This is a genomic window from Paenibacillus sp. sgz302191 (assembly GCF_057749925.1).
Genome location: NZ_JBYLHY010000017.1, coordinates 115,344 through 163,558, shown reverse-complemented (window position 1 = coordinate 163,558; position 48,215 = coordinate 115,344). Strand labels below are relative to the sequence as shown.

Below are 48,215 nucleotides of genomic sequence, written 5' to 3'. Positions count from 1 at the left end.
GAGCTTCAGCGCAACATCGTCCCCATAGTGAAGGATCGCTCTTTCAAACGGAACAAACAGACAAAAGCTAACAAATTCACGAAGACCAAGCGGCGGGGGCTATAACCGCTTAACCTGACAACATTGGGCAAGCCCCCCAATCCCGAGTGACGCGAATCCCACGCCTGACTCACAGTTTACAACCGCGAAGATTTACTTTATCATTACTTTAATTAGATAAAATGGTACAGTGATACCGTAATAAAGCAAATTGCGGAGGAGCGGTTATTTTTGATTAAAGCGGTAGTTTTCGATTTTGACGGACTTATGATGGATACGGAAACTTTTGAATACTATTCGTTTCGGGAGCTTTTGAAAGATTACGGAGTAGATTTGCCGCTTGCGCTTTATTGCACTCGAATCGGAGGGGATGCCGACACTTTTGACCCCTACCGCTATTTGCAGGAGCAGACAGGCGTTCAGCATGATCGGGAGCTGCTGAGAAAGCTGAGGCGGGACAAGTTTGATGTCCTGTTCGGGAATGAAGGAACGAGGCCGGGGGTGCGAGAGTATTTGGATTGCGCGCGGGAGATGGGGCTAAGAATCGGGCTTGCGTCAAGTGCGCCGAAGGACTGGATTTTTCCGTTTCTTGAAAAGTGGAACTTGAAAACATATTTCGACTGTATCCGCACACATGAGGATGCGCAAAACGTAAAGCCCGACCCCGAATTGTACATTCAGGTTCTTGCCGAATTTCGGGTTCGGCCGGAAGAAGCCGTCGCTTTTGAGGATTCGCCGAACGGTGCGCTGGCCGCCATACGCGCGGGCATGAAATGCGTCGTCGTCCCGAACGAAGTTACAAGCGGTCTGGAGGCGCCTGCGGGCGTCCATTTGACATTAAACTCCATGCTGGATATGGATCTCCACTGCGTGATTGAGCGGGTTGGCGCCCGGCAGGCGCAATGACGTCAAAACTGTGCGGCAGTTTTGGCCTCCGGGTTATAAACCGGCATTCTTTGTCCATAATGCATAATAGCAGCAATTTTTTTGGGCAGGGGGATGTCGGATCATGTTGGCCGTTCATCAACGTATGGCAGAATTATGGACAATGCGCAGAGCGCGCGAGTTGACCCAGGCGGAGCAGGATGAGCTGATGCTGTGTCTGGAAGCGAACGCGACGTATGTGTGGAACCGGCTGAAGCTGGATAATTTATCGTTGTGCGCATCGCTGACTCATGACTACGAGTGGCTGCATGAAATTTGCGAACGCATCGAGAAACTTGAACCGAAGCACTGACACCTGTTGTCGGTGCTTCTTTTCTCATGCTTTTCTGCGGAGGAAGCGGCGGGTATAATGGATATAGTCATGTTGGGGAAAAGGAGATTGCTGCATGTTCAGCCGATTCAGGCAAATTCAAAGCTTGGCTTCAAAAAGGCACCTTTTGCTAGGATGCATGTTAATCCTGGCGCTGCTTCTGCGGATCGTCATTGCACCGGTATGGACCGGTTACGATACGGACGTACGCACGTTTATGGCTTGGGCGGACCGCGCATATACCGCAGGTCTTTCGGGATTGTACACGGATGCCGCCAATTTTTTTCTTGATTACCCCCCAGGGTATATGTATGTGCTATACCTGATCGGCCTCATTCATCATCTGTTCCATATTCCATGGGAAAGCGGGCTATCGTTGACGATTTTGAAGCTCCCTGCGATGCTCGCCGATATCGGGCTGGCCTACGCCGTGTACCGGATCGCCGTCAAGGTTGGAGGCGGCTGCCGGGCCTGGCTCCCCGCTCTCGGACTCGCCGCATTGTTCGCGTTCAATCCGGCGATGTGGGTCAATTCGGCGGTATGGGGGCAGGTCGACTCCTTTTTTATGATGTTCATTCTCGCCGCCTTGCTGCAGCAGCAGAAGGGGAAGCTGCCGCTGGCTGCGGTATTTCTGGCACTGGCGATTTTGCTCAAGCCGCAGGCGCTGCTGTTCGGGCCGTTCCTGCTGATTGACGTCATCAAAAAGCGCAGCTGGATGACATTCGCATTAAGCTGCTTGAGCGGCGCGGCCACGATAGCCGTGCTGGCGCTGCCTTTTGCCATCGGCAGAGGGTACGGCTGGCTGTTCGAACTGTACATAAGCACACTGTCTTCATATCCATACGCTTCGCTCAATGCGTTTAATCTCATGGCGCTGTTGGGCGGCAATTTTACCGAAATGACCAAAAGCATGCTGCACGTATCGTACCAATCGCTGGGCTGGGTGCTGATGGCCGCATCGCTGCTCTACTGCTGCTACTTGTACATCCGCAGCAAAGACCGGAAGGGGGCGCTGCTGTATGTCGCATTTTTGTTCATTACGGCCGTTTTCATCTGTTCGACCAAAATGCACGAGCGGTATTTGCATTACGGACTGCTTTTGGCGCTGGCGAGTTTCATTTATTTGAAGGACAGGCGGGTACTCGGCTTGTTTATCGGCTTCAGCCTTACGCATTTTATCAACGTGGCCGATGTGCTGCTGCGCAGCTTCCATCAGGATTACCACATCCCCCGTTTCGATCCGCTGATGCTCGTCGTCTCGGCCGTCAACGTTATTTTGTTTGCATACGCGGCTGTATTAGGATGGCGGTACTTCGTACAGCACCAAACGTTCGAAAAGCCCGAAGGCCAGGCACAGCAGACGGATGCCGGGGCGGAGAACGAGGAGGGCGAGCCCGCCGACCGCTGGAAAACGATTTTCCAGCCTGCGGAGGACGAACTGGAGCGAAGCGGCAAAGGGCGCTTTTTTTCCAAAAAAGATGCCTGGTATTTGGGCGGACTGATTTTGGTTTATTCGATCATCGCCTTGTACCGTCTGGGCGGGCACGAGGATCCGGTCACGTTCTGGAAGCCTGCCAAGACGGGAGAGGCGGTCGTCGCCGATCTCGGCAGCACGCGCAGCATTACGAGAATCAACAGCTTCGCCGGGGTTGGCGAGGGCTCGTATTCGTTCTGGTTTTCCACGGACGGCCAAGCGTGGAGCCAGCAAACGACCGTCAAATCCGATCACACGAAAGTGCTCACCTGGAATACGGTGGAGCCGAAAGTACAGGCGAGATACGTGAAAATTACGGCCGATTCGCTGGAAAGTTCGGGGCTGCGCCTGCATGAAGTCGGCATTTTCGCCGACGGCAGCAGCACGATTGTGCCGGTTCAAGCGGTGACCGCACAGGAGGCGAACCCCGCCGATCAAGGCAAGCCGGAAAACGTGTTCGACGAGCCGGCCGTAGTTCCGTACACGCCAACGTTTATGGAAGGCAGCTATTTCGACGAAATTTATCACGCGCGGACGGCCTACGAGCATCTTCACAAGATCGAACCGTATGAGAGCACCCACCCTCCGCTTGGGAAAATACTGATTTCGCTCGGCATTTGGCTGTTCGGGCTGAATCCGTTCGGCTGGAGAATCGTCGGCACGGTATTCGGAATCGGCATGATTCCTGTCATCTACGTGTTTGCCAAAAGGATGTTCGGACGCTCCGAGTTCGGGTTTATCGCCGCGTTTTTGATGACGTTCGATTTCATGCATTTTGCCCAGACGCGGATTGCTACGATCGATGTGTACGGCGTGTTTTTCATCATGCTGATGTTCTACTTCATGTACCGCTACACGACGCTCAGCTTTTATCGGGAACGGCTGTGGAAGACGCTAGTGCCCCTCGGCTTGTCGGGTTTGTTTTTCGGCATCGGCGCCGCGTCCAAATGGATCGTCATCTACGGCGGCGCAGGGCTCGCTCTGCTGCTGTTCCTGACGCTCCTGGAGCGCTTCCGCGAATACCGGCTTGCGCGGAGCGCGCTGGAAGGCGAGACGCTTGCGGACGAAGACCGCGGCAGGCTGCAGCAGGTGAGGCGTCTTTTTCCGAAGTATACGCTCCTTACGCTGGCTTACTGCATCCTGATGTTCGCTATCGTGCCTGCGATTATTTACACGCTGTCCTATATCCCTTTCATGATGGTGCCGGGTCCGGGCCACAGCCTGAAGGATGTCGTTACTTATCAGGTGCACATGTACAAATACCACAAAGATCTCGTCGCGACGCATCCCTTCTCTTCGCCTTGGTGGGAATGGCCGCTGATGCTCAGGCCGATCTGGTATTATCAAGGCAAAATGCTGCCGGAAGGCATGCTGTCCAGCATCATATCGTTCGGCAACCCGCTTGTTTGGTGGCCCGGCTTCGCCGCGGTGATCGTTTCGCTCTATGTCGCAGTGAAGCGGCGCGATAAAAAGCTGGGCATGCTGCTCATCGCCTACGGCTCGCAGTATTTGCCGTGGATGCTCGTGCCGCGGCTGACTTTTATTTATCATTATTTCGCGATGGTGCCGTTCCTCATTTTGATTTTGACTTACTACATCAAGGGATACATGCAGGAATCCGCCACCGCCGGCAGACGGAGATGGGTGTACGGATATTTGGGAGCCGTGTTCGTCATGTTCGCGCTATTTTACCCGATTTTATCGGGCATGGTTATTCCTGCGGCTTACTCGCATTTCCTTAGATGGCTGCCGGGCTGGAACTTTTTCTAGTGCGGCCGGCGTCCGGAGCTGCCTGCAAGCCTCTGGAGCGGCCGGGGGCGTGCAAATAATGGTTGACGGGCCGGAATGCCGGTGGTAAGATAAAACCAAGTTATTTACTATGAATTAATACGAGCAAGTCGACCGGACCTCTGGAGACTCCCCCCTTTGATTGCAAACAAAGCTGCGGAGTCTCTTTTTCATCAACTATCACATGCGGAGAGTGAACTGGCATGGCAAAAGTGGTTATTATTTCCGGAAGTCCGACCCCGACATCCCGTCTGCACGGCGTTATTGAAACGGCCAAAAGCGAGCTGCTCCAAGCAGGCCTGGAAGTGGAATGGATTAAAGTGCGGGACATTCCGGCCGAGGACTTGCTTTATGCAAAATTTGACAGCGAGGCGATTGTCAAAGCTAACGCGCTGGTTGCCGAAGCGGATGCCGTTTTCGTCGCTACCCCGGTGTACAAAGCTTCCTACACGGGCGTATTGAAAGCGTTCCTCGACCTGCTGCCGCAAAAAGGGCTCGACCGCAAAATCGTGCTGCCGCTTGCAGTCGGCGGAACGATCGCGCATTTGCTGGCGATCGACTATGCGCTCAAACCGGTATTGTCTTCGCTGGGCGCGCAAAACATTTTGCAGGGCGTTTACGCGCTCGATAAGCAGGTAACTTGGGGCGAGCAGGGGCAGGCCATTTTGGACGAAGAAATTTCCGCGCGCCTGCATGAATCGGTTGCGGAATTTATTCAGGAAATCAAGTGGCATACAAGCCGCAAGGTATAAAAGAGCGTTGCAGGCAGGCCGCCGCCGGGTCCATCGTGGGTCCGGCGGCGGTTTTTTTTGCTACGCAGCGACCCCCGGGAAGCCGCCCAAAGACGGCGCAGCCGTTCATGCGCTGGCAGCGAGCCGAAATACCCCTTCTCAGATCGGTTTAGATCAATTTTTCCTCTTCGAGCTGAGAGCCACCCGCATACAAATTGATCTGAGGGGAATTCAGTTGGACTTTCTCAACAGCCTGACAGCACATCTGATTGACAACGCGGAGAAAGCCTGCAAAAGTGCAGGTTTTTGCTCGCGGATACACCTTCAGCGAAAAATTCCTGCAAATGTGCAGGCTTCTTAGCTGCTGCGCGAGCTCAGGCCCATTTTTATCGGGAATTCCTGCACAATTGCAGGTTTTTCCTCAAAATGAGCCTCATGCACAGAAAAAGCCTGCACTTTTGCAGGCTTTTAAATTTGCCAAGCCGCAACCCCCTCCGGCTGCCCTGACAGAGTGTCGCGACTTTCTCGACACTCTGACAACCGCAGGCTTTTCGCCAAAAGCCTCCTGCACAATCGCAGGCTTTCCCCTCAGCCTTGCCTGATACCTGCCGTGTACCCGCCACAACCCGCCGTGCACCTACCGCACCCCGCCGCGCCCGCGACATAGCCTTGCCTGATACCTGCGGTGCACCTGCCGCGCTCGCGACGTAGCCTTGTCTGATCCTGCGCCGCAACCCGCCGCACCCACCGCGCCCGCGACGTAGCATCGCGGTAATCACCGCGCCGCCAGCGCAAAATACTGCTTGCGGAAGCGGAGCGGGGGCAGTCCGACGCTCTTTTGGAAGCAGCTTGAAAAGTAGGGCGTATAGGAAAAGCCGACATACTCGGCAATTTGGGCGATGGGCCACTCCGTCGTAATAAGCAGCCGTTTGGCCTGCTCGATGCGGTATTCGTGCAAATATTCCATGGGCGTGCAGCGGTACACTTCTTTCATGCAGCGGACGATGTAGTTGGAATGAAAATGCAGAGCGTTGGAGAGAGCTTCGTTCGTAATGTCCTTCCGGTAATTTTGCTTGAGAAAAGCTTCCGCAGCTTCCGCCAGCTTCATCACGGGCGAGGAATGATGATCCCGGCTCTCCTGCTCCAACAGCCGCAGCAGCTCCATGCACAGCGCCTGCTCCTGCCAGAAAGCCGTGGAGCGGCGGTTGCCGGAAATATCCATAAGCTGCTGCACGATTCGGAAGGCGACGGAAGGCTGCAGCAGGGCGGCAAACTGCGGAAGCCGCAGCGTATAAGGATTCGCGAAGGGCTGGCGGTTCGGCTGCAGCGGGCGTTCCTCTTCCCGAACCTCCTGCCAATCCCCGGCGCAATTTATATGCACCCAATAAAACTCCGTCTCCTCCGCGCATGGCCGGGTCGGATAATGGTGCCCTTCGGGGCGGAGCAGCAGCATCTGCCCTTCGCTCAGCTCCCACAACCGCTCATCCTCGCCCATGTACAGCGTCCCCTTCACGATCAGGAGCAGGTCGAACATGCCCAAATGCCGCCGGTTCGGATGCTGTTCCCCGGGGGCGTATACGCTTTTGCCGCAGCCCAAATAGTAGGGCAGAGGCGGCAGATCAAATGAAAAATGGATATCCGCACTCATCGATCGATCCCTCCGGACACACCATGTGCTTGTGTTGAATTTTATAAAAATGAGTTCATTTTATTCGTATTTTCTCTTTATTTTACAAGATATACTTGCAGGAGTGAAGGGTTAATTCATGATGTTTTTGGGAGGATGACATATGGAACGTATCCGCATTGAGGACGATTTTTGGAATCGCTATACGGAGCTTGTAAGAAATACGGTGATCCCTTACCAATGGGAGGCGCTGAACGATCGTATTAAAGATGCGGAGCCCAGCTGCGCGATCCGCAATTTTCGGATTGCCGCAGGCCTGGAAGAGGGCGAGTTCGGGGGAATGGTGTTCCAGGACAGCGATTTGACCAAGTGGCTGGAAGCGGTGGGGTATTCGCTGGGCCATCATCCGGACCCCGCTTTGGAGCGGACGGCCGACGAGGCGATTGAGCTGATTGCGCAGGCGCAGCGCGATAACGGTTACATGAATACGTACTATGCGATCAAGGAACCCGGAAAAGAATGGACCAATCTGCACGAATGCCACGAGCTGTACTGCGCAGGGCATTTGATCGAAGCCGCCGTAGCCTATTTCCACGGAACCGGGAAAAGAAAGCTGCTGGATATCGCGTGCAAATTCGCGGATCATATCGATTCCGTATTCGGCCCGGAAGAAGGCAAGCTGCAAGGATATTGCGGGCATCAGGAAATAGAGCTGGCGCTGGTCAAATTGTATCAGGCGACCGGAGAATCGCGCTATTTGCGGTTAAGCCAGTATTTTATCGATCAGCGGGGGCAGGAGCCGAATTATTTTCATCTGGAGTGGGAGCGAAGAGGGCGCACCAGCCACTGGGTGCAGGGGATTACCGCCAAGCCAGACCTCGCCTACACTCAAAGCCATCTTCCGGTGCGCGAGCAATCGGTCGCTGTCGGGCATTCCGTGCGCGCCGTCTACATGTATACGGCTATGGCGGATTTGGCCCGCTTGACCGGCGATCGGGAATTGGCGGAAGCGAGCCGGCGGCTGTGGAGCAATATGACCGGGCGGCAAATGTACATTACCGGCGGCATCGGCTCGACCCATCATGGCGAAGCGTTCTCCTTCGACTACGATCTTCCGAACGATACGGTGTACGCGGAAACTTGCGCATCGATCGGGCTTATTTTTTTCGCGCAGCGCATGCTGCAGCTGGAGCCTAAGAGCGAGTATGCAGACATGATGGAACGCGCGCTGTACAACAACGTGCTTGGCAGCATGGCGCTGGACGGCAAGCATTTTTTTTACGTGAATCCGCTTGAAGTATGGCCGGAGGCGAGCGCTAAAAATCCGGGCAGACGCCACGTCAAGGCGGTCCGGCAAAAATGGTTCGGCTGCTCCTGCTGCCCTCCGAATGCGGCAAGGCTGTTAAGCTCCTTGAACGACTATATTTATACCGTCGACAAGCCGGCGAACACCGTTTATACTCATCTGTTTATCGGCAGCTCGGCGTCGCTGCAAACCGATGCCGGAGAAGTGACGCTGAAGCAGCGTGCCGAACTGCCCTGGAGCGGCAAAGTAACGTTCGAGATCGATTCCGCGCCGGAAACCCCGGTAACGCTCGCGCTTCGGATTCCCGAATGGAGCAGGGGCGAAGCCGTCATGATCATTAACGGGACCCCCGAGCCGTATACCGTGAAGGACGGCTATGCGCTGGCAGCGAGAGTGTGGAAGCAAGGGGATCGTGTGGAATGGAAATTGGCGATGGACATTCAATTGCTGGAAGCCAACCCGCAGATCCGGGCCAATGCCGGCAAAGCTGCGATTCAGCGCGGGCCGCTGGTCTACTGCCTGGAAGAAATCGACAACGGAAGCCCCGTTTCGGCGATTTCGATATCGGCGGACTCCAGGCTTGCTGCCGTTCGCGAGGAGCAATTTCCGGGAGGCGCAATCGTCATTGTAGGGGAAGGACACGCCGATGACGCGTCTTCCTGGGCGGATCAGCCGTACCGGCCTCTGGTCCGGCATACGCAGTCTTTTCGCTGGAAAGCCGTGCCGTACTATTTGTGGGGCAACCGGGGGCAGGGCGAAATGAGCGTATGGGTACGATATGGGATAGATTGCCGCAAGTGATCCTGATTCAATCACAGTTAAGCCCACATCTTGATGATAAGGTGTGGGTTATTGCCGATTAAGAGGCTCGTTCAGGCGGAAAAGAGAGTTCTAAATCGCGGGGCAAACCATAAAATTTAGTTAAACGATTAAACCTATAAATGATTTTACACAAAAAATAAAGCGCTATCATATTGTAAAATGAGATGGAATCCCTTATAATTTAGTTAAACGTATAACTAATAGAGGGATAAATAATGAAAAAACCAACCATTAAAGATGTAGCCAAAGCCGCAGGCGTCTCAACGGCAACTGTCTCCTACGCATTAAACGGCAGGGTTGACAAGGTGTCGGCGGAAACGATCGAACGCATCAAGACGATCATTGAAACGATCAACTACATTCCTGATTTCTCTGCAAGAAGCCTGGTCAAAAATCAATCGAAGCTCATCGGCATCGTTATTCCGCAGACGGAATCGCATAAACAGCTCATTCTTGAAAATCCTTTCTACAGCGAAATGATCAGCGGCATTGAGAGCAAGCTGCGCGAGTACGGTTACCATTTGTTATTATCCGGCGTGAATCAGGGCGAGAGCTATTTGGACCTGTCGGTCCAGCGGAACCTGGACGGCGCTATTATGATGGGGATATATCCGGAGCAGTTTTATGACGGATTCAAGAAAATCAACATCCCAATCGTGCTGATCGATAGCTATATTAACGACAGTTATTTTAAACGGATCGGCATCGACGACGAGTACGGAGGTTATTTGGCGACGAAGTATTTGATCGACAAAGGGCATTCGAATATTGGGTTGATTACAGGGGCGATTCGCCGGGACGGTGTCGTGGAAAAACGCTTTCTCGGCTACAAGCGGGCAATACGCGAAGCGAACTTTTTCTACAATCCGGATTATGTGTTTGAAGATTCGATGAGCTATGAGCACGGGATGGCGGCAGGGCAACTAATTGCAAGTAAACATCCGGAAATTACAGCCGTGTTTGCTACGGGCGATATGGTCGCATTCGGAGCGATTCGCAGCCTGATGGATGTGGGCAAAAGAGTGCCTGAAGATATATCGGTCATCGGCTTTGACGATATATCGATGTCCAAAATGTTTCTGCCGCCCCTCACAACAATCCGTCAAAATATTACCGAAAAGGGAGCAATTGCAGCCGAACATCTCATCAATATGATTCAGGGAAGCGGCGGGCAGGAAACGAATGAAATCATGCTGCCGCTTGCGATTATGGAAAGAGGTACGGTCAGACGGAGGGAGTAGTCCTCTCTCGGGAGCCGGGAAAAGGAGAATGACATGGTAGGACAAAAGCGATTTTCCAGAATGGCTGTCATCATCGGATTCTTATTCCCAAGTTTGGCGGGATTGCTTTTCTTCCAGCTTATCCCGATGCTTTCCTCGGCTGTGATTTCCTTCACCGATTGGGATTTGCTTACGCCGGCCAAGTTCGTCGGACTGGATAATTACAGCGAAGCTTTGCATGATGAGAAAACGCTTACATCCCTTTTGAACATTCTTCAATATATCGTAGGTTATATTCCTTCCGTGCTCGTGTTCGGCTTGTTGTTTGCAGTACTGCTGAATCGGAAGCTGAGAGGCGTTAAGCTGTACCGGATTTTCATCTTCGTGCCGGTCATCACCTCGTGGGTTGCCGTTTCCATCGTATGGCGCTGGCTGCTCAATGGTCAGAACGGACTCATTAACTACCTGTTGTCGCTGGTCGGGATTCAAGGTCCTGTGTGGCTTCAAGATTTCGTATGGGCAATGCCCTCGATTATCGCAGTGAGCGTATGGAAAGACATCGGGTATGTGACCGTGATTTTGCTTGCGGGCTTGCAGGATATCTCCGATGACTACTATGAAGCGGCGACGATCGACGGAGCCGGAGGATTTCAGCAATTTTTCCGGGTGACGCTTCCGCTGCTTACGCCGAGCATTTTCTTCGTGCTTGTCATTTCGCTGATCAATGGCTTCCAACTGTTCGATCAGGTGCTGGTGATGACAAACGGAGGTCCGGCCGGGCAAACGAGTACGCTCGTGCAGCAAATTTATGGAAACGCCTTCCAAAGTTATAAAATGGGTTTTGCTTCCGCGCAGTCCTGGATCTTGTTCGTTATTATTTTCGCAGTCACGGTCGTTCAACAGCAGCTTCAGAAAAGGTGGGTTACCTATGACCGATAAATATATGCCATATCGGAACCTGCTGTCGCATATGATTTTGCTCGCAGCGGCTGTCGTTCTCGTGTTCCCGTTTGTTTGGATGTTGTCCGGATCTTTCAAAGACAGCCTGGAGGTCGTTCGGATGCCGCCCAATCTCATTCCCGATACATTCAAGTTCAGCAATTATGTTGAAATTGCCAAGTACTTTCCGATCTATCGTTTCTTAGGCAACAGCATTGGCGTATCGGCCGTGACAACGATTGCTCAGGTGGTTGTGTGCGCGATGGCGGCGTTCGTTTTCGCCAAAATTCCATTTCGGGGCAGGGAGCCGTTATTTGTACTCTACCTGATCACGATGATGATTCCGATGCAGGTGACGATGACCCCGCTCTTTATCGTCTTTCAGAAGCTGCACTTGACGAACACGTATCCGGGTCTCATTTTGCCCGGCATTTTCAGCGCTTACGGCACATTCCTGCTAAGACAGCATATCATGACGATTCCCGATCCGCTGGTCGAGGCGGCAAGGATGGACGGAGCTTCCTATGTACGGGTGTTTGCGAGTATCATACTCCCGCTCAGCAAACCCGCCCTAGCCACGTTGGCGATCTTTGCTTTCATGGCATCGTGGAACAATTTCTTATGGCCTCTTATCATCACGAGCGACAAGGAACTGATGACCCTTCCGATCGGGCTGAGCAAGCTGCAAGGCAGATGGGCGACGGAATGGAACATTTTGATGGCGGGCAATGTCATTAGCTTTATTCCGATTTTCGTCGTGTTCTTGTTCGCATCGCGATATTTCATTAAGGGCATGACCATGAGTGGCGTAAAAGGATAATGAGAGGGGGGATGCGCTTACCGCGGGGAAGGCGTGCATGGTTGGTAATGAAGACTCAGACAAAATTTCATGTGAAGAGAGGGTTCTGCATGGGTGCCCGAAAAACAGGTTGGGTCGTTGCGTTAAGCGTCATTGTTTCACTTGCGGCAGCGGGGTGCGGGTCGGATCGTAAACCGGAAGCGTCGTCTCAGGCGACTCCGAAACAGGACGCAACTGCGCCGGGGGCAACACAGGAGGCGAAGAAAGATCCGGTTACGCTCAAGTTCATGCAGTACACCGCAAGCGGCTCTCAAGAGCAGACGCTCGGCGATATGGTGAAAGCGTTCGAAGCCGCAAATCCCGGCGTGAAGGTCAAAGTGGATATCGTCGATTATAACAACTACTACACGAAACTCAATACACAGCTTGCATCGGGGGATGCGCCTGACGTATTCGAGGTCGGATACGAAAACTTCGTCTCTTATGCCGCCAAAAATACATTAAAAGACTTGACCCCGATCATTGCGCAGGACGCAGCGTTCAAACCGGACATTTACAAAGGTCTCGCCTATGATTCTTTCAAATACAATAGCAAGCAATACGGGGTTGTAGAGTCGTTTTCGGATGTCGTTCTTTTCTACAATAAGGACTTGTTTGACAAAAAGCAGGTTGGTTATCCGAAGGCGGATTGGACGTGGAAAGAGGAGCTGGAAGCGGCTCAGAAGCTGACCGACGCCAAAAGCGGCGTCTGGGGCACTTATTCGCCGATCCAATTCTATGAGTTCTACAAAACGATCTCGCAGAACGGCGGAGGCATCTGGAGCGCAGACGGCAAGCCAACGGTTAACAGCAAGGAGAACATCGAAGCTTTGAACTGGATGTTGGATAAAGCCAGAAAGTATAAAGTATCTCCTCCGCTGAACGACGACACCTTCAACCAGCCGGACGCGGATTTGAACGCCTTCAAAGCGGGCAAAATCGCGATGCTGCGCGGCGGTATTTGGAATTTCGGCCGATTTGCGGATGCGCCGTTCAAATGGGATATTGCGCTGGAGCCGGGCAATACGAAGAAAGCGCATCATTTCTTTGCCGACGGTCTTGTCGTTTCAGATAAAACGAAGAATGCGGAAGCCGCTTGGAAGTTTATTAAATTCATGTCCTCCGACCCTGCGGTTGTGAGTAAGCGGATCGAGAAGGGCTGGAGCGTTCCGGCGGTTTCCGATGAGAAAGCGATGGAGGCTTATTTCAAACAAACGCCACCTGAATCGAAGAAAGTCGTGCTTGAAGCGCTGAATACACTTGTGCTTACGCCAGTCGGTCCGATTCCGGACAAATGGAGCGATTTGACGAAAGCGATCGGCGATGAAATCGATAAAGCAAAGCTGAAGCAGGACTACACGGCGGAAAAGGCGCTGAATGAAGCGCAAGCCAAGATTGAGAAGCTGGCAAGTAAATAACAGGCAGACTTGGAGTCGGCATGGAGGGGCATTGTTGCGGCAACTGCCCCTTTTGGTTTCCCTAATAAGAACGTTAGCAAGGAGGATTTTATTGTGAATAAACCGGATTTGCAGCAGTATGCGAACGTTGAGATCGATGCTTTAACAGGAGAACTGGCGATAGGCGGACAGAAGGCTGGTTTTCGCGAAGCGGCATTTTTAAGCTATGCGTTCGTGCGGCGTGGAGAGCCGGATCGGGCGCTGCCGTTGTTAAGGGTTTTATGCGGAAGCAAGCGTCTGGAACAAGCGGCGCTGACGGATCAAGCGCTGGTGCTGTGGGCTGCCGGCGAGTATCTTAAGGCGAGTGATGACGAATCTTTCGGCGCGGAAATTCAGGAGTTTATTCATGCTGCGGTTCGGCTGATCGATGCAAATTGGAAAAAACCGCAGCCTCATTGGCTGCAAGGGGAAAATCAAGGCATCTATCTTAGTCACCTTGCCATATATTTTGCGGCCATCCAATCGAATATGCAGCACGGTGCAGGCGAAATAGGCTTGCATTTGATGAAGTCGTTACGAGAACTCCTTTTTGCTAAGTTTATTAAAAATGGAAGGGTTGTCAGCCAACTTGGGGATACGGCGATTCACGGAGAAATTACCGCTGCGGCTATTCCCTTCGGAATGCTTGGTATTGAAGACCGAATTCTGATAGAGGCGCTGTATAAACTGGAAGAGACGCTTGTCGGCAAGGGCGTTAGACTGTGGGAGAGCGACACCTATTTCGGCGGCTGTGAGCGGCCTGATGTGACTTGCCTCTTGGCTTGGTACTACGCCAAAAAAGGCGATACAGTGCGGGCGAAGGAACTGCTGGCCCGGGTAGAGGCGCTGCAAGAGGAGCAGGGCGCGCTTTATGAGGTGGATATGACGACGGCGAAGGAGCCGCTGATGCTTGATTATTGGCGTGAGCGGATGCAGGGGCAAGAGCAAGGGCAAGAGCAAGGGCAAGAGCAAGGGCAAGGGCAAGAGCAAGGGCAAGGGCAAGGGCTGCCGCCCATCAGCACATGGTGCGCTGTGCTGATGGAATTGGCGCAGACTGCGCTTGTGTCAGGCGCAGGTGCGCACGCGAGCGCGGACAGCGTCGCGCTCATACATATGCCTACAGGTTACGACGATCCGTACGTAACCTTGGCTTGCGAGCGGTTCCCCCGCCAGCCCGAAGCGGGCGATGCGGTGGTGGTGCATCTGCTGACGCAGCCGTTCCAGCCGAGTCAGGCGGTTTCGGTGCAGGCCGTCGTTGGCGGTATTCCGGCGGCGCAAGCTGTTCCGGCCGTCGTCAAAGTGCTCGCCGGCGGGGAGAAGGTCTGGGAAGCGCAGCTGGGCCCTTACCTCGCGGGTGACGAGGTCAGCTATGCTTTTGCGCTTCAGGCCGGGGGGAAGTCGGCAGTTTCGCCGACTTATGGCTTTAAGGTCCGGTCATGGACGGCGCTGGAGCGCGTCCATGCGATGTACGAGACGACGAATGGCTTCGTCGTCGAGCTGGCCGGCGCAGACATGGCGCAGCCGTCTGTGCTGGCATTCCGCGCCGAGGCCGGCGGCGCGGTGCGGATAACGTTCGCCACAGCGGGCGAACGGGCATACGCCCGGCGCGTGCAGCAGGCAGCGCTGCAGATGGGACGCGCACGGCTGGAAGCCGGCGTGCGCGAGGGGAAGCTTGCGCTGGCCTTGCGCAGCGCGGAGGGTTTGCTTGCCGAAGGCTTCGCCGCCGAAGGGAAGCCGCTGATCGAAGCGTTGACCGACGGCTCGGGAACGGTCCATAAGTTGCGGCTCAACATGAAGACGAGGCCGGAGCACCGCTGGTTCGGCATGGGGGAACGTTTTGCCCATTACGAATACTCCGGACAGGAGGTGGATCAGTATGTGTACAACCAGTACCGGGATCAAGGCTTGAAAACCTACATGCCCGTTCCTTTTGCCATCTCATCGGGAGGGTATGCCATTTTTGTGGATACAGCGCTTTATTCTGCGTTCCGATTTCATACAAGATTATCCGATTTGGTAGAAGTAGAAGCGGACGTTTCGCGGGTGAATCAGCAACTGGTCGTTTATTTATTTGCCGGGAAACCTCTGGATATGATCGGACAATTTACGGATATTACCGGCAAGCCCGCACTGCCGCCCAAGTGGTCGTTCGGTCCGTGGATGTCGAGCAATAACTGGGACTCGCAGAACGAGGTCATGAAGCAAGCGGAGTTAACCGCCAAATACGAGATACCGTCAACAGTGCTTGTCATCGAGCAGTGGAGCGACGAGGCGACGTTCTATATTTTTAACGATGCGCAGTATGAGGTGCAGGACGGCAGTCAGCCGTTCCGCTATGGCGACTTCCAATTCCCGGAGTGGGGGCGCTGGCCGAATCCGCGAGGGATGGTTGAAGAACTTCACAACCAAGGGTTGAAGGTGCTTTTATGGCAGATACCAATTCATAAGTTTATGTATGGTGTCGCCCATGGCCAGCGCGATCGCGATGAAATAACTTTGCTTGAGCATGGCTTTTGCGTGAAAACAGCCCAAGGGGAGCCGTTTACACTCCCTTATAACTGGTTCAAAGATTGCCACATTATCGATTTTACCAATCCTGATGCGGTCAAATGGTGGTTCGATAAACGCCAGTATCTGCTTGATGAAATCGGCGTGGACGGTTTCAAAACCGACGGCGGCGAGTTCGTCTTCGGCCACGATCTCCAGTTCCACGATGGCTCCACCGGTCGCGAAATGCGTAATTTATACCCGAATTTGTATGTGGGCAGTTATTATGATTTTGTTCAACAGCATACCAAAGAAGGCGGCATTACGTTCAGCCGTGCAGGATACACCGGGGCGCAGCGGTATCCGCTGCATTGGGCGGGCGACGAGCGTTCGACCTTCCAGGCGTTTCGCTCCTCGATGATTGCCGGCCTGTCGAGCGGTATGTCGGGCATCCCTTTCTGGGGCTGGGATTTGGGCGGTTTTCATGGCGATATTCCGACAGCGGAACTGTTCGTGAGATCCGCCCAGATGGCGGCATTTTGCCCCGTGATGCAATATCATGCCGAGACGAAAGGCGAGTTCAATCAGGACCGGACCCCGTGGAACATTGCCGAACGGACAGGACAGCAGATCGTTATTGAGCTGTACAAAAAATATGCGGACATTCGAATGAACCTTTTGCCATACATTTATGATCAGGCCATCCGCGCGAGCCGAACGGGTCTGCCGATGATGCGCGCCATGTCGCTGCAATATCCGGCCGATGCGCATTGTACGGAAATGATCAGCGAGTACATGTTCGGCGAACACCTGCTCGTTGCTCCGGTTACGGAAGAGGGACATCGTGTGAAGGAGGTTTATTTCCCGGAGGGGACATGGCTCTCACTGTTTGATCAGGAGGAAGTTGCAGGCCCGCGTCTGCTGAAAGTCGCTGCAGGTATCGAGAAAATTCCTGTCTACCAAAAGGAAGACAGCGTGATCGCGATCAACTTGGCGGAGAATTACAAACTCGGCGGTCATGTCGGTAATCGGGTGGATGGTTATGAACACTTATGTTTCCGCGTATATGTCAAGGCAGAGCTTCAAGAAGAATTCCAGGATGATTTGGGCAACAAAGTGACCATTTCTGCGCAAAGGGAAGGTAAACGGATTCGTCTGGGCTGGTCGAGCAGTGTGCAGCAGCAGTTGACATTTCTTCTGTATTGGCCGGAAAGTGCGCAATCGGTCCTCTTGAATGGTTTCGAGCTGACGCTTGCGGCGCAGGTTGAGCAGCTGCTGCCAGGAAGTTACTGTCTAAGGGACAGAGAGGTGATGTTCTGTACCAGGGATTCAGCGGGAAGTTTGGTGATCGAAGGTTGATCGTCATGGAAATGCAGCCGGAAAATATGCGGTGTTATTCATGGCAGTCTCGAAGAGCTTATGTTCGGACTGCCCAATCCGGAGAGGGGGGATGCCTGGAAGAAGGCGCGCAGGCTTGGAAAAGACGATGCGGCAGCAGTCGGTCAGTTCTCATCCATAGTTTGTCAATCATTCGACATGAAAGGGGAAATAATCATGCTCGCAAGGAAAATACTATCATCAGTGAAGTTCGGTTCTTCTTTGTTGCTCTGTTTTTTCCTGCTTGTTCCAAGTGCTTATGCGATCGATGGCGTATACCACGCTCCCTACGGGATTGACGATCTTTATGACATTCAGACTACCGAGCGGAGTCCGAGAGATCCGGTAGCGGGCGAGACGGTGTATATCAAAATTACGACCTGGCCGATTGAATCCGGACAAACGGCTTGGGTGACCTGGACCAAAAACGGCGTCAATCAGACGCCGGTAGGAGCGGCCTACAAATACAACAGCGGCAACAATACGTATTGGGAGGCGAACCTTGGCAGCTTTGCCAAAGGGGATGTGATCGCCTATACCGTTCATGGCAACAAAGATGGCGCAAACGAAAAGACCGTCGGACCGTTCACCTTCACGGTAACGGACTGGGAGTCTGTCAGCAGCATAAGCTCCGTGACCAATAACACGAACCGCATTGTACTGAACGCGGTGCCGAACACAGGAACGCTAACGCCGAAAATCAACATTTCTTTCACGGCAGACGATGTGTTCCGCGTGCAAGTTTCTCCGACAGGGACAGGGACGCTCAGCAGCGGATTAAGCAACTATTCCGTGTCGGATACGGCGTCCACCGCTTGGATTACGACATCCAAACTGAAGATCAAGGTAGACAAAAATCCATTCCGGCTTAACGTCTACAAACCGGACGGCACGACGCTTATCGCACGCCAATATGACAGCACGACGAATCGGAACCTGGCTTGGCTGACCAACGGCAGCACAATCATTAACAAGGTGGAAGATCATTTCTACACACCTGCATCCGAGGAGTTTTTCGGGTTCGGCGAGCACTACAACAACTTCCGCAAGCGCGGAAATAATGTAGACACATATGTATACAATCAATACAAAAATCAGAATGACCGCACGTATATGGCGATCCCTTTTATGCTGAACAGCAGCGGTTACGGTATATTTGTAAACTCTACGTATTATTCCAAATTCCGTTTGGCGACAGAACGTTCGGATATGTACAGTTTTACGGCGGATACGGGAGGCAGCGCCAATTCGACGCTCGATTACTACTTCATCTATGGCAATGACTTGAAAGGCGTCGTCAGCAATTATGCCACGATTACCGGCAAGCCCGCGGCATTGCCGAAATGGGCCTTTGGTTTATGGATGTCGGCCAATGAGTGGGACCGTCAAACGAAAGTATCGACGGCGATTTCGAACGCGAATACCAACAATATCCCGGCGACGGCCCTCGTTCTTGAGCAGTGGAGCGATGAGAATACATTCTATATTTTCAATGATGCCACGTATACGCCCAAAACAGGCGGCGCTTCGTTTGCCTACACGGATTTCACGTTCCCTTCCGGCGGCAGATGGACGGATCCGAAGGCGATGGCGGACAACGTGCATAGCAATGGGATGAAACTTGTGTTATGGCAAGTGCCTATTCAGAAATGGACCTCAACGCCCTATACCCAGAAGGACAACGACGAGGCTTACATGATTGCCCAGAACTATGCTGTAGGCAATGGCAGCGGCGGGCAATACCGCATACCGGACGGCCAGTGGTTCGGCAACTCGCTGCTGCTTGATTTCACGAATGTGAATGCGAAAAACTGGTGGATGTCCAAACGCGCTTATTTGTTTGACGGCGTTGGCATCGACGGCTTCAAAACCGATGGCGGCGAGATGGTCTGGGGACGCTCGAACACGTTCTCGAACGGCAAAAAAGGCGACGAAATGCGCAATCAGTATCCGAACGAGTACGTGAAGGCGTATAACGAATACGCGCGTTCGAAGAAAAGCGATGCCGTCAGCTTCAGCCGTTCCGGCACGCAAGGCGCGCAGGCGAATCAAGTCTTCTGGTCCGGCGACCAAGAGTCGACGTTCGGCGCATTTCAGCAGGCCGTATCGGCCGGATTGACCGCCGGAATGTCCGGCGTTCCTTATTGGAGTTGGGATTTGGCGGGCTTCACAGGCACGTATCCAACGGCTGAACTGTATAAACGCGCGACCGAGATGGCTGCCTTCGCTCCGGTGATGCAGTTCCATTCCGAAGCCAACGGCAGCTCAGGCACGAACGAAGAGCGTTCTCCTTGGAATGCGCAGGCCCGCACAGGGGACAACACCATTATTAGCCATTTTGCGAAATATACGAATACCCGGATGAATCTGCTCCCTTACATTTACAGCGAAGCGAAGAAATCGAGCGATACCGGCGTGCCGATGATGCGCGCCATGGCCCTTGAATATCCGACCGACAGCAATACGTACGGTTTGACGCAGCAGTATATGTTCGGCGGCAGCCTGCTTGTCGCTCCTGTTATGAATCAAGGCGAGACGAACAAAAGCATCTATCTCCCGCAGGGGGACTGGATCGATTTCTGGTACGGCGCGCAGCGTCCGGGAGGGCGCACGATCAACTATACCGCAGGCGTGGATGATCTTCCTGTGTTTGTGAAGTCAGGCAGCATTATTCCGATGAATCTGAACGCGCAATACCAAATCGGCGCAACCATAGGCAATAACCTTACAAGCTATACCAACCTGGCTTTCAGAATTTATCCGCTCGGTACGACGGCTTACGATTGGAATGACGATATCGGCGGTTCGGTCAAAACCTTCACGTCCACCGAGCAGTATGGTCTGAACAAAGAGACGGTCAGCGTGCCTGCGATCAATGCGGCCAAGACGCTGCAAGTGTTCACGACGAAACCGTCTTCTGTGACTGTAGACGGTTCGCCGATGACAGCGTATAGCTCGCTTAGCTCACTAATAGGAGCTTCAGCAGGCTGGTACTATGATACCGTTCAGAAATTCACCTATGTTAAGCTCGGCGCAAGCGCGTCCGCTCAATCGGTCGTCTTAAACGGCGTCAACAAAGTGGAATACGAAGCCGAGTTTGCCGCGCAAACAGGCGTTTCCACGAATACGAATCATACCGGCTATACAGGAACGGGCTTCGTGGACAATTTCGAAACAACGGGCGATTCCGTGACCTTTGACGTCTCTGTAAAAGCTGCCGGCACCTTCGCGTTGAAAGTGCGCTATGCTTCGGGAGCCGGCAGCGGATCGCGCGCCATTTATGTCAATAACGCCAAGGTGACGGATTTATCGCTGCCGCAAACAGCGAATTGGGACACATGGGGGACGGCTGCGGTCAATGTGACCCTGAATGCCGGCTGGAATACGGTGAAAGTCAGCTACGACGGCACCAGTTCGCTCGGTATTAATCTGGATAACATCGCGATCCAAGAACAGTAAAAGCAGGGAGGGCTTGTCCCTCCCGCATTCCAAAAGCGAAAGGCGGTATAAATCATGAGTCTACGGAACAATCAAGTTCCGCGCGTCCTCTCTATGTTGGCAGTATGCACGCTGATTGGCTCTACCTTTACCTTTCTTCCCGCGCCCCCTGCTCGCGCTTATGTAAGCTCGCTCGGCAATTTGCTTTCGTCGAGCGTTTCCGGGGATACTTTGACGCTAACCGTTGATAACGGCGCGGAGCCAAGCGATGACATTCTGGTCATTCAAGCTGTACAGAACGGCATCCTGAAGGTGGACTATCGTCCGAATGGCGTGACGCCAAGCCCGGATACGCCGATGCTGGACCCGAACAAAACATGGGCGGCCGTCGGAGCGACGATAAATACGGTTTCCAATCCAATGACGGTCACGACTCCGAATATGAAGATCGAGATCACCAAAAATCCCGTGCGCATGACGGTGAAAAAGCCGGACGGTACGGCACTGTTCTGGGAACCTTCCAGCGGCGGGGTGTTTTCGGATGGCGTTCGCTTCGTTCATGCCGGCGGGGACAACATGTACGGCATCCGCAGCTTCAACGCTTTCGATGGCGGCGGCGACCTGCTGCGGAACAATTCCAGTCACGCCGCCCATGCCGGCGAGCAGGGAGATTCCGGGGGGCCGCTCATTTGGAGTACGGCAGGTTATGGTCTGCTTGTCGACAGCGACGGCGGCTATCCGTATACGGATGACGCTACCGGTAAAATGGAGTTTTACTACGGCGGCACGCCTGCGGAAGGACGGCGCTATACGAAGCAGGACGTCGAATACTACATCATGCTCGGCACGCCGAAGGATATTATGTCCGGCGTCGCCGAGATTACCGGCAAACCGCCGATGCTGCCGAAGTGGTCCTTGGGATTCATGAATTTCGAGTGGGATACGAATCAAACGGAATTTACGAATAATGTCGATACGTACCGCGCCAAAAACATTCCCATCGACGCCTATGCCTTCGATTACGATTGGAAGAAGTACGGGGAGAACAACTACGGCGAATTCGCATGGAACACCACGAATTTCCCTTCCGCCGCCTCGACGGCGCTCAAATCGGCAATGGATGCCAAAGGCATCAAAATGATCGGCATTACGAAACCGCGGATCGTGACCAAGGATGCTTCGAACACGGCGACGATTCAAGGGACGGATGCGGCGAACGGCGGCTATTTTTACCCGGGACATAGCGAATATCAGGACTATTTCATCCCCGTGAAGGTACGCAGCATCGATCCTTACAATGCCGGCGAGCGGACATGGTTCTGGAATCACTCCAAGGATGCGTTGGATAAAGGCATTGCGGGATGGTGGAACGATGAGACGGATAAAGTATCATCGGGCGGAGTGACTTATTGGTTCGGCAATTTCACGACGGGCCATATGTCGCAAACGATGTACGAGGGTCAGCGCGCTTATACGGGCAATGCGCAGCGTGTTTGGCAAACAGCGCGCACCTTCTATCCGGGCGCACAGCGCTACGCGACGACGATCTGGTCTGGCGACATCGGCATTCAGTACAACAAGGGGGAACGCATCGATTGGGCGGCAGGCATGCAGGAGCAGCGAGCCGTTATGCTGTCATCCGTAAATAACGGCCAAGTGAAATGGGGCATGGATACCGGGGGGTTCAACCAGCAGGACGGCACGACGAACAATCCGAATCCGGACCTGTATGCAAGGTGGATGCAGTTTAGCTCGCTTACGCCTGTTTTCCGCGTTCACGGCAACAATCACCAGCAGCGCCAGCCCTGGTATTTTGGATCGACCGCAGAGGAAGCGGCCAAAGAAGCGATTCAGCTGCGCTACTCCCTGATTCCTTACATGTATGCTTATGAAAGAAGCGCCTACGAGAACGGAAATGGGCTCGTAAGGCCGCTCATGCAGGATTATCCGACCGATCCGAATGTCAAAAACGATACGGACGCCTGGATGTTCGGCGATTGGCTGCTGGCCGCTCCGGTAGTGGATAAACAGCAGACCGCCAAAGATATTTATTTGCCGTCCGGCACATGGATCGATTATGCGCGCGGCAATGTGCTGACCGGCGGTCAGACGATTCACTACGCCGTGAATCCGGATACGCTAACGGACATTCCTCTTTTCATCAAAAAAGGAGCGATCATTCCTACGCAAAAGGTGCAGGATTATATAGGACAATCTTCCGTGACCTCCGTCGATGTGGATGTATTCCCGGATACATCGCAAAGCAGCTTCACCTATTATGACGATGACGGAGCCAGTTATAACTATGAGAACGGCACTTATTTCAAGCAAAATATGACTGCGCAAGACAACGGCTCAGGTACGCTTAGCTTCACGTTAGGGGCCAAAAGCGGCAGCTACATCCCTGCCCTGCAATCTTATATCATCAAGCTCCACGGAGCTGCTGGAACCGCGGTGACGAATAACAGTACGGCCATGGCATCCTATGCCGGCTTGGAAGCATTGAAAGCCGCTTCAGGCGAAGGCTGGGCGAAAGGCAAGGACGTATACGGCGACGTCACTTTCGTAAAATTGTCGGCGGGAGCAGCTTCCGCCAAGGCCATCGCCGTGACCGGAAGCAGCTCCGTGAGCGCGGCCGTTATGCAATACGAAGCTGAAGATGCATCGCTTTCGGGCATCACAGCGTCAACTAAAGCGACGGTGAACACGAACCATGCCGGATACACGGGAACAGGCTTCGTGGATGGGCTCGGCAATGCGGGAGCGGGTGCGACGTTTTATCCGAAAGTGCAAACAGGCGGCGATTATAACGTTACGCTGCGTTATGCTAACGCTTCAGGTTCGGCCAAGACGATGAGCATCTTCGTCAATGGCAAGCGAGTAAAGTCAACGTCGCTTGCGAATTTAGCGAATTGGGACACGTGGTCGACCCAAGCCGAGACGCTGCCCCTGACGGCGGGCATGAACGTTGTCACGTACAAATATTACAGTGAAGCGGGCGATAGCGGTAACGTTAGCATCGACAACATCACGGTGCCGTTCGCGCCTGCGGTAAGCAAATACGAGGCAGAGAGCGCCGAGCTTTCCGGAGGCAGCAGTATGGACACGAATCATTGGTACTACAGCGGCGCCGCATTTGTCGACGGCATGAGCGCACCCGGCGCGCAGGTGAAATACAATGTCAATGTGCCGAGCGCAGGCAGTTATCAAGTCGCGCTGCGCTATGCCAACGGCACGAACGCTGCGAAGACGCTAAGCACCTACGTGAACGGAACGAAGTTGGGTCAAACGAGCTTCGCGAGTCCGGGAAGCAACTGGAACGTTTGGCAGGACAACGTTCAAACCGTGTCGCTGAACGCAGGAGCTAACACCATCGCGTTCAAATATGATGCTGCCGATAGCGGCGGCATTAATCTGGATCGGATGCTGCTCTCGACAGCGGCGGCGGGAACGCCGGTTTCCGAGCAGAACCTGCTCGACAATGGCGGCTTTGAACGCGATACGAGCCAGAGCAGCAACTGGACCGAATGGCATCCCGGTACACAAGCGGTCGCTTACGGCATTGATAGCGGCTCGACAACGAATCCCCCGGAATCGCCATGGACGGGCGATAAGCGCGCTTACTTTTATGCGCCGGGCGCTTACAAGCAAAGCATTCATCAGACGATCAGCGTTCCAGTGAACAACGTGAAATACAAATTCGAAGCATGGGTCCGCATGAAAAATACGACGCCGACAACAGCGCGAGCGGAGATTCAAAATTACGGCGGTTCTGCCATATATGCCAATATCAGCAATGACGGTGTATGGAAGTATGTCAGCGTTAGCGACATTATGGTTACGAACGGTCAGATCGATATTGGCTTCTACGTCGATTCTCCGGGAGGCACAACGCTCCATATTGATGATGTTCGTGTAACCAAGCAATAAGCGGAAGCTCGGACTCCCTCATGAGGCTAAATCGATAAAGTGTTTGGGCTGAGAAAGACCACCGGGCAATCCGCGATCCCGATGGTCTTTTGTCGTTTGGCGACTGGAAGAAGGCGAAATGAGCGTATGGGTGCGATATGGGATAGATTGCCACAAGTAATATTTATAAAATCTATGTTCATCGGCGTAAAGGTCTGGTATGTTTAATAATGGTACATAATTTATTGTCGGAGTGGAAATATGGAAAACAAGAACCGCACTTTAATTGTAGATGGCATGGCCTTATTATTCAGAGGCTTTTACGCGCAATCGTACGGAGGGTATGTCCGCAAAACGAGCAGCGGCATCCCCACGAACGCCATTTTCGGTTTTATTCATTATTTGTTCGATGCCATCAAGGAGTTTCAACCTACGCATCTGCTCTGCTGCTGGGACTTGGGCAGCTCTACGTTTCGGACCGAGATGTACGACGGCTACAAAGCGAACCGGGCCGAGGCGCCGGAAGAGCTGGTCCCCCAGTTCAGCCTGGTCAAAGAGGTTGTGGATGCGCTGGGGATACCGAATTTCGGCGCGCCCGGTTTTGAAGCCGACGACTGTATAGGCACGATTGCCGGCCAAATCAGCGCCGAGACGGAAGTGCTCATATTGACCGGCGACCATGATATGCTTCAACTCATTACGGACCGCATTTCGGTCGTGATCATGAAAAAGGGCAAATCCAATTATCAAGTGTACACGCCGGCTGCTTTGTGGGAAGAGAAAGAGCTGCACCCCTCTCAAATTATCGATGTAAAAGCGTTTATGGGCGATACTTCCGATAATTACCCGGGTGTGCGCGGCATTGGCGAGAAAACGGCCCAAAAGCTTATTAAAACATACGGTTCCGTCCAAGGCGTATTGGACAATATGGAACAGTTATCGGCTAATGTTAAAACAAAAATCGAAAATGACACGGACATGCTGCACTTGTCCAAAGATTTGGCAACTATTAAAGTGGATGTTCCTATTCAATGCGTTTTTGAAGAATGCGTTTGGAAAATCAACAAGAGCGCCGCACTTCAAAAATTCGAAGAGCTTGAGTTTAACAGTTTGGTAAAATTAATCGGATAAGGAAAATAATGGAGACAAGCCGTTTGGTAATAACAGGCTGTGTCTCTATTTTTTTGCGCCAACGCAAAAGGGATTTGGAAAAAAGTGTAGAAATGATAAAAAAGACCTATAAACAGCTAAAAAACGCTGCTTTTTCATCAGGTGAATTGTCAGTATTGAACGAAGAGCGGGGCGAAAAAAGGGATTTACCGGCGAAAAGTGACTGAAATCCCACCCTGGGTTTTCAAAATTTAAGGAGGCGACTATGAAAGGGCTTTACAAAAGAACGGGCAATGCGGTTTTATCGGCGGTATTTGCGCTGCTTGTATGCGGCTTGCTGCCCGCGTATAACAGTTACGCGTCGACGACGGCGTCATTGTCCACGACTGCGGACTATTACGTAGATAATTCCGGGCACTATCCCTCAGGCGATACGACCGTCGATTTCAAGAACTTTAACTGGATCGGCAATTTTTACGACGTCGCTTACGGGAGCGCTCAGACGGTACTGAAATTCGACCTGACTTCGATTCCGAACGGTGCAACCGTTTCAAGCGCACAGCTTAAGCTGCGTGTAACGGCTTTGGGTGAGAATACGGTTGCCCCTTTCTTGAATGTATCCGGGTCTAATAACGACAGTTGGACGGAAAACGCGACAACGATTCCTTCCAAGGATGTGAACATAGCGTCCAATATTACGTCCGGCATTACAGTAGGACAGGATCTGGTCATTGATGTCAAAAGCTTTATAAACAGCCAGTTGTCCGGCGATAAAATCGCGACTTTGGTGCTGAGCGGCAGCACTTCGGGGGGGACGAGCCAATTCGCCATCGCCTCCAAGGAAACAGGAAGCAACGTGCCGACGTTAAGCGTCACCTATGACATTGCGGCGAGCAATCCGGTTGTTTCGTCAGTATCCGTTCCGGCTAACGGCGTGTACAGTACCGGGCAAAATTTGGACTTTACAGTGAATTTTGACCAAAATATTACCGTGGACACGTCGGGAGGCACGCCGTATTTGCCGCTGATAATCGGCTCCTCTCCCGTCAATGCGTCTTATGTATCCGGCTCGGGAACGCAAGCATTGATCTTTCGGTACACGCTGCAGAGTGGTCAGTTGGATAATAATGGTGTGACAGTCGGCGCTGCGCTGGCTCTAAACGGCGGCACACTTAAAGGTGCGGCCGGCAACGATGCGGGGACGGCGCTGAACAGCGTTGGCAGCACGAACGCGGTGCTGGTGGACGCGGTGGCGCCGACGGTGAGCAGCGTGAATGTGCCCGCAAGCGGGACGTACAAAGCGGGAGCGAATCTGGATTTCACCGTCAACTACAGTGAAAATGTAACGGTGAATATGACAGGCGGTACGCCGTACCTGCCTGTGACGATCGGTTCGACGACGGTGCATGCGTCGTATGTATCGGGCTCGGGAACAAGCGCGCTGTTGTTCCGGTACACGGTGCAGGCCGGAGACAACGACGCAGACGGCATTCAGCCCGGGGCTGGCGTGACACTGAACGGCGGCACGGTCAAAGACGCTGCAGGTAACGCTGCGGTCGCTGCGCTGAACGGTGTCGGCAGCACGAGCGCAGTGCTGGTGGACGCCGTGGCGCCGACGGTAAGCAGCGTGAATGTGCCAGCGAACGGGACGTACAAAGCCGGAGCGAATCTGGATTTCACCGTAAACTACAGTGAAAATGTAACGGTGAATACGGCAGGCGGCACGCCGTATCTGCCCGTGACAATCGGTTCCACGACGGTGCATGCGTCGTATGTATCGGGCTCAGGAACAAGCGCGCTGTTGTTCCGGTACACGGTGCAGGCCGGAGACAACGACGCAGACGGCATTCAGCCCGGGTCTGGCGTGACACTGAACGGCGGCACGGTCAAAGACGCTGCAGGTAACGCTGCGGTCGCTGCGCTGAACGGTGTCGGCAGCACGAACGCGGTGCTGGTGGATACAATTGCGCCGACGGTAAGCAGCGTGAATGTGCCAGCGAACGGGACGTACAAAGCGGGAGCAAATCTGGATTTCACCGTCAACTATAGTGAAAATGTAACGGTGAATACGGCAGGCGGCACGCCGTACCTGCCTGTGACGGTCGGTTCGACGACGGTGCAAGCGTCGTACGTGTCAGGTTCTGGAACGAACGCGCTGTTGTTCCGGTACGCGGTACTCAGCGGCGATGCGGATGCCGACGGCATAGCGGTCGGCAGTGCGATAGCCGCCAACGGCGGCACGGTCAAAGACGCTGCAGGCAACGATGCGGTTGCTGCGCTGAACAGCGTCGGCAGCACGAACGCGGTGCTGGTGGACGCGGTGGCGCCGACGGTAAGCAGCGTGAATGTGCCAGCGAACGGGACGTACAAAGCGGGAGCAAATCTGGATTTCACCGTCAACTATAGTGAAAATGTAACGGTGAATACGGCAGGCGGCACGCCGTATCTGCCCGTGACAATCGGTTCGACGACAGTGCAAGCGTCGTACGTGTCAGGTTCTGGAACGAACGCGCTGTTGTTCCGGTACGCGGTACTCAGCGGCGATGCGGATGCCGACGGCATAGCGGTCGGCAGTGCGATAGCCGCCAACGGCGGCACGGTCAAAGACGCTGCAGGCAACGATGCGGTTGCTGCGCTGAACAGCGTCGGCAGCACGAATGCGGTGCTGGTGGATGCGGTGGCGCCGACGGTAAGCAGCGTGAATGTGCCAGCGAACGGGACGTACAAAGCGGGAGCGAATCTGGATTTCACCGTTAACTACAGTGAAAATGTAACGGTGAATACGGCAGGCGGCACGCCATATCTGCCCGTGACAATCGGTTCGACGACAGTGCAAGCGTCGTACGTGTCAGGCTCAGGAACGAACGCGCTGTTGTTCCGGTACGCGGTACTCAGCGGCGATGCGGATGCCGACGGCATAGCGGTCGGCAGTGCGATAGCCGCCAACGGCGGCACGGTCAAAGACGCTGCAGGCAACGATGCGGTTGCTGCGCTGAACAGCGTCGGCAGCACGAATGCGGTGCTGGTAGATACGATTGCGCCGACGGTGAGCTCGGTCAGCGTGCCTGCGAACGGCACATACAGTGCCGGCGCGAATCTCGATTTTACGGTGAATTACAGCGAGCCGGTTGTGCTGAATACTTCAGGAGGGACCCCCTCCATTCAATTGCAGGTGGGCTCCTCGTTGGTTGAAGCCGTGTATGCCGAATCCGTGACGCCAAGTCAGCTGAAATTCCGCTATACGGTCCGCATGCAGGACCAGGACGAAGACGGGATCGGTGTCGCATCCGCTTCCCTGACATTAAACGGAGCGATAATCGCCGACAGGGCAGGCAATGCCGCCGATGCTGCGTTAAACAATATCGGAGCGCTTCAAAATGTGCTTGTAAGCAATCATCTTTCCATAACGCTTAGCGATACCGGCTGGACCAATCAAAACGTAACCGCCACAGTCGCCAGCGACCCGGGCAATCAAATCGAATACAAGCTCGGAACCGATGGAGTGTGGAGCAGCTACACCTCTCCTGTCATCGTTTCGCAGGAAGGGCTGACTGTTTTTTTCGCCAGAGCTATCGACCCGTCCAATCATGCGAGCGAACCTGTTTCGGCGGAAATACGAATCGACAAAACGGCGCCGACGCTTGTTTTGAACGGCGACGCTGACATCACGATTGTTGAAGGGGAGGCTTATACGGAGCTTGGAGCGCAAGTTCAGGATGAGCACCCGGCGTCGGCTTTAGCCACAGTGACCGGCTTCGTTGATGTCAATCACGCCGGCACTTATGTGCTGCGCTATAATGCGCTCGATCTTGCGGGCAATCCGGCTCAGGAAATTTTGCGCACCGTTCAAGTGATTTCGAAACCTGCGGGCTTGCGATTCAACCAGACTTCTTACTCGGTAGCCGAGGGCGGCGAGATTCCGTTTCAGGTTATCATGAAATATTCCGACAATCATGAAGTCGACGTTACGGCTCAGGCTGCTTATCAGGCCGCCGATGCGCAAATCGCCGATTTGTCCGTACCGGGCATCATCAAAGCGCTGGCTTCCGGCCAAACTGTCATTAAGGCGGTTTACAGCGGGCAAACGGCTCAGAGCGCAGTGACGGTAACGCCCGTTGTCATCAGCCTGGCCTTCGAGGAGCCGACTTATCAAATCAAGGTTGGCCAAGATCTCCAGACAAACGTTTTGGCTCAGTATTCCAACAATTCGCAAACGGATGTAACCTTTCTTGCAGGCTACGCGTTGACGGGCGACAGCGCGGTCGTGTCGGCATCAGGCAGCGTTACGGGCAAAAGCCCCGGTACCTCCGTGCTGGAGGCTACCTACGGCGGCATACATGCAAAGACTCAAATCGTTGTGCTCAATTCATCCGGCGATTCCGGCGGGAGCAGTTCTTCGTCCGGCGGCTCGAGCGGAAGCAGCTCTCCATCTAACGTCCGGCAGGTGAAGGTTCTGGTCGAAGCTGCGGGCGGCTCGCAGACAGTCGAGCTAGTCGATATTGTACGGGAAGAGGCCGGCGGGAAGAAAGTCGATTCGCTTCTCTTGAGCGACGGTAAAATCGAACAATCCGTTTCCAGCGCGCTTCGGGCGAATCAGGATACGGTGATAGTCAAGATAGACGACCTTGCGGACGATCCTGCGGATGTCGTCAAGGTTATGCTGCCTGCGAAGGCGATCCCGATTTTATCGGACAAATCGGTCAATCTCGAGATTCGCACCGATCATGCAACCTTGTATCTTTCCAAGGATACTCTTAAGACTTTGGCAGGCAGCCAGGATTACTACTTCAACATTGTGCCTATCCGGAAGCAGGAAGAGCAGCAGGCTGTAAAAGGGAGAACAATTACCGCCGATGTGGTGCGGCAAGCTATCAAGTCGGGCGAGGTGCGCATGGTAGGCATGCCGATGACGATTGAAACGAACCTGCAGAAAGTGCCCGTTCAATTGACGTTCCCACTTGATCCAAGCGTGATTCCCGGCGATGCGGCGCAAAAAAAGCTGTTTTTGTCAACGCTCGGTGTTTATATTGAACACTCCGACGGAGAAAAGGTATTGCAGCGCGGCCAACTTGTATACGGTACCCAAGGCAGCCTTGCAGGCATTAAAATCGATGTCAACAAATTCAGCACGTTTACGATTGTATCCGCGAGCAGCGAAACTGTGCGCCATGAGGCTTATATCAACGGTTATCCGGACGGTACGTTCAGGCCCGGGCAGGCCGTGACCAGAGCGGAGATGAGCGCTATACTGTCCCGATTAACTGCGGCGGGAACAAAGTCGGACGCTGCGTCCCGGACCTTTACGGATGTAGATAAAGGGCATTGGGCGACAGATGCGATACGCCGCGGACAGGAAGCGGGTCTGTTGACCGGTTATCCGGACGGAAGCTTCAAGCCTGACGCTTCCATCACGCGCGCCGAAATGGCAGCGATTATCGTAAAATGGATGAAGCTGGATCCGTCTGCGGCGAAGCCAGCTTTCCGCGACGCCGAAGAGCACTGGGCCGCAGCCCAAATTGCCGCTGTCTCCGGGCAGGGATACATGACAGGGTATGCCGGCGGCTCGTTCCGGCCGGACCAGGCGTTGACGCGGGCGGAGGCTGTCGTCATCATCAACCGCATCCTCAAGCGCGGGCCGTTGACGGGAGTTTCCGTTCCGTCCTGGTCTGATGTACAGCCGTCATTCTGGGCGTTTGCGGACATCGAGGAAGCATCCCGGACGCATGATGCCAGTCGTAAGTCCGATCAAAGCGAGACATTGATCCCCTGATCGATGTCATAAGGTAACCCGCTTTGCAGGATGAACACACCGGATAATAAGCGGTTTTGCCCAAATCCGTTCCTCTCTTATAAAGAGGAGCGGATTTTTTGTTTTTGCGAATATATACAATAATTGACAAAAAGATCTTTTGCTATCTATAGTAGAATAGTACTTTAGTTTCAGATCATTCCTGATACTGACTAATTGGAGGTGCTATGCTGCTGCTAGAAACAGCTCTGCCCCAGGACGACAGCTTTTTGTTCGAAGTTTATGCGGAAACGAGGCATAGCGAGATGGAAGCTTGGGGATGGCCGCCCGGAGAAAGAGAAGCTTTTTTGCGTATGCAGTTCGAGCTTCAGACAAAATCCTATGCTATGCAGTACCCGGGTGCCGTCACTCAGATCATCGTGCACGAGGGTGTGAGGATCGGGCGGATGATTGTGTCCAGGCAATCCTCTGTCGCCCTTGTCGATTTGTCCCTGCTGGCGCCTTACCGCAACCGGGGGCTGGGGAGCGCGGTGATCGCGCGTTTGCAGCAGGAGGCCGCCGCATCCGGCCGACCGGTCACGCTGCATGTGCTCGGGGATAATCCGGCCAAGCGTTTGTACGAAAGACTCGGATTCAAGGTCACCGGAGAATCATTTCCTTACGTTGCAATGGCATGGCAGCTATAAAGAGAGAGGAGCATTTTACATGAGCGATCAATATTTGGGGGAAATTCGTATGTTCTCCGGCAATTATCCTCCCATCGGCTGGGCGCTGTGCAACGGGCAGCTGCTGTCTATCAACGACAACGAAGCTTTGTATAGTTTAATTGGAACCACTTACGGGGGAGACGGGCGGGCGAACTTCGCTCTGCCGGACCTGCAGGGGAGAATCCCTGTGCACACGGGCCAGAACCCGGCAACAGGCACTTTTTACCCGCTTGGGCAAAAGACCGGCGTGGAAAAAGTAACCTTAACGCTAAACCAACTGCCTGCTCACACGCATAATGCGAATAGCTCCAGTATTGAAGGGACGTTGGCCAGCCCGGCTAATGCATTTTGGGCCAAGAGCACCAAAAATCAATATTCCAACGCGGCTCCCGATACGACGATGAATGGCTTGGCAATCGGAATAGCTGGAGGCAATCAGTCACATGACAACATGATGCCTTTCTCTACCCTTACTTTTATCATTGCGTTACAAGGCATTTATCCTACTCAAAATTAATTTGAAAAAGGCGGGGAGGATCATTCATGGCAGAACCTTTTGTAGGGGAAATTCGGTTGTTTCCTACTAATTTTGCCCCTAGGGGATGGTTACAGTGCAACGGACAGCTGCTGCAGGTTATCCACAATCAGGCGCTGTTTGCGGTGATCGGAAATACATATGGCGGCGACGGGCGCACCACGTTTGCCGTTCCAAATTTGCAAGGACGTACTCCGGTTCACGTATCGGCGGGCACTCCGTTCGGTCAAGCCGGCGGGGAGGAAGCGCACCCTTTAACTATCAATGAAATGCCTCAGCACACACATCTGGCGACAGGAGGATCGGGTGCGCTCTCGGCAGCCCCTTCGGACAATACCTGGGGAACATCGGCCAGCGTAAAACCCTATGAGACGACGGCGAATGCCGCGATGGCTCCCAACGCGTTGGCTAATGCCGGAGGCAGTCAGGCGCACGTGAATATGCAGCCCTATACAGTGTTAAATTTCTGTATAGCTGTAGAAGGGTTATTCCCGCCTAGAAGTTAAATGTGGAGAAAGGGATGAGCATATGGATCCATACGTTGGAGAAATTCGGTTGTTTGCAGGCAATTATGCCCCGGTCGGCTGGGCGCTGTGCAACGGTCAAATCATGCAGGTTCAGGTAAACCCTGTTTTATTTTCTATAATCGGAAACGTTTACGGCGGAGACGGCAGAACGACGTTCGCTCTGCCCGATCTTAGAGGACGGGCACCCATGCACTGGGGCGGCGGCGCAGGGCTTACGCCGCGGAAGTACAACGAAAAGGGCGGAGAGGCGACGGTGACTTTGTTGTACGATCAAATGCCCGTTCATAATCATTTGGCTAATGCGCAGACAGTATCGGATCAAATGACGGCAGAGGGGGCCATTTGGTCCAATGCGGGCGCGTCCGGACGCGGCGGGTTCCAATTTTATTCCGACATATTAGATACGACGATGAACCCGCAGGCGATTACCCCTATGGGGGGCAGTCAGCCGCATAACAACATGCAGCCGTTCGCGGTCATGAACTTCATCATCGCGTTGGAGGGAGTCTACCCTCCCAAGCAATAAGACACAGGTAATGGGGATGGCCGCATTCTGCGGCTTATCCGGCGTACAGCGGCGACTTTCCGGCTACTTGTCCAACTCTTTGCGGGAGGACTGGCGGTAGCGGAGAGGCGTCGTTTTCGATATCTGCCGAAAAACACGCCCGAACTGCACAAGCGATCCGAACCCTACCTGCTCGGCGATCGTAATGACTTTGTCCTGGCTTCCGGCGAGCAGGCGCTGGGCTTCCTGGACCCGCACGAAATTGACGTATTCGATCAGCGCGAAGCCGGTAATTTCCTTGAACATCCGGCTCAAATAAGCCGGGCTGATTTCAAACCGCTCCGCCAGCTCTTCCAGCCGGATCGGCTCGGCAAAGCGGGTATTGATGTAGCGGACGATCGTCGATATTTTGCGGTGCAGCGGGCTGAGATGCTCCGGCGCCTGGACGGGATGCAGGCGGACGAACCGCGCCGTGAACAGCAGCAGCTCGATGAGGCGGTGCCGCAGGGAAAAAGCTTGGCCGAGCAGCGGCTCCTTGGCTTCCTGCACCATTTTGCCAAGAATGTCCTCCACGGTGCGCCGTTCCGTAGGGTCCAGGCGCAGCACCGGGGTCCCGTAAGTAAAAGCATCGAGCAAAAAGGGAGCTTCCGTGATGGACCCGCCGAGGAACGGCTCGCTGAAGTTCATCACGACCCGCTTGTGGCCGAGCTTGTCCGAATCCGCGGTAGCGTGCAGCTCGCGCCGGTTAATCAGGACCAGGTCCCCGGGCAAAATCAAATAAGCGCGATCGCGGATAAAATACATCCGCTCGCCTTCATACAAATAATACAGCTCGAAAACCTCGTGCATATGCTGGGTTCTTTCGAACGAACCGGACCGTTGAATGTGCTGAATGTAAAAAGGCCCTTCTTCATTGCCGTAGGTAACTGTGCGGGTCATATCGTTTTCCTCCTTGGATGAGGGCTGCCCGTCGTTATTATATCATGAATGAAAGTAAAAATATGAATAGTTTTCAGGAAAAATCGGAATAGATGATGAGAAATATTGCTTAAATTGCGATATGATCGGATTATCATAATGGAGCAATCAAGGAGGATTCTAAATATGAACCAACTTATTGAAGCAGTGAAATCCGGCAGTATTTCCTCATTTGTTTCGCAAGCTGTGAAAGCGTATCCGCAATCTTTGGCGCAGTATGGCAATACGGCTTTAGTGATGGTGAAGACGGAAGCGGGCAAACGGATCGTGGTGACCGGAGACGGCGAGCTGTACGATCAGCTGGACGGAGAAATCGCGGACGGCGGTAAAGTATGCCCTCTCACGCATGCGAACAGGCTGACGCTGAACAAATTTTTGCCTTATACGGCGCCGCAAGCTTTCGGCACTAAGGTAGCGACGATGGGACTCGGCGACCGCCTGGGCATCGCCAGCCCCGGACACATTCAAACGCTGCGCGGAAAGGACATTCGTCCCGTACTCGCTCAGCAAAGCATCCGCGAGCTGAACTTGACGGGCCGCACTTATGAGGACGTGCTGGACGCCGCTTGCTATGCCGTATTCCAGGAAGGCTACCGGGACGGCTTCGGCGCGGACGGCGATCATCTGAAGAAGGAAGAGGACATCGAATACGCGCTGCGGCTCGGTTTTACGATGCTGACGCTGGACTGCTCGGAGAACATCGATAATACGATCGACTCCTTGACCGAAGCGGAAGTGGCGGCCCAATACGAGCAGCTTCCCGCCGATGTGCGCAGCCGCTATGAAGCGCGTTATTTGCAGCAGGCGCCGTCCGTTCAAGGAGCGAGCCTGACGTTTACGCCGCAAACGCTGAAAAAAGACGTGCTGATTTACAGCGCAGCCGTCGATTTTATGGAAGCGATTTTCCGCAAGTACATCGCAACGCTGGACCGTGAGGTCGATTTTGAAATCTCCATCGACGAAACGATGACGCCGACTTCGCCGGAGGCCCATTATTTGGTAGCCAATGAGCTGCACGAGCGCGGCGTAACGATTTTCAGCATGGCGCCGCGCTTCTGCGGGGAGTTCCAAAAAGGCATCGATTACATCGGAGATATCGCCCAGTTCGAACAGGAGCTTGCCAGCCACGTGGCGATTGCCAATCATTTTGGCTTCAAGCTGAGCATCCACTCGGGCAGCGACAAGTTCAGCGTGTTCCCGCTGATCGGGCAGTACACCAAGGGGCTGTTCCATTTGAAAACGGCAGGCACCAACTGGCTTGAAGCCGTTCGCGTCGTAGCCAAGGCGAATCCGTCCCTGTACCGCCGCATGCACCAATATGCGCTGGAGCATTTTGAAGAAGCGACCGTTTATTATCATGTGACGACGGACATCGCCGCTATCGCGCCGCTGGATCAAACGAACGACGCGGATCTGCCGGAGTATATGAACGAAAACAATGCGCGCCAACTGCTGCACATTACGTACGGCCTGCTGCTGCAGGCGAAAAATGCTGACGGCAGCAAGCAGTTCGCCGACGAGTTTTTCCGCACGCTCTCCGAGCAGGAGGAAGCATTTGCGGAAGGGCTGCAAAAGCACATCGGCAAGCACCTGGAGCTGCTGGGCAAATAGTTTGCGGGGGCGGCTGGGCCCCTTAAAACGCCTTAACACCACTTTTGTCGTGGTGTTGAGGCGTTTTTTGGCTTGCGCGGGAGGTGTGCTCGAAGCAACTGCCGCCCAAGCCGGTGCGGTCGCTTGTGAAGCGCGGCTTGGCCGGCCGCAAAGCCTGTGAAACCCGCAAAACCCGCAAAACCCGTAAAACCCGTAAAACCCGCAAAACCTGCGAAAGTGCAGGCATTTTCCGCGAAAGCAGTCCGTTTGGCGGAAAAGCCTGCGATTGTACAGGAATTCCGGATGCAAACGGGTCTGAGCGCATGTATGCGCTGGAAAACCTGCGCATTTGCAGGAATGTTTCGTTGGCAAGCGTCTCAACGAGCAAAAAGCTGCACTTTTGCAGGCTATTATTGAAAAACCCCAACGTTAGAGGAGATAGCTATAATCTGCCTGGCTGGCTGTACGAAAAAAAACTGCAAAAATACATGAATTTGCGTCCTTGATCGCTGTCCACGAACAATTCCTGCAAAAGTGCAGGCTTTTCGCCAAAATAAGCCGATTCCAGAGGAAAAACCTGCACTTTTGCAGGTTTTCTCCCTGGCAAGCTGCTTCCAGCCCAGTTGTGCGGTTTCACAACCTGCACCGGGAGATGCGCGCGCCCAGAAAAAGCGGCTGTCCTCCAAATAGCCACACTCGTTCCTCTAGCCCTCGCAGAGTGTTGCGACCTGCTCGGGCAGCCTGACTATTGCAGGCTTTCTACGCATTGCCAAGCAGATGCGCTGCCTCTAGCGTTCGCTTATCCGACAGTCTTATGGCGTCGGTACAATCAGGGGCGGCGTCTCCCTTGGCTTGTAGAAGCGAAAGCCGATGCAGTGCCGGCTGGGGCCGATGCAGTGCCGGCGAGGCCAATGCAGTGCCGGCTGGGGCCGATGCAGTGCCGGCGAGGCCAATGCAGTGCCGGCTGGGGCCGATGCAGTGCCGGCGAGGCCGATGCAGTGCCGGCTGGGGCCGATGCAGTGCCGGCGAGGCCAATGCAGTGCCGGCTGGGGCCGATGCAGTGCCGGCGAGGCCAATGCAGTGCCGGCTGGGGCCGATGCAGTGCCGGCGGGGGCCAATGCAGTGCCGGCGAGGGCCGATGCAGTGCGGGCGAGGCCGATGCAGCGCCACCAAAGGCCGTTGCATCACCGCCAAAGGCCGCCTCTCCGCCATTCAATAGGACAGATGCCTGTATGCGCTTGGTGACATGCCTGTCCATCTTTTGAATTGCTTGCTGAATTGGGACAAATCTTTGTAGCCGAGCTGCTCGGCGATTTGTTCGATGGAAAGCGCCGGGTCCATGAGAAGAAGCTTGGCGTTGCGCAGCTTGATCATGCTCAAATATTGGCGCGGGGAAATGCCGTATGCTCTATGGAAAACGCGGTTGCAGTACGTCGGGCTGTAGCCGAGCTGCTCGGCGATTTGCTCGATCCGCAGGGCCACGACATCGCCCGCATCCGCGCCGCCGTTTTGCGCCCAGGCTTGCTCGATGCTGACCGCCAGCTGTTCGGCGAGCTCCGTCGTTCCCGCTTTGCCCGCCGCCCTCTGCTCCGTTTGCAGCAGCAGCTCGCTCAGCGCGCCGAACAAGCGAAAAGAAGCATGCAGCGTCAGCAGCTTCAGGTTGGCGGCAGAGGCGTCTTCTTCTTTGGCCGCGTCCGTCACATCGTTCAGGATGGGGCGCAGCGCAATTTCCAGCGCAGAACCCGCCGGGTACAGCCCTTCGTTCAACTGGTTCAGCTGGGCCCGGAACCAGGGATCGTCCACTTCAAAATGAAGGCATACGTACTCCATCGTATTTCCGTCCGCAGCACCCAGGCTGGCATGTTTCCGGTTCGGTAAAATCCAAAGCAAATCCCCCTTGGCCTGCCTATAGTCCTTACCCTCCACGCGCATATGCTGAGAACCTTCCAACACGATATTAATTTCGTAAAGGGCATGCTTATGCTCCGGGAAAGACCACTGTGCGCTCACTTTGCGGCGGTGGGCGGCAAACAGGCGAAACGACATGTGCAAATCAGGCAGCGTAGTGCCGCTTACGCTATGTTCAAGCCCGGCGGGGAGATGTTCCATGCGCAATGATGCTCGCTCCTTTTACGCGGATATTATTTCCTTATTATAGCATGAGCGTCGAAGCGGACGCCTCACCCGGGGCAACGTGCGCCCTCCCGGGGCGTCGACCGACCGCCGGCATGCAGCGCAACACCGCGCGCAGGGAGCTGCGCACGCAGAGTGTGTCTCACCCGGTGCGAGTTTGTGGCGCCGCAAGGCTGGCCCCCGATACGGACGCCCCGGGTGAGGCGTTTTTTGCACAAATCGAGTGCAGGTTTGCCCATGGGCTAGCCGGAAAGGTGGACGTATGATAAAAGCATAAGCAGAAAGGAGCATCTGTTATGCCAGCCAATTCATTTTTCAATACACATCATTCTCCGGTCGGGGCGTTCGCCAGCTTTACGCTAGGTTTTCCGGGCAAAAGCGGGGGCTTTGATCTGGAGCAAGGGCGGCCTCCGGGCCAAAATATTTATATCGGCCTTGAGTCCGTTCAAGGCGGTACCTATGAGGCTTTTCCTTTTTTCGAAGCCGTCGGGGACGAGAGCGCGCGTTATGATATCGAGAATCCGGACCCGAATCCGAACAAGCCGAAAGTGGTTTTTCCTTTTCCGAGGCAATCTGTCTCCAGACAATTCCGCGTCAGCACAGATTCGTGGCGGGCGGGAGACTTGGAGTTCCGGCTCATTTCGCCCGTGAAATCCGTCCCGGATCCAAGCGTGGCGGCGGATGAAGCGCTACGCCTGGCGCTGGTGCCGGCCATTCTGGCCGAGATTACTGTCGATAATACGCGGGGAGCGGCGCCGAGAAGAGCTTTTTTCGGTTACCAGGGCACTGATCCGTACAGCTCCATGCGCAGGCTTGACGATACTTGCGATGGCATTGCCGGCGTCGGCCAGGGCCGCAATACGGCGATCGTGTCACGGGATGCGGGTGTGCGCTCGGGACTTCATTTCAGCATTGAGGATATTTTGACCGTTCATCCCGCCGAAAATCTGACCTTCGGTTTAGGTACCGTCGGGGCGCTGTTCATGGATACGCCTGCCGGCGAAAAGCGGACGTACCGCTTCGCGCTTTGCTTTCACCGCTCGGGCATCGTTACCGCAGGATATGACGCTTCCTACACATATGCACGTCTGTTCAAAAACATCGAAGCGGTCGCCGGTTACGCTTTGGATCATTTCGACGAGCTCGGCGCGCTGGCGGCGAAGGCCGATGAGCGCATCGAAGCCTCCCGGTTATCGGCCGATCAAAAATTTATGCTCGCGCACGCGATCCGCAGCTACTACGGCAGCACGCAGCTGCTCGACATGGACGACGAGCCGTTTTGGATCGTCAACGAAGGCGAATATCGCATGATGAACACGTTCGATCTGACCGTCGATCAACTGTTCTACGAGTTGCAACTCAATCCGTGGACAGTCAAAAACGAGCTCGACATGTTCTCCAAACGCTACAGCTACGAAGACCGTGTCCGTTTTCCCGGCGAATCGGCGGAATATCCCGGCGGCATCAGCTTTACCCACGATATGGGCGTGGCCAACACGCTTTCCAGACCCGGCTATTCCTCGTACGAATTGTATGGCTTGACCGGCTGCTTTTCGCACATGACGCATGAGCAGCTTGTAAACTGGATCTTGTGCGGGGCTGTGTACGTCGAGCAAACGGGGGACAGGGAGTGGCTGCAGCAAAACCTGGCTCTCTTCGAACAGTGTCTGCAAAGCATGCTGAACCGGGATAACCCGAACCCCGAGCTGCGCAACGGCATCATGGCGCTGGACAGCACGCGCACGATGGGCGGGGCCGAAATTACGACGTACGACAGCCTCGACGTATCGCTTGGACAGGCGCGCAACAACATTTATATGGCTGGAAAATGCTGGGCGTCCTATGTGGCGATGGAGCGTATTTTCCGGCAAAACGGCCGCGAAGACCTTGCCGAAACCGCAAGCGGGCAAGCGCTCAAATGCGTGCAGACACTGGTCGGTTTTGTCAACGAGAAAGGCTACATTCCGGCAGTCGTCGGGGAAGGCAACGATTCGAAAATTATACCAGCCATCGAAGGGCTGGTGTTCCCTTATTTCACCGGCTGCCGCGAGGCGTTGGACGAAAGCGGGCGCTACGGCTTTTACATCAAGGCGCTCAAAAAGCATCTCGAGACGGTATTGGTCCCGGACATCTGCTTGTTCCCTGACGGAGGATGGAAGCTTTCGTCCACGAGCAACAATTCTTGGCTGAGCAAAATTTATTTGTGCCAATTCGTCGCCCGGCAAATTCTCGACCTCCCATGGGAGGAACAGGGCGCTGCCGCGGACGCCGCCCATACGGCCTGGCTCACGCATCCGGAGCTGTCAATATGGAGCTGGAGCGATCAAATTATTTCCGGAGAAATAACGGGCAGCAAATATTATCCGCGCGGTGTAACTGCGATTTTGTGGCTGCAGGAAGACCGGTACGCATAAACCTAAAAAAACCAGCCGGACTCTTAGCGAAAGAGTTTCGGCTGGTTTTTTACTGCTCGCAGCTCCCGGCATGCGGTGTTGCGCTGTATGACGGCGGTCGGTCGAGCACATCATATATTGATTTTGCGGTTTTCGGCAAGCTGGACTAACTGAAACAAGATCGGGTTCGCCGAACATCGGCGGGCCGTCGTCATGAGAGGGGGATTAGCACAATCCCCTGCCGACATCAAGGACATTATTGGACCGCCGCACAAAGACGGTAGTGCTAACGCTGGTAAAACGGCTTGCCCCTTAGCAAACGTGCGCCTCTCCCGGGGGCATTTGCTGCGCTGCACAGCGGGAAGTCATAGGCGGCTTGGCTGGGGGCCAGGGGAGAAAACCTGCAAAAACTCCCAAGACGTCATAGATAGAAATTACCACAAAATGAAAATAATTCAGGCCTCAGACTGCCCAGAAACCCATACGCCAGAGCCTGTCGCACCATCTGCCAGACTGGCGCGAAGAAAACCTGCAAAAACTCCCAAGACGTCATTGACGGGACACCCCACAAAATGAAAATAATTCAGATCTACAGACTGCCCAGAAACCAACGTCAGAGCCGATCGCACAATCTGTCAGACTGGCACTAAAAAACCTGCAAAAACTCCCAAGACGTCATCAACGGGACACCCCACAAAATGAAAATAATTCAGGCCTCAGACTGCCCAGAAACCCATACGCCAGAGCCTTTTGCACCATCTGCCAGACTGGCGCGAAGAAAACCTGCAAAAATACATCTTTTAGCTCGTTGCTACGCTGGACGCAAACAAATTCCTGCAATTGTGCAGGCTTTTCGCCGAGAGCATAGGCTCAGATTCATTTTCATCGCAAATTCCTGCACTTTCGCAGGTTTTTTGCCCAAATGAACCATTTTCGCAGAAAAAGCCTGCACTTTTGCAGGCTTTTTCTCTGCCGGCCGCCAACGTCCCGCCCCTCAGCTACGCAATCTGCGTTGGAGAGGCGCAGGAAAAGTTCGGCTGGCGCCGCCTCTGGTTCCCCTGACAGGGGGATTTTGTTCATCATTCGTCTGCGGCCTCATCATGCGTCTCATGGTCGCCCGGATAGTTCCGCTGCATCCCTTCGTGCAGTTCGCGGTTTTCGTACGAAAACGGGCTGGGCGAGCGCTGGTCCTCCCGCCAAGGCGTGCTCTTGCCGAGCGATTCCAGAGGCAGGCTGGTGCCATAAGGGCCCTCGGGAAATTCCTCGGCGGCAAGGTCGTTGCGCTGCGACTCCACCGTCGCCAGATCGGCCGACTCGCGGCAGCTTTCTTGAATGAAGCCGTCCGGCTGCTTGTCGGTTTGCTCGCTGAAATCTTTGCTCATGGAAAAAGCCTCCTGTGTCTCGGACCTAAGAGCCGGCGGGCGAGTTGTTTTTTGAATAGCGACCGCCTAAATGCTTGCCGCTCACGCTCACGTCGCATAAATCCGCCTTTTCGCATACCACCGCACGCAGCTCCCAGCTGTATGCCTTCCACTAGGTGCGCCAGCCGGTCTCCTAAGTCGCTGTGTATGCTTTTTCCAGTTTTCCCAGCGCGCTTGTTAAATATCCGTAAAATGAATCGAGCCTATCACTTCCGATAAAAACGATCGCAGCTCTTCGGCCTCTTCCTCGCTGATTTTATAAGCGTATTCCAGGTAGCCTTCCTCGGCCAGATCGTCCGGACCGATGACGGCGCTGCGCCCGGTTTGCAGGTCGATCACCATCTTTTTACCGTAGTAGCGGGTCGTCGTCATAATCGCAAGATCGAAGCGGTGCAGCGTCTCGCCGACAAAACAAACAAACCGGGTCGTCGTTTCTTCCTTGTGGTCGTATAAAAAATCAAATTCAGACATAATGCCCTCCATCTGCTTGGCGTAGTATTCTGATTATACCTGAAAATACAGGTTAGCAAAACTTATCTTGCAACCGGACGGCGAACATGGTATGATTTGGATATTCAGAAAAGAGGAAGCACCTCTCTTACGCCAGGTGGCGCAGGAGAGGTGCTTTTTGTTTTTTCCGAACTACAAACTATAGGGATAGTCAGGAGGAGTGCAATGAACGTCGTATTTTTGAACACATTGGAGAAGGAAGCGGGGGATCATAGCGTCAGATCGGCGCAAGTTTCAATCAGAGAGGACCAGGGCATATGGAGCGTGCTTTGGCACGATAGGGACGAGCAGGGCGAAAAGGTGCAGGAGCTATGGTACGAGGGGATCAGCTGGGACGAGATGCTGACGGCTTTTCGCCAGGGGCTGCGGGACAAAATCCGCCAAGGCTTTCGCCCCTTGATCCGCGGGGATTGGGAATCGGGCCAGAGCCTGTCCGGCAAAGCCCGGATGACGCAGATGCTCGCCTACTACTGCGAGACCAATCCGCAAGAGGAGACCTACGAGAGCTTGCGGGTATGGAGAAGAGAGCAGGCTTCGCGCGAAGGCAAGGCGCCTTACATTTTGGCGACGAACCGCGTTCTGCGCATGATCTCTGTTTTTCGCCCGCAGACTGCGGACGAGCTGCTGCAAATTCCCGGCTTCGGCGGGCAAAAGGCGGCGATGTACGGCGCCGATGTGCTGAAGCTGACCGCCGGGCTGCCGCGGGAAACCGGCTTTCCGCTCGACTGGGTCGCGAAGGCGGTAGACCCCGGCCGGTTCGAAGCCTGGCTGACCGCGCAAAAAGAGCAAAAGCTGCGCGATGAGCTCGACCGGGAAGCGAACAAGCGCCGGCTGCTGGAAATCGTCGCGTCGGGCGGCTCACTGGCCGATCTGCAAGAGGGATTGCCGCTGCAGCGCCGGGACCTGCTGCTATGGATCGAAGATCTGGACCGGGAGGGCTACGATATGGAGCCGCTCATCGAAGCGGAACTGACTGTGATCCCGGAGGAAGATCAGATTAAGGCGTGGAACGCTTTTGAGACGGAAGGCCACCGTTACCTGAAGCCCATCCTCCAACGCATCGCCTCCGCCGAGGAGCTGAAAGGCAAGGAGCTGGACCGCGCATACGAATGGCTGCGCCTGCTGCGTCTGCGTTTCCGCAGGGAAAAGGAGAGCGCGACCCGAACAGCCGGAAATTTAGGTTTGACAGGCTAAATAGAATATGCTTTAATGGGTTCTAATCTTCATAAAGCGAAAGCGATGACGGACATGGGGCGAATCCCCGAGTAAGATTCATGTTGACTGCTGCAGAGAGTCGGTGGCTGGTGCAAGCCGATGCGTGCATGAAATCCGAATTACAGTCCCGAGTTGGTAAAGGGAACGTGCCAAACCGGCATCAGTAGCTTGTACCCGGCAGTCAAATGCCGTTATTGAATCGAAGTGAAAGAGGAAATGTGCGCCGGCGTGTTGGCGGGCATGTTTCCCTTTAATTAGGGTGGTACCGCGAGACAACCTTCTCGTCCCTTTGTGGACGTTGGAGGTTGTCTTTTTTATTTTTATAAACGGGAGGAATTCGTATGAATACAACAGATCGCCTTACTGAGGCTCAGCAGCGGGAAGTGGACCGCCAGCTGCGTGCAATCCGCCGCGGTGTCGCGGAAATCGTTCCGGAAGAAGCGCTGCGCAGTAAAATTGCGCATGCGGTTGTTACCGGCCGGCCGCTTAAAGTCAAGCTCGGTCTCGACCCGTCTGCGCCGGATATTCACATCGGGCATACGGTTGTCCTGCAAAAGCTGCGGCAGTTTCAGGATTTGGGCCACGAAGTCCAATTGATTATCGGTGATTTTACGGGAAAAATCGGCGATCCGACCGGCAAATCGGAGACGCGGAAGCAGCTTACGGACGAGGATGTCAAGCGGAATGCGCTGACGTACCAGCAGCAGCTGTACAAAATTCTCGATCCGCAAAAGACCGAGTTTTATTACAACTCCTCCTGGCTGGGCGAGCTGAAGTTCGAGGAAGTTTTGAAGCTGGCCGGCAAAGTGACCGTGGCGCGCATGCTGGAACGCGATGATTTTGCCAAGCGTTACGCGAACAATCAGCCGATTCATATTCATGAATTTTTTTACCCGCTGATGCAGGGGTACGATTCGGTGTCTTTGCAAAGCGACATCGAGCTGGGGGGCACGGATCAAACGTTCAATATCCTGATGGGCAGAACGCTGCAGGGGGCGTATGAGGTTAAAGACGGCCAGGTGGCGATTCTGATGCCTCTTCTGGAAGGCTTGGACGGCGTGCAAAAAATGAGCAAAAGCCTCGGCAATTATATCGGAATCGATGAGCCGGCGAACGAAATTTTCGGTAAAACGATGTCTGTACCCGACAGCCTGATGCTGAAATACTACGAGCTTACGACGTCAATCTCCGACGGGGAACTGGATGAGCTGCGGCAGGGCTTGCAATCGGGAGCGGTGCATCCCAGAGACGCCAAGGTCAGGCTGGCCAAAGAATACGTGCGTACGTACCACGGGGAACAAGCTGCGGAAGAGGCGGAGCGCCATTTCGTCACCGTGTTTCAAAAGCGGGCGCTGCCCGAGCATGTCGAGGAGGTGCTTTTGCCGGCGAGCGAGCTTGAAGCGGGAACCGTTTCGGTTGTTAAACTTCTCGTCGCCTTGAAGCTGCAAACGTCCAACGGGGAAGCAAGACGCAGCATCGAGCAGGGAGCCGTCAAAATCAACGAGCACAAAGTGTCCGATGTTCATGCGAACATCGCGCCGCAGGACGGCGATATCGTTCAAGTAGGCAAACGAAAATTCGCGAAAATCAAAATCGGCTGATCCGCGCAAAAAAGAACCTCCAGGCGCCGCGTCGGCGGATTGGAGGTTCAATTGTTGCGGTGTGCCGGACCAACGAGCCCAGCAGCGCTTACAGCCAGTCTTTTTTGCGGAACAGCACATACATGCCGACGCCAAGCGCTGCCATGAACGCGAGAATAATTTCGCCGCCGTACGGGATGTGCAGCCCGGGCATGCTTTCGAAGTTCATCCCGAACACGCCGGTAATGAACGTGAGCGGCATGAAGATCGTGGTCAGCGCGGTAAACACGCGCATGATTTCATTCGCCCGGTTCGCTACGCTGGACTGGTAAGCTTCTCGCAAGTTGCCCATCAGATCGCGGAGCGTATCGAACGTATCTACGATTTTTACGGCATTTTCGTAAATATCGCCGAAATATTTTTGCAGCTGATGGTCAATCAGCCTGAGATCTTTTTTATTCAGCGTACCGATCACGTCGCGTTGAGGGACCAGCACCTTTTTCAGCCACAAAATTTCCGAGCGAAGTCCGATAATTTCATTCAAATGCGACTTCTTGGTTGCCATGAGAATGTCTTCTTCCAGCTTTTCAATCTTGGCCTCGATACGATCGCCGACAGCGACGTAATTATCGACGACAAGATCGACCAGATGATAGAGGAAACGGTCGGCGCCGTTCACTTCTTCTTCCCAAAGAAACGGCTTCAAGGCGCGGAGTTCGTTGATCTTTTGCTTGGTGACGGTAATAATGACATGTTTGCCGAGGAAAATATTAAGCGCGCGCAGAAAAATTTCTTCGTCGTCAAACCGGATGCTGTTAATAACGATAAAATAGTACGAGTCATAAAATTCAATCTTGGGACGCTGTTCTTCCTCGCTTAAGCAGTCCTCCACGGCCAAATCGTGCAGATGAAACAAAGGTTGTAAAATCTCCAGATCTTCCACACCTGCATCTATCCAATAAAAGCCGCTCTCCGGAGGTGTTAGCGCGACGGTCACATCCTCAATCAAAGTAAATACGCCGTCTTGTACCCATCGTGTTTTCATCTGATTCCACCCCTTCGAATGGAAGCAGCCGTGCCAAAGCAGACTCCGTATGGTTAAGAGGCTACGGTTGAACGAAGCACCGGCTGCATTCCTGCCATATGAAATTGTGTATATTCCGTGCAGCTTCTACTCCTCGGGTCTCCGTCCACGCGTACTCCCCCCTTTGTCGGTTCTTGTTCGAATACTTGTCTAGTATAACCCTTCATTATGGGCGTTTCAAGCCAAAAAGTTCGATTTTTCATATGCCTTTCGGCTTCTAGAATAATGTATGGATCAAGGGCTTGTCGGGTGTTGGACATTGCCAATTTTGCCGGTTTTAACAAGTCCATGCAAACAGAATCCTTGACATAAGCGAAAATTATAGTATGATTAAAGACAACTGAATAGTTGCTTTTCTTATCAAGAGTAGGTGGAGGGACTGGCCCGATGATACCCGGCAACCGACAAACCTTTGTTTTCAAAGGGATGCACGGTGCTAATTCTTGCGGAACGCGGATACGCGAATTCTGAGAGATGAGAGAGGACATTGACAATGAACTTGTATGGCCTTTCTCGTCGCGGAGAAGGCCATTTTTATTTTCACCATGCAGATGTTAAAAAAAGGAGTGAACAGTATGCCGATCAAGATTCCCGACAACCTGCCGGCCAAAGAAATTTTAAACCAAGAGAACATTTTCACCATGGACGAAACCGTGGCGTACCACCAGGACATACGCCCGCTGAAAATTGCCTTGCTTAATTTGATGCCAATGAAAGAAACGACCGAAACGCAGCTGCTGCGTTTGATCGGCAACACGCCCCTTCAGGTGGAATTTGTGCTGCTGCACCCCAAAACGCACACCTCCAAAAATACGTCCGTCGAGCATCTGGAGCAATTTTACAAAACGTTTGACGACATCAAGGACGAAAAGCTCGACGGCATGATCATTACCGGAGCGCCGGTCGAGCAGATGGACTTCGAAGAAGTCAATTACTGGGAAGAACTGACGCAGATTATGGATTGGAGCAAAGAGAACGTCACTTCGACACTATATATATGCTGGGCTGCGCAGGCAGGGCTTTACTACTATTACGGCGTTCCCAAGTACTCCCTGGAAAACAAATTGTTCGGCGTATTCCCGCATACGATCGGGGTGCCGAATACGAAGCTGCTGCGCGGCTTTGACGAAGTGTTCTACGCGCCGCAATCCCGCCATACCGAATTTCGCAAAGAGGATGTCGAGCGATGTCCGGAGCTGGAAATTTTGTCCTCGTCCGAAGAGGCGGGCGTGTACATTACCGCGACGAAAGACGGGAAGCACATTTTCGTAACCGGCCATTCGGAGTATGACGCTTGCACGCTCAAATGGGAATACGACCGCGATGTGAGCAAAGGTTTGGACATTGCCATTCCGCGCAATTACTACCCGAACGACGATCCGGCCAGACAGCCTTACAATACGTGGAGAGCGCATGCGAACCTGCTTTTCTCCAATTGGCTGAACTATTACGTTTACCAGCAAACGCCATATGACTTGAATGTCGTAAAATC

The 48,215-nt window shown here is 54.0% G+C and carries 31 protein-coding genes and 1 riboswitch (1 of these 32 only partly in view); of the genes, 25 read left to right on the top strand and 6 right to left on the bottom strand.

The genetic code is table 11. The features are described 5' to 3' along the window. Nucleotides 1-270: 270 nt before the first annotated feature. From AC3G2T_RS23440 to ssuE, 4 genes are all read left to right on the top strand, one after another. Nucleotides 271-945 carry an HAD family hydrolase gene (locus AC3G2T_RS23440; protein WP_474687101.1) on the top strand — a complete coding sequence of 225 codons (675 nt, stop codon included), beginning with the start codon at nt 271-273 and terminating at the stop codon, nt 943-945. Nucleotides 946-1,048: 103 nt separating this feature from the next. Continuing rightward, nucleotides 1,049-1,276 carry a DUF7667 family protein gene (locus AC3G2T_RS23435; RefSeq protein ID WP_474687100.1) on the top strand — a complete coding sequence of 76 codons (228 nt, stop codon included), beginning with the start codon at nt 1,049-1,051 and terminating at the stop codon, nt 1,274-1,276. Nucleotides 1,277-1,433: 157 nt separating this feature from the next. Continuing rightward, nucleotides 1,434-4,538, top strand: coding sequence for a glycosyltransferase family 39 protein (locus AC3G2T_RS23430; RefSeq protein WP_488437089.1), 3,105 nt, complete (start codon nt 1,434-1,436; stop codon nt 4,536-4,538). Nucleotides 4,539-4,759: 221 nt separating this feature from the next. Beyond that, nucleotides 4,760-5,308, top strand: coding sequence for an NADPH-dependent FMN reductase (ssuE, locus tag AC3G2T_RS23425; RefSeq protein WP_488437088.1), 549 nt, complete (start codon nt 4,760-4,762; stop codon nt 5,306-5,308). Between the two features lie 754 nt (nt 5,309-6,062). Here ssuE and AC3G2T_RS23420 read toward each other — a convergent pair. Continuing rightward, complete coding sequence (locus AC3G2T_RS23420; RefSeq protein ID WP_488437087.1) at nt 6,063-6,935, bottom strand: helix-turn-helix transcriptional regulator; 873 nt, start codon at nt 6,933-6,935, stop codon at nt 6,063-6,065. Nucleotides 6,936-7,077: 142 nt separating this feature from the next. Between AC3G2T_RS23420 and AC3G2T_RS23415 the strand changes: the two genes are divergently transcribed. From AC3G2T_RS23415 to AC3G2T_RS23345, 15 genes are all read left to right on the top strand, one after another. Then, nucleotides 7,078-9,021, top strand: coding sequence for a glycoside hydrolase family 127 protein (locus tag AC3G2T_RS23415; RefSeq protein ID WP_488437086.1), 1,944 nt, complete (start codon nt 7,078-7,080; stop codon nt 9,019-9,021). A 236-nt stretch (nt 9,022-9,257) separates the two neighbouring features. Beyond that, on the top strand, nt 9,258-10,283 hold the full coding sequence (locus AC3G2T_RS23410; RefSeq protein ID WP_488437085.1) for a LacI family DNA-binding transcriptional regulator: 1,026 nt from the start codon (nt 9,258-9,260) through the stop codon (nt 10,281-10,283). A 33-nt stretch (nt 10,284-10,316) separates the two neighbouring features. Next, on the top strand, nt 10,317-11,201 hold the full coding sequence (locus AC3G2T_RS23405) for a carbohydrate ABC transporter permease (RefSeq protein WP_488437084.1): 885 nt from the start codon (nt 10,317-10,319) through the stop codon (nt 11,199-11,201). Next, nucleotides 11,191-12,021 (top strand): carbohydrate ABC transporter permease, encoded by an 831-nt coding sequence (locus AC3G2T_RS23400; RefSeq protein WP_488437083.1) that lies wholly within the window; start codon nt 11,191-11,193, stop codon nt 12,019-12,021. Before AC3G2T_RS23405 ends, AC3G2T_RS23400 begins: the two co-directional genes overlap by 11 nt. Before the next feature lie 89 nt (nt 12,022-12,110). Further along, nucleotides 12,111-13,457 (top strand): ABC transporter substrate-binding protein, encoded by a 1,347-nt coding sequence (locus tag AC3G2T_RS23395; protein WP_488437082.1) that lies wholly within the window; start codon nt 12,111-12,113, stop codon nt 13,455-13,457. 93 nt (nt 13,458-13,550) lie between these two features. Next, complete coding sequence (locus AC3G2T_RS23390) at nt 13,551-17,321, top strand: glycoside hydrolase family 31 protein (protein ID WP_488437081.1); 3,771 nt, start codon at nt 13,551-13,553, stop codon at nt 17,319-17,321. Between the two features lie 195 nt (nt 17,322-17,516). Further along, entirely contained in the window at nt 17,517-20,798 is a 3,282-nt protein-coding gene (locus AC3G2T_RS23385) for a TIM-barrel domain-containing protein (RefSeq protein ID WP_488437080.1), read from the top strand. 54 nt (nt 20,799-20,852) lie between these two features. Further along, nucleotides 20,853-24,707: a TIM-barrel domain-containing protein gene (locus AC3G2T_RS23380; protein ID WP_488437079.1), complete on the top strand. Its 3,855-nt coding sequence runs from the start codon at nt 20,853-20,855 to the stop codon at nt 24,705-24,707. A 240-nt stretch (nt 24,708-24,947) separates the two neighbouring features. Next, nucleotides 24,948-25,817 carry a 5'-3' exonuclease gene (locus AC3G2T_RS23375; RefSeq protein WP_474687079.1) on the top strand — a complete coding sequence of 290 codons (870 nt, stop codon included), beginning with the start codon at nt 24,948-24,950 and terminating at the stop codon, nt 25,815-25,817. A 23-nt stretch (nt 25,818-25,840) separates the two neighbouring features. Then, complete coding sequence (locus AC3G2T_RS23370; RefSeq protein WP_474687077.1) at nt 25,841-26,023, top strand: hypothetical protein; 183 nt, start codon at nt 25,841-25,843, stop codon at nt 26,021-26,023. A gap of 38 nt (nt 26,024-26,061) precedes the next feature. Beyond that, nucleotides 26,062-31,566, top strand: a complete 5,505-nt coding sequence (locus tag AC3G2T_RS23365; RefSeq protein WP_488437078.1) for an S-layer homology domain-containing protein — start codon at nt 26,062-26,064, stop codon at nt 31,564-31,566. Nucleotides 31,567-31,772: 206 nt separating this feature from the next. Next, the gene (locus AC3G2T_RS23360) at nt 31,773-32,231 is read left to right on the top strand and encodes a GNAT family N-acetyltransferase (RefSeq protein WP_474686909.1); all 459 of its coding nucleotides are present in this window, start codon (nt 31,773-31,775) and stop codon (nt 32,229-32,231) included. Between the two features lie 19 nt (nt 32,232-32,250). Continuing rightward, nucleotides 32,251-32,769 (top strand): phage tail protein, encoded by a 519-nt coding sequence (locus AC3G2T_RS23355; RefSeq protein ID WP_474686910.1) that lies wholly within the window; start codon nt 32,251-32,253, stop codon nt 32,767-32,769. Nucleotides 32,770-32,795: 26 nt separating this feature from the next. Then, nucleotides 32,796-33,293 carry a phage tail protein gene (locus tag AC3G2T_RS23350; RefSeq protein WP_474686911.1) on the top strand — a complete coding sequence of 166 codons (498 nt, stop codon included), beginning with the start codon at nt 32,796-32,798 and terminating at the stop codon, nt 33,291-33,293. A gap of 22 nt (nt 33,294-33,315) precedes the next feature. Further along, nucleotides 33,316-33,840, top strand: a complete 525-nt coding sequence (locus AC3G2T_RS23345) for a phage tail protein (RefSeq protein WP_474686913.1) — start codon at nt 33,316-33,318, stop codon at nt 33,838-33,840. Between the two features lie 63 nt (nt 33,841-33,903). Here the strand turns inward: AC3G2T_RS23345 and AC3G2T_RS23340 are convergent, their stop codons facing one another. Beyond that, nucleotides 33,904-34,758 (bottom strand): AraC family transcriptional regulator, encoded by an 855-nt coding sequence (locus tag AC3G2T_RS23340; protein ID WP_474686915.1) that lies wholly within the window; start codon nt 34,756-34,758, stop codon nt 33,904-33,906. Between the two features lie 165 nt (nt 34,759-34,923). Here AC3G2T_RS23340 and AC3G2T_RS23335 point away from each other — a divergent pair, with 165 nt between their 5' ends. Together AC3G2T_RS23335 and AC3G2T_RS23330 are read left to right on the top strand one after the other, a co-directional pair. Beyond that, nucleotides 34,924-36,408 (top strand): tagaturonate epimerase family protein, encoded by a 1,485-nt coding sequence (locus AC3G2T_RS23335; RefSeq protein WP_474686917.1) that lies wholly within the window; start codon nt 34,924-34,926, stop codon nt 36,406-36,408. A 137-nt stretch (nt 36,409-36,545) separates the two neighbouring features. Next, nucleotides 36,546-36,893: a hypothetical protein gene (locus AC3G2T_RS23330; protein WP_488437077.1), complete on the top strand. Its 348-nt coding sequence runs from the start codon at nt 36,546-36,548 to the stop codon at nt 36,891-36,893. 706 nt (nt 36,894-37,599) lie between these two features. Here AC3G2T_RS23330 and AC3G2T_RS23325 read toward each other — a convergent pair. Beyond that, complete coding sequence (locus AC3G2T_RS23325; RefSeq protein WP_474686954.1) at nt 37,600-38,496, bottom strand: AraC family transcriptional regulator; 897 nt, start codon at nt 38,494-38,496, stop codon at nt 37,600-37,602. A gap of 320 nt (nt 38,497-38,816) precedes the next feature. Between AC3G2T_RS23325 and AC3G2T_RS23320 the strand changes: the two genes are divergently transcribed. Further along, complete coding sequence (locus tag AC3G2T_RS23320; protein WP_474686920.1) at nt 38,817-40,934, top strand: glycoside hydrolase family 52 protein; 2,118 nt, start codon at nt 38,817-38,819, stop codon at nt 40,932-40,934. Between the two features lie 1,058 nt (nt 40,935-41,992). Here AC3G2T_RS23320 and AC3G2T_RS23315 read toward each other — a convergent pair. Next, the gene (locus AC3G2T_RS23315; protein WP_474686922.1) at nt 41,993-42,295 is read right to left on the bottom strand and encodes a hypothetical protein; all 303 of its coding nucleotides are present in this window, start codon (nt 42,293-42,295) and stop codon (nt 41,993-41,995) included. A gap of 216 nt (nt 42,296-42,511) precedes the next feature. Further along, nucleotides 42,512-42,805, bottom strand: a complete 294-nt coding sequence (locus AC3G2T_RS23310) for a DUF3055 domain-containing protein (RefSeq protein WP_474686924.1) — start codon at nt 42,803-42,805, stop codon at nt 42,512-42,514. Between the two features lie 204 nt (nt 42,806-43,009). On the opposite strand from AC3G2T_RS23310, the gene AC3G2T_RS23305 reads away from it, so the two are divergent. Then, entirely contained in the window at nt 43,010-44,038 is a 1,029-nt protein-coding gene (locus AC3G2T_RS23305) for an HRDC domain-containing protein (RefSeq protein ID WP_474686925.1), read from the top strand. 362 nt (nt 44,039-44,400) lie between these two features. Further along, nucleotides 44,401-45,660, top strand: a complete 1,260-nt coding sequence (gene tyrS, locus AC3G2T_RS23300) for a tyrosine--tRNA ligase (RefSeq protein ID WP_474686927.1) — start codon at nt 44,401-44,403, stop codon at nt 45,658-45,660. A gap of 88 nt (nt 45,661-45,748) precedes the next feature. On the opposite strand, the gene corA is transcribed toward tyrS, so the two are convergent. Further along, complete coding sequence (gene corA / locus AC3G2T_RS23295; protein WP_474686928.1) at nt 45,749-46,684, bottom strand: magnesium/cobalt transporter CorA; 936 nt, start codon at nt 46,682-46,684, stop codon at nt 45,749-45,751. 393 nt (nt 46,685-47,077) lie between these two features. Further along, a riboswitch (SAM riboswitch) is annotated at nt 47,078-47,204 on the top strand. Between the two features lie 94 nt (nt 47,205-47,298). Here corA and metA point away from each other — a divergent pair. Further along, nucleotides 47,299-48,215, top strand: partial view of a homoserine O-acetyltransferase MetA gene (metA, locus tag AC3G2T_RS23290; protein WP_488437076.1) — the 5' portion only. Its footprint extends 22 nt past the window's final position; 917 of the gene's 939 nt are visible here — the first part of the coding sequence; it begins with the start codon at nt 47,299-47,301; its stop codon lies off the right edge, out of view.

Excerpts from the sequence above, each read along its gene's own strand:
- AC3G2T_RS23310 (WP_474686924.1), bottom strand. The coding sequence starts at position 42,805 with ATGTCTGAATTTGATTTTTTATACGACCACAAGGAAGAAACGACGACC.
- AC3G2T_RS23305 (WP_474686925.1), top strand. The coding sequence starts at position 43,010 with ATGAACGTCGTATTTTTGAACACATTGGAGAAGGAAGCGGGGGATCAT.
- tyrS (WP_474686927.1), top strand. The coding sequence starts at position 44,401 with ATGAATACAACAGATCGCCTTACTGAGGCTCAGCAGCGGGAAGTGGAC.
- AC3G2T_RS23320 (WP_474686920.1), top strand. The coding sequence starts at position 38,817 with ATGCCAGCCAATTCATTTTTCAATACACATCATTCTCCGGTCGGGGCG.
- AC3G2T_RS23420 (WP_488437087.1), bottom strand. The coding sequence starts at position 6,935 with ATGAGTGCGGATATCCATTTTTCATTTGATCTGCCGCCTCTGCCCTAC.
- AC3G2T_RS23350 (WP_474686911.1), top strand. The coding sequence starts at position 32,796 with ATGGCAGAACCTTTTGTAGGGGAAATTCGGTTGTTTCCTACTAATTTT.
- AC3G2T_RS23365 (WP_488437078.1), top strand. The coding sequence starts at position 26,062 with ATGAAAGGGCTTTACAAAAGAACGGGCAATGCGGTTTTATCGGCGGTA.
- AC3G2T_RS23395 (WP_488437082.1), top strand. The coding sequence starts at position 12,111 with ATGGGTGCCCGAAAAACAGGTTGGGTCGTTGCGTTAAGCGTCATTGTT.
- AC3G2T_RS23375 (WP_474687079.1), top strand. The coding sequence starts at position 24,948 with ATGGAAAACAAGAACCGCACTTTAATTGTAGATGGCATGGCCTTATTA.
- AC3G2T_RS23400 (WP_488437083.1), top strand. The coding sequence starts at position 11,191 with ATGACCGATAAATATATGCCATATCGGAACCTGCTGTCGCATATGATT.
- AC3G2T_RS23315 (WP_474686922.1), bottom strand. The coding sequence starts at position 42,295 with ATGAGCAAAGATTTCAGCGAGCAAACCGACAAGCAGCCGGACGGCTTC.
- AC3G2T_RS23405 (WP_488437084.1), top strand. The coding sequence starts at position 10,317 with ATGGTAGGACAAAAGCGATTTTCCAGAATGGCTGTCATCATCGGATTC.
- AC3G2T_RS23340 (WP_474686915.1), bottom strand. The coding sequence starts at position 34,758 with ATGACCCGCACAGTTACCTACGGCAATGAAGAAGGGCCTTTTTACATT.
- AC3G2T_RS23430 (WP_488437089.1), top strand. The coding sequence starts at position 1,434 with ATGTTAATCCTGGCGCTGCTTCTGCGGATCGTCATTGCACCGGTATGG.
- AC3G2T_RS23385 (WP_488437080.1), top strand. The coding sequence starts at position 17,517 with ATGCTCGCAAGGAAAATACTATCATCAGTGAAGTTCGGTTCTTCTTTG.
- AC3G2T_RS23380 (WP_488437079.1), top strand. The coding sequence starts at position 20,853 with ATGAGTCTACGGAACAATCAAGTTCCGCGCGTCCTCTCTATGTTGGCA.
- AC3G2T_RS23360 (WP_474686909.1), top strand. The coding sequence starts at position 31,773 with ATGCTGCTGCTAGAAACAGCTCTGCCCCAGGACGACAGCTTTTTGTTC.
- AC3G2T_RS23345 (WP_474686913.1), top strand. The coding sequence starts at position 33,316 with ATGGATCCATACGTTGGAGAAATTCGGTTGTTTGCAGGCAATTATGCC.
- ssuE (WP_488437088.1), top strand. The coding sequence starts at position 4,760 with ATGGCAAAAGTGGTTATTATTTCCGGAAGTCCGACCCCGACATCCCGT.
- AC3G2T_RS23435 (WP_474687100.1), top strand. The coding sequence starts at position 1,049 with ATGTTGGCCGTTCATCAACGTATGGCAGAATTATGGACAATGCGCAGA.
- AC3G2T_RS23415 (WP_488437086.1), top strand. The coding sequence starts at position 7,078 with ATGGAACGTATCCGCATTGAGGACGATTTTTGGAATCGCTATACGGAG.
- AC3G2T_RS23410 (WP_488437085.1), top strand. The coding sequence starts at position 9,258 with ATGAAAAAACCAACCATTAAAGATGTAGCCAAAGCCGCAGGCGTCTCA.
- AC3G2T_RS23355 (WP_474686910.1), top strand. The coding sequence starts at position 32,251 with ATGAGCGATCAATATTTGGGGGAAATTCGTATGTTCTCCGGCAATTAT.
- AC3G2T_RS23325 (WP_474686954.1), bottom strand. The coding sequence starts at position 38,496 with ATGGAACATCTCCCCGCCGGGCTTGAACATAGCGTAAGCGGCACTACG.
- AC3G2T_RS23335 (WP_474686917.1), top strand. The coding sequence starts at position 34,924 with ATGAACCAACTTATTGAAGCAGTGAAATCCGGCAGTATTTCCTCATTT.
- corA (WP_474686928.1), bottom strand. The coding sequence starts at position 46,684 with ATGAAAACACGATGGGTACAAGACGGCGTATTTACTTTGATTGAGGAT.